At 67.7% G+C, this 55,161-nt stretch carries 59 protein-coding genes (2 of these 59 running past the window's edge); 32 read left to right on the top strand and 27 right to left on the bottom strand.

What is annotated here, in order from left to right; all coding sequences use genetic code 11:
• From scpA to AVT10_RS01150, 4 genes are all read right to left on the bottom strand, one after another.
• Positions 1–884: the beginning of a methylmalonyl-CoA mutase gene (gene scpA / locus AVT10_RS01165; protein WP_066687212.1), read on the bottom strand. Its footprint begins 1,246 nt before the window's first position; the window shows 884 of its 2,130 coding nt (coding positions 1–884); the start codon lies at positions 882–884; its stop codon lies beyond the left edge, outside the window.
• Between the two features lie 48 nt (positions 885–932).
• Complete coding sequence (locus tag AVT10_RS01160; protein WP_066687210.1) at positions 933–1,709, bottom strand: enoyl-CoA hydratase-related protein; 777 nt, start codon at positions 1,707–1,709, stop codon at positions 933–935.
• A 119-nt stretch (positions 1,710–1,828) separates the two neighbouring features.
• Positions 1,829–2,812 (bottom strand): RcnB family protein, encoded by a 984-nt coding sequence (locus AVT10_RS01155; RefSeq protein WP_066687207.1) that lies wholly within the window; start codon positions 2,810–2,812, stop codon positions 1,829–1,831.
• A gap of 106 nt (positions 2,813–2,918) precedes the next feature.
• Positions 2,919–3,461, bottom strand: coding sequence for a (2Fe-2S)-binding protein (locus AVT10_RS01150; RefSeq protein WP_066687204.1), 543 nt, complete (start codon positions 3,459–3,461; stop codon positions 2,919–2,921).
• Positions 3,462–3,565: 104 nt separating this feature from the next.
• Between AVT10_RS01150 and AVT10_RS01145 the strand changes: the two genes are divergently transcribed.
• The 4 genes from AVT10_RS01145 (at position 3,566) to AVT10_RS01130 (ending at position 7,337) form a co-directional block, all read left to right on the top strand.
• Positions 3,566–4,363 (top strand): DODA-type extradiol aromatic ring-opening family dioxygenase, encoded by a 798-nt coding sequence (locus AVT10_RS01145; protein ID WP_066687202.1) that lies wholly within the window; start codon positions 3,566–3,568, stop codon positions 4,361–4,363.
• 76 nt (positions 4,364–4,439) lie between these two features.
• On the top strand, positions 4,440–5,966 hold the full coding sequence (locus AVT10_RS01140; protein ID WP_066687199.1) for an acyl-CoA carboxylase subunit beta: 1,527 nt from the start codon (positions 4,440–4,442) through the stop codon (positions 5,964–5,966).
• Between the two features lie 138 nt (positions 5,967–6,104).
• Positions 6,105–6,518: a methylmalonyl-CoA epimerase gene (mce, locus tag AVT10_RS01135; protein ID WP_066687197.1), complete on the top strand. Its 414-nt coding sequence runs from the start codon at positions 6,105–6,107 to the stop codon at positions 6,516–6,518.
• Positions 6,519–6,644: 126 nt separating this feature from the next.
• The gene (locus tag AVT10_RS01130) at positions 6,645–7,337 is read left to right on the top strand and encodes a prolyl hydroxylase family protein (RefSeq protein WP_066687195.1); all 693 of its coding nucleotides are present in this window, start codon (positions 6,645–6,647) and stop codon (positions 7,335–7,337) included.
• A gap of 221 nt (positions 7,338–7,558) precedes the next feature.
• On the opposite strand, the gene AVT10_RS01125 is transcribed toward AVT10_RS01130, so the two are convergent.
• The 3 genes from AVT10_RS01125 to purF all read right to left on the bottom strand — a co-directional run bounded on the left by AVT10_RS01125 (position 7,559) and on the right by purF (position 10,356).
• Positions 7,559–7,939 (bottom strand): hypothetical protein, encoded by a 381-nt coding sequence (locus tag AVT10_RS01125; RefSeq protein ID WP_198158468.1) that lies wholly within the window; start codon positions 7,937–7,939, stop codon positions 7,559–7,561.
• A 255-nt stretch (positions 7,940–8,194) separates the two neighbouring features.
• Positions 8,195–8,902, bottom strand: a complete 708-nt coding sequence (locus AVT10_RS01120) for an SDR family NAD(P)-dependent oxidoreductase (protein WP_066687194.1) — start codon at positions 8,900–8,902, stop codon at positions 8,195–8,197.
• The gene (gene purF, locus AVT10_RS01115; protein ID WP_066687191.1) at positions 8,899–10,356 is read right to left on the bottom strand and encodes an amidophosphoribosyltransferase; all 1,458 of its coding nucleotides are present in this window, start codon (positions 10,354–10,356) and stop codon (positions 8,899–8,901) included. Before purF ends, AVT10_RS01120 begins: the two co-directional genes overlap by 4 nt.
• 114 nt (positions 10,357–10,470) lie before the next feature.
• Between purF and hisI the strand changes: the two genes are divergently transcribed.
• Both hisI and AVT10_RS01105 read left to right on the top strand, forming a co-directional pair.
• Positions 10,471–10,830, top strand: coding sequence for a phosphoribosyl-AMP cyclohydrolase (gene hisI / locus AVT10_RS01110; RefSeq protein WP_066687189.1), 360 nt, complete (start codon positions 10,471–10,473; stop codon positions 10,828–10,830).
• Entirely contained in the window at positions 10,827–11,300 is a 474-nt protein-coding gene (locus AVT10_RS01105) for a hypothetical protein (RefSeq protein ID WP_084401198.1), read from the top strand. Before hisI ends, AVT10_RS01105 begins: the two co-directional genes overlap by 4 nt.
• 111 nt (positions 11,301–11,411) lie before the next feature.
• On the opposite strand, the gene AVT10_RS01100 is transcribed toward AVT10_RS01105, so the two are convergent.
• Positions 11,412–12,776 (bottom strand): cryptochrome/photolyase family protein, encoded by a 1,365-nt coding sequence (locus AVT10_RS01100; RefSeq protein ID WP_066687185.1) that lies wholly within the window; start codon positions 12,774–12,776, stop codon positions 11,412–11,414.
• A 15-nt stretch (positions 12,777–12,791) separates the two neighbouring features.
• Complete coding sequence (locus AVT10_RS01095; RefSeq protein WP_066687182.1) at positions 12,792–13,694, bottom strand: histone deacetylase family protein; 903 nt, start codon at positions 13,692–13,694, stop codon at positions 12,792–12,794.
• 62 nt (positions 13,695–13,756) lie between these two features.
• Between AVT10_RS01095 and AVT10_RS01090 the strand changes: the two genes are divergently transcribed.
• From AVT10_RS01090 to AVT10_RS01055, 8 genes are all read left to right on the top strand, one after another.
• A complete protein-coding gene (locus tag AVT10_RS01090) occupies positions 13,757–14,236 on the top strand; it encodes an RNA pyrophosphohydrolase (RefSeq protein WP_066687179.1) in 480 nt (159 codons plus the stop codon).
• Between the two features lie 64 nt (positions 14,237–14,300).
• Positions 14,301–15,197: a DUF481 domain-containing protein gene (locus AVT10_RS01085; protein WP_066687176.1), complete on the top strand. Its 897-nt coding sequence runs from the start codon at positions 14,301–14,303 to the stop codon at positions 15,195–15,197.
• Between the two features lie 179 nt (positions 15,198–15,376).
• On the top strand, positions 15,377–16,585 hold the full coding sequence (locus AVT10_RS01080) for a hydrolase (RefSeq protein ID WP_066687166.1): 1,209 nt from the start codon (positions 15,377–15,379) through the stop codon (positions 16,583–16,585).
• Positions 16,582–17,592, top strand: a complete 1,011-nt coding sequence (locus AVT10_RS01075; protein WP_066687163.1) for an arginine N-succinyltransferase — start codon at positions 16,582–16,584, stop codon at positions 17,590–17,592. Before AVT10_RS01080 ends, AVT10_RS01075 begins: the two co-directional genes overlap by 4 nt.
• The gene (locus AVT10_RS01070) at positions 17,589–18,848 is read left to right on the top strand and encodes an N-succinylarginine dihydrolase (protein WP_066687160.1); all 1,260 of its coding nucleotides are present in this window, start codon (positions 17,589–17,591) and stop codon (positions 18,846–18,848) included. Before AVT10_RS01075 ends, AVT10_RS01070 begins: the two co-directional genes overlap by 4 nt.
• 66 nt (positions 18,849–18,914) lie before the next feature.
• Positions 18,915–19,136: a hypothetical protein gene (locus tag AVT10_RS01065; protein WP_066687157.1), complete on the top strand. Its 222-nt coding sequence runs from the start codon at positions 18,915–18,917 to the stop codon at positions 19,134–19,136.
• A gap of 9 nt (positions 19,137–19,145) precedes the next feature.
• On the top strand, positions 19,146–19,943 hold the full coding sequence (locus AVT10_RS01060) for a TrmH family RNA methyltransferase (protein WP_066687154.1): 798 nt from the start codon (positions 19,146–19,148) through the stop codon (positions 19,941–19,943).
• A 30-nt stretch (positions 19,944–19,973) separates the two neighbouring features.
• A complete protein-coding gene (locus tag AVT10_RS01055) occupies positions 19,974–20,891 on the top strand; it encodes an arginase family protein (protein WP_066687151.1) in 918 nt (305 codons plus the stop codon).
• A 76-nt stretch (positions 20,892–20,967) separates the two neighbouring features.
• Here the strand turns inward: AVT10_RS01055 and rmuC are convergent, their stop codons facing one another.
• The 3 genes from rmuC to recR form a co-directional block, all read right to left on the bottom strand.
• Positions 20,968–22,374, bottom strand: a complete 1,407-nt coding sequence (rmuC, locus tag AVT10_RS01050; RefSeq protein ID WP_066687148.1) for a DNA recombination protein RmuC — start codon at positions 22,372–22,374, stop codon at positions 20,968–20,970.
• Positions 22,375–22,454: 80 nt separating this feature from the next.
• Entirely contained in the window at positions 22,455–22,979 is a 525-nt protein-coding gene (gene def / locus AVT10_RS01045; protein ID WP_066687146.1) for a peptide deformylase, read from the bottom strand.
• Between the two features lie 31 nt (positions 22,980–23,010).
• On the bottom strand, positions 23,011–23,607 hold the full coding sequence (gene recR / locus AVT10_RS01040; protein WP_066687145.1) for a recombination mediator RecR: 597 nt from the start codon (positions 23,605–23,607) through the stop codon (positions 23,011–23,013).
• Between the two features lie 53 nt (positions 23,608–23,660).
• Here recR and fmt point away from each other — a divergent pair, with 53 nt between their 5' ends.
• Both fmt and truA read left to right on the top strand, forming a co-directional pair.
• On the top strand, positions 23,661–24,569 hold the full coding sequence (gene fmt / locus AVT10_RS01035; protein WP_066687144.1) for a methionyl-tRNA formyltransferase: 909 nt from the start codon (positions 23,661–23,663) through the stop codon (positions 24,567–24,569).
• The gene (gene truA, locus AVT10_RS01030; protein ID WP_066687143.1) at positions 24,566–25,309 is read left to right on the top strand and encodes a tRNA pseudouridine(38-40) synthase TruA; all 744 of its coding nucleotides are present in this window, start codon (positions 24,566–24,568) and stop codon (positions 25,307–25,309) included. Before fmt ends, truA begins: the two co-directional genes overlap by 4 nt.
• Before the next feature lie 106 nt (positions 25,310–25,415).
• On the opposite strand, the gene AVT10_RS01025 is transcribed toward truA, so the two are convergent.
• The 9 genes from AVT10_RS01025 to AVT10_RS00985 form a co-directional block, all read right to left on the bottom strand.
• Positions 25,416–26,618: a class I SAM-dependent RNA methyltransferase gene (locus AVT10_RS01025; RefSeq protein ID WP_066687141.1), complete on the bottom strand. Its 1,203-nt coding sequence runs from the start codon at positions 26,616–26,618 to the stop codon at positions 25,416–25,418.
• On the bottom strand, positions 26,609–28,003 hold the full coding sequence (locus AVT10_RS01020) for an NAD(P)H-hydrate dehydratase (RefSeq protein ID WP_084401195.1): 1,395 nt from the start codon (positions 28,001–28,003) through the stop codon (positions 26,609–26,611). Before AVT10_RS01020 ends, AVT10_RS01025 begins: the two co-directional genes overlap by 10 nt.
• Positions 28,000–28,398: a hypothetical protein gene (locus tag AVT10_RS01015; RefSeq protein WP_066687139.1), complete on the bottom strand. Its 399-nt coding sequence runs from the start codon at positions 28,396–28,398 to the stop codon at positions 28,000–28,002. The genes AVT10_RS01020 and AVT10_RS01015 overlap by 4 nt, the downstream gene beginning before the upstream one ends.
• Before the next feature lie 64 nt (positions 28,399–28,462).
• Positions 28,463–30,184: a dihydroxy-acid dehydratase gene (gene ilvD, locus AVT10_RS01010; protein WP_066687137.1), complete on the bottom strand. Its 1,722-nt coding sequence runs from the start codon at positions 30,182–30,184 to the stop codon at positions 28,463–28,465.
• A gap of 9 nt (positions 30,185–30,193) precedes the next feature.
• The gene (locus tag AVT10_RS01005) at positions 30,194–30,919 is read right to left on the bottom strand and encodes an N-formylglutamate amidohydrolase (protein ID WP_066687135.1); all 726 of its coding nucleotides are present in this window, start codon (positions 30,917–30,919) and stop codon (positions 30,194–30,196) included.
• Positions 30,920–31,651 (bottom strand): enoyl-CoA hydratase/isomerase family protein, encoded by a 732-nt coding sequence (locus tag AVT10_RS01000; protein WP_066687133.1) that lies wholly within the window; start codon positions 31,649–31,651, stop codon positions 30,920–30,922.
• 149 nt (positions 31,652–31,800) lie between these two features.
• On the bottom strand, positions 31,801–32,628 hold the full coding sequence (locus AVT10_RS00995) for a 4-(cytidine 5'-diphospho)-2-C-methyl-D-erythritol kinase (RefSeq protein WP_066688047.1): 828 nt from the start codon (positions 32,626–32,628) through the stop codon (positions 31,801–31,803).
• A 5-nt stretch (positions 32,629–32,633) separates the two neighbouring features.
• On the bottom strand, positions 32,634–34,199 hold the full coding sequence (locus AVT10_RS00990) for a tetratricopeptide repeat protein (RefSeq protein WP_232307821.1): 1,566 nt from the start codon (positions 34,197–34,199) through the stop codon (positions 32,634–32,636).
• A 13-nt stretch (positions 34,200–34,212) separates the two neighbouring features.
• Positions 34,213–35,874, bottom strand: coding sequence for an electron transfer flavoprotein-ubiquinone oxidoreductase (locus tag AVT10_RS00985; protein WP_066687131.1), 1,662 nt, complete (start codon positions 35,872–35,874; stop codon positions 34,213–34,215).
• Between the two features lie 117 nt (positions 35,875–35,991).
• Here AVT10_RS00985 and AVT10_RS00980 point away from each other — a divergent pair, with 117 nt between their 5' ends.
• Genes AVT10_RS00980 through moaB form a run of 3 tightly spaced genes read left to right on the top strand, consistent with a single transcriptional unit; the run spans position 35,992 to position 38,997 of the window.
• Positions 35,992–36,708 carry a uracil-DNA glycosylase family protein gene (locus AVT10_RS00980; RefSeq protein WP_066687128.1) on the top strand — a complete coding sequence of 239 codons (717 nt, stop codon included), beginning with the start codon at positions 35,992–35,994 and terminating at the stop codon, positions 36,706–36,708.
• Complete coding sequence (locus AVT10_RS00975) at positions 36,666–38,480, top strand: lytic transglycosylase domain-containing protein (protein ID WP_084401191.1); 1,815 nt, start codon at positions 36,666–36,668, stop codon at positions 38,478–38,480. The genes AVT10_RS00980 and AVT10_RS00975 overlap by 43 nt, the downstream gene beginning before the upstream one ends.
• Entirely contained in the window at positions 38,470–38,997 is a 528-nt protein-coding gene (moaB, locus tag AVT10_RS00970; protein WP_066687125.1) for a molybdenum cofactor biosynthesis protein B, read from the top strand. Before AVT10_RS00975 ends, moaB begins: the two co-directional genes overlap by 11 nt.
• Positions 38,998–39,006: 9 nt before the next feature.
• Here moaB and AVT10_RS00965 read toward each other — a convergent pair whose 3' ends face one another.
• Both AVT10_RS00965 and AVT10_RS00960 read right to left on the bottom strand, forming a co-directional pair.
• The gene (locus AVT10_RS00965; protein WP_066687123.1) at positions 39,007–39,492 is read right to left on the bottom strand and encodes a YbjN domain-containing protein; all 486 of its coding nucleotides are present in this window, start codon (positions 39,490–39,492) and stop codon (positions 39,007–39,009) included.
• Positions 39,493–39,551: 59 nt separating this feature from the next.
• Positions 39,552–39,881 (bottom strand): VOC family protein, encoded by a 330-nt coding sequence (locus tag AVT10_RS00960; RefSeq protein WP_066687120.1) that lies wholly within the window; start codon positions 39,879–39,881, stop codon positions 39,552–39,554.
• A 54-nt stretch (positions 39,882–39,935) separates the two neighbouring features.
• On the opposite strand from AVT10_RS00960, the gene AVT10_RS00955 reads away from it, so the two are divergent.
• The 8 genes from AVT10_RS00955 (at position 39,936) to coaD (ending at position 46,229) form a co-directional block, all read left to right on the top strand.
• Complete coding sequence (locus tag AVT10_RS00955; RefSeq protein WP_066687118.1) at positions 39,936–41,006, top strand: PA0069 family radical SAM protein; 1,071 nt, start codon at positions 39,936–39,938, stop codon at positions 41,004–41,006.
• A gap of 60 nt (positions 41,007–41,066) precedes the next feature.
• Entirely contained in the window at positions 41,067–42,485 is a 1,419-nt protein-coding gene (locus tag AVT10_RS00950; protein WP_084401246.1) for a M48 family metalloprotease, read from the top strand.
• Positions 42,486–42,524: 39 nt separating this feature from the next.
• Positions 42,525–43,691 carry an NAD(P)/FAD-dependent oxidoreductase gene (locus AVT10_RS00945; RefSeq protein ID WP_066687115.1) on the top strand — a complete coding sequence of 389 codons (1,167 nt, stop codon included), beginning with the start codon at positions 42,525–42,527 and terminating at the stop codon, positions 43,689–43,691.
• Positions 43,649–44,200: a DNA-deoxyinosine glycosylase gene (locus tag AVT10_RS00940; protein ID WP_066687113.1), complete on the top strand. Its 552-nt coding sequence runs from the start codon at positions 43,649–43,651 to the stop codon at positions 44,198–44,200. The genes AVT10_RS00945 and AVT10_RS00940 overlap by 43 nt, the downstream gene beginning before the upstream one ends.
• A 94-nt stretch (positions 44,201–44,294) precedes the next feature.
• Positions 44,295–44,477 (top strand): hypothetical protein, encoded by a 183-nt coding sequence (locus AVT10_RS00935; RefSeq protein ID WP_066687101.1) that lies wholly within the window; start codon positions 44,295–44,297, stop codon positions 44,475–44,477.
• Positions 44,478–44,584: 107 nt separating this feature from the next.
• Complete coding sequence (locus AVT10_RS00930) at positions 44,585–44,827, top strand: exodeoxyribonuclease VII small subunit (protein ID WP_055819867.1); 243 nt, start codon at positions 44,585–44,587, stop codon at positions 44,825–44,827.
• Positions 44,827–45,732 (top strand): polyprenyl synthetase family protein, encoded by a 906-nt coding sequence (locus AVT10_RS00925; protein WP_066687100.1) that lies wholly within the window; start codon positions 44,827–44,829, stop codon positions 45,730–45,732. Before AVT10_RS00930 ends, AVT10_RS00925 begins: the two co-directional genes overlap by 1 nt.
• Entirely contained in the window at positions 45,729–46,229 is a 501-nt protein-coding gene (gene coaD, locus AVT10_RS00920; RefSeq protein ID WP_084401189.1) for a pantetheine-phosphate adenylyltransferase, read from the top strand. The genes AVT10_RS00925 and coaD overlap by 4 nt, the downstream gene beginning before the upstream one ends.
• Here the strand turns inward: coaD and AVT10_RS00915 are convergent.
• Complete coding sequence (locus AVT10_RS00915; protein WP_066687099.1) at positions 46,226–46,780, bottom strand: DedA family protein; 555 nt, start codon at positions 46,778–46,780, stop codon at positions 46,226–46,228. The two genes, coaD and AVT10_RS00915, sit on opposite strands and share 4 nt — an antisense overlap.
• 100 nt (positions 46,781–46,880) lie before the next feature.
• Here AVT10_RS00915 and AVT10_RS00910 point away from each other — a divergent pair, with 100 nt between their 5' ends.
• From AVT10_RS00910 to AVT10_RS00890, 5 genes are all read left to right on the top strand, one after another.
• Entirely contained in the window at positions 46,881–47,909 is a 1,029-nt protein-coding gene (locus tag AVT10_RS00910) for a COX15/CtaA family protein (protein ID WP_066687098.1), read from the top strand.
• The gene (locus AVT10_RS00905) at positions 47,909–48,703 is read left to right on the top strand and encodes a hypothetical protein (protein ID WP_066687097.1); all 795 of its coding nucleotides are present in this window, start codon (positions 47,909–47,911) and stop codon (positions 48,701–48,703) included. The genes AVT10_RS00910 and AVT10_RS00905 overlap by 1 nt, the downstream gene beginning before the upstream one ends.
• Before the next feature lie 128 nt (positions 48,704–48,831).
• Positions 48,832–49,311, top strand: a complete 480-nt coding sequence (gene rplM / locus AVT10_RS00900) for a 50S ribosomal protein L13 (protein ID WP_084401188.1) — start codon at positions 48,832–48,834, stop codon at positions 49,309–49,311.
• Positions 49,311–49,865, top strand: coding sequence for a 30S ribosomal protein S9 (rpsI, locus tag AVT10_RS00895; protein ID WP_084401186.1), 555 nt, complete (start codon positions 49,311–49,313; stop codon positions 49,863–49,865). The genes rplM and rpsI overlap by 1 nt, the downstream gene beginning before the upstream one ends.
• Positions 49,866–50,020: 155 nt before the next feature.
• Complete coding sequence (locus AVT10_RS00890; protein ID WP_066687096.1) at positions 50,021–50,770, top strand: class I SAM-dependent methyltransferase; 750 nt, start codon at positions 50,021–50,023, stop codon at positions 50,768–50,770.
• A 51-nt stretch (positions 50,771–50,821) separates the two neighbouring features.
• Here AVT10_RS00890 and AVT10_RS00885 read toward each other — a convergent pair whose 3' ends face one another.
• The 3 genes in view from AVT10_RS00885 to AVT10_RS00875 are tightly spaced (at most 45 nt apart) and all read right to left on the bottom strand, a layout consistent with a single transcriptional unit that may run on beyond the window.
• Positions 50,822–51,583, bottom strand: a complete 762-nt coding sequence (locus AVT10_RS00885; protein ID WP_066687093.1) for a metallophosphoesterase family protein — start codon at positions 51,581–51,583, stop codon at positions 50,822–50,824.
• A 45-nt stretch (positions 51,584–51,628) separates the two neighbouring features.
• Positions 51,629–52,825: an MFS transporter gene (locus AVT10_RS00880; RefSeq protein WP_066687091.1), complete on the bottom strand. Its 1,197-nt coding sequence runs from the start codon at positions 52,823–52,825 to the stop codon at positions 51,629–51,631.
• A protein-coding gene (locus AVT10_RS00875) for a PAS domain-containing protein (protein ID WP_066687089.1) crosses the window boundary here: on the bottom strand, positions 52,822–55,161 show its 3' portion. The gene runs 249 nt beyond the window's last position; only the last 2,340 of its 2,589 coding nucleotides appear in the window; the start codon falls outside the window, past its right edge; its stop codon occupies positions 52,822–52,824. The genes AVT10_RS00880 and AVT10_RS00875 overlap by 4 nt, the downstream gene beginning before the upstream one ends.

The raw sequence follows: 55,161 nt of genomic DNA, 5'->3' as shown, positions 1-55,161 counted from the left end.
GCGATGATCCGGCTCCACAGCGTACGCGCGGCGCGCAGCTTGGCGATCTCCATGAAGAAGTTCATGCCGATGCCGAAGAAGAAGGACAGCCGCCCGGCGAACGCGTCGATATCCAGCCCGCGTGCCAGCGCCGCGCGGACATAGGCCATGCCGTCGGCCAGCGTGAACGCCAGTTCCTGCACCGCCGTCGCCCCGGCTTCGTGCATGTGATAGCCGCTGATCGAGATGCTGTTGAACCGTGGCATGTGCTCGGCGGTATAGGCGATGATGTCCGACACGATCCGCATCGATGGCTCGGGCGGATAGATGTAGGTATTGCGGACCATGAACTCCTTGAGGATGTCGTTCTGGATCGTGCCCGACAGCTTGTCCGGGCCGACGCCCTGTTCCTCCGCCGCGACGATGTAAAAGGCGAGGCAGGGCAGCACCGCGCCGTTCATCGTCATGCTGACCGACATGGTGTCCAATGGGATGCCGTCGAACAGGATCTTCATGTCGTCGATCGTGTCGATCGCGACCCCGGCCTTCCCCACATCGCCCGCCACGCGCGGGTGGTCGCTGTCATAGCCACGATGGGTGGCGAGGTCGAAGGCGACCGACAGCCCCTTCTGCCCGGCGGCGAGGTTGCGGCGGTAGAAGGCGTTCGATTCCTCGGCGGTCGAGAAACCGGCATATTGGCGGATGGTCCAGGGACGCCCGGCATACATCGACGCCTTCACCCCGCGCGTGAACGGCGCGAAGCCGGGCAGACCGGGATCGGGCGCATCGGCGGCGGTGTAGAGCGGCTTGACCACGATCCCCTCCGGCGTGGTCCAGTTCAGGTCGGCATCCTTCACCTCACGCGCGGCGAGCTTCTGCCAGTCTTCGAGGGTCGGGCCGGTCATCGCATGGGTCCTACCGCCGGACGGGGGCGCAAGTCGAGGCAGGTCATGTCAGGCTCCGGTAAAACGGGGAGTACGCTTGGTAAGGAAGGCGGTGCCACCTTCGACCGCGTCGCTGGTCGCGCGGGCGGTGCGCTGGGCTTCCGCCTCACGCGCCATGGCGGCGGGATAGTCATGGTCGAGGGCATAGGCGAGATTGGCGCGCATCAGGCCGAGCGCGACGGTCGGTCCGGCCGCCAGCCGACGGGCAAGCGCCAGCGCCTCGTCCTCGAGGCTCCCGCCATCGACGACGGCGTGGATCATGCCCCAGTCGAGCGCGGTGGCGGCAGGCACCCGTTCGCCGAGCATCATCATGCGGGCGGCCCGCGCACGCCCGATCAGGCGCGGCAGCATCCAGCTGGCCCCACCATCGGGGACGAGGCCGATATTGACGAACGCCTGCAGGAAATAGGCATCGTCGGCGGCGACGCAGAAATCGGAGGCGAGCGCGAGGCTGCACCCGATCCCCGCCGCCGCGCCGCGGACCGCGCTGACCACCGGTACGGGGAGCTCGGCGATCGCCTGCAGCGTGGGGTTATAATGGTTGGTGAGCGCGGCATGGGTCATGGCAGGCGCATCGTCGCCACCCAGCGCCGCCATCACATCCGCGCCGGAACAGAAGGCACGCCCTGCCCCGCTCAACAGGACCGCGCGCGCACCGTCGAGGTTCGCCAGCGCATCGCGAATCGCATCGAACATTGCCGGTGGCGCGGCGTTCAGCCGGTCGGGCCGGTCGAGCGTGATGCCCAGCACGTCGCCGTTCCGCTGCACCCGAATATCGCCTGCCATCGAATCGCTCTCCCGTATCTTTTGATACGGTTTGCGAAAAGGACGCGGCGAATGCCAGCCCTAACGCAAGCGCGGCGGGGTTGCCCCCGCCGCGTCGCGCCCGTGCCGTAACGGCAGGCTTACCAGAAAATGTCGTACTCGACGTCGACCACCTGGCCCGAACGGACGTCCACCAGCAGCGCGTCGTTATAATAGCGCACCCAGCGATACGGCCCCCACACCTCCGGCAGGCGATAATAGAACGGATCGTTGATCCAGTAGTTCGACCCGAACAGGAACGAGTTCAGCCGGACGCCGACGCCGAAGCGGCGATAGCCATAGCTCCAGCCCGACGGCGCGTAATAACGCGGCAGGCGGTACAAACCACGGTTCTGCTGGCGATAGCGGTTCCAGTCATAGCGGTCGTCGCGCCGCCAGCCACGATCCCACTGGCCGCCGCGTTCCCAGCGATTGCCACGATCCCAGTCCCGGTCGCCGCGGTTCCAGTCGTTGCGACCCCAGTCGCGACCGTCGCGGCCCCAATCGCGGTTATCGCGGTCCCAGCCGCCATTCTGCTGTTCGCGACGCCATTGTTCCCGGCGCCATTGCTCGCGGCGATCGCGGTCGAACTGGCCACGGCCATCCGCGCGCGGCCAGTCGCGGCGCAGCGCCTCGCGATCGATCTGCCCCTGCGCGTCGCGCGGCGGGGTTCGGAAGTCGCGGTCGGGACGCGGCGCATCCTGCCGCCCCTGCCACCCGCCGCGGTCACCGCGATTACCCTGCTGCCAGTCGCCGCGCAGCCGCTCGCGGTCGATCTGCCCGTTGCCGTCGCGCGGTGGGCGCGGCCGGTCGAAGCCGCTGCGGTCGCCGCGATCCTGCCAGCCGCGCTGCGGTTCGGTGCGCTGTTCGTCGATGCGCGGGCGTTCGGGGCGCGGCTGCGGTGCTTCGACGCGGATATCGTTGCGGAATTCGGCACGCGCGCCGGGCGATTCGCCACCGGGCGAGCGTTCGATCCGCTCCCGTCCGCCGCGCGGTCCGCGAAACTCCGGATCGGCCTGGGCCATGGCCGCCGTCGGGACCAGCGCCGACACGCTCAACAGGGCCAACAGGAAACGGCTCTTCATTCTCTGCCTCCACCGCCGGAAGTCGCCGGCTACGATGGATGCGGTTTATTACGGGCGCGATCAACTGTTGCTGAATGGCGATGACAGCCAATTGAAAGAATAGGCGCTACTTGGTTGGCGGGGTCAGCGCGGGCGTTTCGCGCGCGGCCTCTGCCCGGTCGATGCCGGGGCGCGGCGGCGGGGCCAGCGTCGCATCGCCACGCGCCGCGGCCGCGGCCTGTCGCACCGCATCGATCAGGCGGGGATAGATGCCGCAGCGGCACAGATGGTTGAGCGCGGCGGCGATCTCCGCTTCGCTCGGGTCGCGGTTCTGGCGCAGCAATGCGACGGTCGCCATGACGAAGCCCGGGATACAGAAGCCGCATTGCACGACCTGCGCCGCGAGGAACGCCGCCTGCACCGGGTGGCTGCGATCGCGCGCCAGCCCTTCGATCGTGGTGACGAACGTCCCTTCCAGGCTGCCGATGGTCACCTGGCACGACTTTACCGCGCGCCCGTCGACATCGACCGTGCAGGCGCCGCAATGGCCGGTGCCGCAGCCATATTTGGTGCCGGTCAGGTTCGATACGTCGCGCAGCGCCCAGAGCAGCGGTGTTTCGGGGTCGAGCCGATATTCCTGCGGCAGGTTGTTGACGGTGAAGCGGCTCATGCGGGCGACCTTGTAGGGACTTGCATGCCACGACGCCAAGTCGAAACGCGTCGTTTCCGTGCGCGGCCTTGAGTCCGGGCGGGCGCAGCGCGACCTGTGAGGGTATGACACTCCCTACCCTGTTCGTGCCGCATGGCGGTGGTCCCTGCTTCTTCCTGAACCCGGGTCAGGCACCCGATCCGATGTGGCGACCGATGCAGGACTATCTGGCCGGGCTGATCGCGTCGCTGCCTGAACGGCCGCGTGCGATCCTGATGATTTCGGGGCATTGGGAGGCGCATCGGCCAACCGTGCATGTCGGCGAGGCGCCGTCGCTGCTCTATGATTATTACGGCTTTCCCGAACACACCTATCACCTGCGCTGGGACGCGGCGGGTGCGCCGGACGTGGCGCGACGGGCGGCGGCGCTATTGCAGGGTGCCGGCTTTGCAACGGCGGAGGAAGCGACGCGCGGCTGGGACCATGGCGTGTTCATTCCGATGATGGTCGCGGTGCCGGAGGCCGATATTCCGCTGGTCCAGATATCGCTCGACCGCTCGCTCGACCCGGCCGCGCATATCGCGATGGGGCGGGCGCTGGCGCCGCTCAGGGATGAAGGCGTGCTGATCATCGGGTCGGGCATGAGCTTCCATAACCTGCGCGCGCGTGGGGCGTCGGTCACGCCGATCGCCGACGAATGGGACGCCGCGCTGACCGCCGCGGTGACTGAGCCCGACCCGGCGATGCGGGCGGAGCGGGTCGCGGCATGGGAGCACCTCCCCCATGCCCGCTTTGCCCATCCAGAGGCCGAGCATCTGCTGCCGCTGATGGTAGCGCTGGGTGCGGGTGGCGATGGTCCGGCGGTCCGCGACTATCGCGATGTGGTGATGGGCTGGGTCGTGTCCGGCTATCGCTTCGGGTGACGCAAGAATATTGCGCTTCTCCCCCTCCTGCTGGCACAAGGGCGGAAACGCCCGACCAACGGGCCAAGGAGAGACGATGCTCGAAGCACTCGAAGCGCTGGAGAAGCGCCGCGCGGCCGCCCGGGCCGGTGGCGGCGAGAAGCGGGTCGCGGCGCAGCACGCCAAGGGCAAGCTGACGGCGCGCGAACGGCTGGACGTGTTCCTCGACGAAGGATCATTCGAGGAACTCGACATGTATGTCGAACATAACTGCGTCGATTTCGGGATGCCGGACCAGGTCATTCCCGGCGACGGCGTGGTGACGGGATCGGGCACGGTCAACGGCCGGCTGGTCTATGTCTTCAGCCAGGACTTCACCGTGTTCGGCGGGTCGCTGTCGGAGCGCCATGCGCAGAAGATCTGCAAGATCATGGACATGGCGATGAAGGTCGGCGCGCCGGTCATCGGACTGAACGATTCGGGCGGCGCGCGGATTCAGGAGGGCGTCGCGTCGCTCGGCGGCTATGCCGAGGTGTTCCAGCGCAACGTGCTGGCGTCGGGCGTGGTGCCGCAGCTGTCGCTCATCATGGGGCCGTGCGCGGGCGGCGCGGTCTATTCGCCCGCCATGACCGACTTCATCTTCATGGTGAAGGATTCGAGCTACATGTTCGTGACCGGGCCGGATGTGGTCAAGACGGTGACGAACGAGGTGGTGACGCAGGAAGAGCTGGGCGGCGCGATCACCCACACGACCAAGTCGTCGGTCGCCGACTGCGCGTTCGAGAATGATATCGAGGCGTTGCTGGCGGCGCGCGACTTCGTCGATTTCCTGCCGGTGAACAACCGCAGCGGCGTACCGGAACGGCCGAGCGACGATCCGTGGGACCGGATCGAACCCAGCCTCGACACGCTGATCCCGCCGAGCGCCAACCAGCCCTATGACATGCACGAGCTGATCGTGCGGACGCTGGACGATGGCGAGTTCTTCGAACTGCAGCCCGCCCATGCCGGCAACATCATCATCGGCTTCGGCCGGATCGAAGGGCGCACGGTCGGCGTGGTCGCCAACCAGCCGATGGTGCTGGCCGGGTGCCTCGACATCAATTCGTCGAAGAAGGCGGCGCGGTTCGTGCGCTTCTGCGACGCGTTCGAGATCCCGATCGTGACCTTCGTCGACGTGCCTGGGTTCCTGCCCGGGGTCGGCCAAGAGCATTCGGGGATCATCAAGCATGGCGCGAAGCTGCTGTTCGCCTATGCCGAGGCGACGGTGCCCAAGATCACGGTGATCACCCGCAAGGCCTATGGCGGGGCCTATGATGTGATGGCGTCGAAGCATCTGCGTGGTGACCTGAACTATGCGTGGCCGACCGCCGAGATCGCGGTGATGGGTGCGAAGGGCGCGGTGGAGATCATCTTCCGGTCGAAGGACCCGGCCGAGGTCGCGGCGCGGACGGCCGAATATGAGGCGCGCTTCGCCAACCCGTTCGTCGCGGCGAGCAAGGGGTTCATCGACGAGGTGATCCTGCCGCATTCGACCCGACGCCGGGTGGCGCTGGGGCTGCGCAAGCTGCGGAACAAGAAGCTCGAGAACCCGTGGAAGAAGCATGACAATATTCCGCTATGAGCTCCTCCCCGGCACGGGGAGGGGGACCACCGAAGCTGGTGGAGGGGGCGAGCCCCGCAATGCATCCGTGGTGGAGCAGGACGCCCCCCTCCACCATCCTGCGGATGGTCCCCCTCCCCGTGCAGGGGAGGATTGGTTGTGACCCTCGGTCGGTTGAACCATGTCGGTGTCGCAACGCCGTCCATCGCCGTGTCGATTGCGATGTATCGCGACCTGCTGGGCGCCGAGGCGATCGGGGAGCCGTTCGACCTGCCCGCGCAGGGGGTGAAGGTGTGCTTCATCGATGCGCCCAATATGCAGATCGAGCTGATCGAGCCGTATGACGATGCCTCTCCGATCGCCGGGTTTTTGGCAAAGAACCCGGCGGGGGGGCAGCATCATCTGTGCTTCGAGGTGGCGGATATCGATGCCGCCGTCGCCGAGCTGACCGCGAAGGGCGCGCGGGTCTTGGGGAAGCCACGGATCGGAGCGCATGGGACGCCGATCGTGTTCGTCCATCCGCGCGACATGGGCGGGGTGCTCATCGAGTTGATGGAGACGCACAAGCATTGAGCGGGTCGCGGACCGGTTCGATGGAGCCGAAGCCTCCCCACACAATGGATTCCGGCCTTCGCCGGCGTGACGATAGCGGCGCCCGCCCCCTCGACACTAGCGCCGCTATCTGGTTGAACGCCGGCCATGAATACGCCTGTCCGTAAAGCGCCCGGTGGCCCCTCCCCTGTCCGGGCGGAATGGGGCCGCTCGGTCGAGGCGACGCTTTCGGCCGTGCCAGGTATCCGCCGGGCCAAGACCGATGCGGCGGTCGTCTTCGCGCTCACCGACTTCCTGTCGGAGGACGAGTGCGACATGCTGATGGCGACGATCGATGCGGGTCGTCGCAAATCGACGCTGCTGACCGCGACCAACGATCCCAATTTCCGCACCAGCGACAGCTGCGACCTCGACCGGTGGCACCCGCTGCTTCAGCCGATCGACGAGAAGATCGCGCACCTGCTCGGCATCCCGCCGGAGCATGGCGAGACGATGCAGGGCCAGCGATACGCGCCGGGCCAGCAGTTCCGGGCGCATAACGACTATTTCAACGAGAATGAGCCGTACTGGGCTTCGATGGCGGTACAGGGCGGGCAGCGGACCTGGACGGCGATGGTCTATCTGAACGAGGTCGAACAGGGCGGCGCGACATGGTTCCCGCAGGCCGGCGTCCGGTTCAATCCGCGGCCGGGGATGCTGGTCGCGTGGAACAACATGAACGCCGATGGAAGCCCGAACCTCGCCACGCTGCATGAGGGCATGGCGGTGGTCGAGGGCACCAAGTACATCATCACGAAATGGTTTCGCGAGGGGCCCTGGACCCCGACGATCGAGCCTTGAGGGCGGCCAAAGTTCACTAAGTTCACACTCGCCACGGTTTTGTGGCGCTCCATTATCTCCCCGCGCATGACGTCACCCCGGACTTGATCCGGGGTCCCGCTTTCTCACGATCGGTGGAGGAGAAGCGGGACCCCGGGTCGAGCCTGGGGTGACGATTTTGGCGGATCGGGTGGCTGTAGGAAAGCCGAAAGCAGGCGGCGGACAGCCCACCGCCTTGCCCCTTACCCCTTCTTCCGCGCGCGCTTGGGAGCGGCGGCGGCTTCGGTGTCTTCTTCCTCGTCCGGCGTTTCCTCGCCCGCTTCGCTCAAGGCTTCGCCCAGCGCGCGCAGCTTGTCCTGCTGCTTGTCCGATTTCTCGGCGATCTTCGTGGTGGCGGCGCCAAGGCGGTGGAGCAGGTCGTGGATGCGGTCGCTGTCGGGGTTATCCTTTTCCAGCTGTTTGCGCAGCGATGCGAGGTCGCGCAGGATGCCCTTGGCGCCCGGCACGTCGGTGTCGGCCAGCGCGGCTTCCCAATCCTCGATCATCGTCGCGCCCTTGGCGGGCTTGGTCTCGTCCAGTCCGCGATTGATCGCGTTCATCGTTCCGGCGAATTTTACGGCCATGTGAAGGCTCCTCGAACGGCAGCTGCACGCGCAGCCGCCGGACAACGAGCGAGCGCGGATCGGGGCCCGACGGAATCCAACTATTTGTTTTTGCTGGGGTTCGGAACCTTGGTCGAACGGTGCCGTAGTGGGCGGTGCACCACGACGTCACCCCAGCGCAGGCTGGGGTCTCCTGCGGCTCCTGCTGTGTGCTGTTACCGGAAGACCCCAGCCTGCGCTGGGGTGACGTATGATTTCAGCGACGGCGAACCGCGGTCAATCGACGCGGATGCGGGTGCCGCTGTCGAAGCCTTCCGTCATCAGCCGCACGATCGCGTCGGCAACCCGTTCGGGCGGCTTGACCGATTGCGGGTCTTCACCGGGATAGGCCCGCTCGCGCATCTTCGTCCGGGTGGCGCCGGGATCGACGATGGCGGTGCGGACCGGCGAGATGTTCGCCATCTCCAGCCCATAGCTGGCGATGATGTTGTCGAACGCGGCCTTCGACGCGCCGTACATGCCCCAATAGGCGCGCGGGGCGGCACCGACCGAGGAGGTGACGCCGACCACCCGCCCTGCCCGTGCCAGACGCAGCATCGGCGAGAAGGCGGCGATCAGTGCGGCGTTGGCGGTGACGTTCAGCGCCATCACCTTGTCGAATTCCTTCGGGTCGAACGACGGCACCGGCCCCAGCGTACCGAGCGCGCCGGCGTTGAGCACCAGCATGTCGAGCGCGCGCCAGCGGTCGGCGATCGCCGACACCAGCTGCGGGATGGCGGTCAGGTCGTAGAGGTCGATCGGCGCGATGGTGGCCGAGCCACCCGCGGCATAGATCGCGTCCTCGACCTCCTCCAGCCCGCCGGTCGTGCGCGCGGTGAGGATGATGTGCGCACCCTGCGCCGCGAGCGCGATGGCGGTGGCGGCACCGATCCCGCGGCTGGCGCCGGTGACGAGCGCCAGCTGCCCCTTCAACCGGTCGCTCATCCGACGCGTTCGGCCAGCACCGCCAGCTGATCGACCGAGCTGGTTTCGTCCTGATCGGTCAGCGGCGTCGGATAATCGCCGGTAAAGCAGGCATCGCAATATTTCGGACGGACCGAGGTGCGGTTGGCTTCGCCGAGCGCACGATAGAGACCGTCGATCGAGATGAAGGCGAGGCTGTCGGCCTGGATATAGTCGGTCATGCCGCCCAGATCGAGCTTGGCCGCGAGCAGCTTCGCCCGTTCGGGGGTGTCGACGCCGTAGAAGCACGAATGGCGCGTCGGCGGCGAAGCGATGCGCATATGGACCTCCGCCGCACCGGCATCGCGCATCATCTGCACGATCTTAAGGCTGGTGGTGCCGCGCACGATCGAATCGTCGACCAGCACGATGCGCTTGCCCTCGATCAGCTTGCGGTTGGCATTGTGCTTCAGCTTGACGCCCAGATGACGGACCTTGTCGCCGGGCTGGATGAAGGTGCGGCCGACATAGTGCGAGCGGATGATGCCCAGTTCGAACGGAATGCCCGACGCCTGCGCATAGCCGATCGCTGCGGGCACGCCCGAATCGGGCACCGGGATGACCAGATCGGCTTCGACCGGGTTTTCCTGCGCCAGTTCGGCACCGATCGCCTTGCGCACCGAATAGACCGAGCGGTCTTCGCTGATCGAATCGGGGCGTGAGAAATAAACCCATTCGAAGATGCAGGGACGCGGGGACAGCGGCGCGAACGGGCGGATCGAGCGGAGCTCGCCGTTCGACACGATGACCAGTTCGCCCGGTTCGACTTCGCGGACGAACTCGGCACCGACGACGTCGAGCGCGACGGTTTCGGAGGCGAAGATATACGCGTCGCCCAGCTTGCCCATCACCAGCGGACGGATGCCCAGCGGATCGCGGCAGGCGATCATGCCCTCTGGCGTCATGCAGATCAGCGAATAGGCGCCTTCGACCTGCTTCAATGCATCGATGAACCGGTCGAGCAGCGTCCGGTAGTTGGACGTCGCGACGAGGTGGATGATGACTTCGGTGTCGCTGGTCGACTGAAAGATCGATCCGGTGCGGACCAGATCCTTGCGCAGCCGCATGGCGTTGGAAAGATTGCCGTTATGCGCCACTGCGAACCCGCCCGACGCCAGTTCGGCATAGAGCGGCTGGATGTTGCGGTTCGACGTCTCACCGGTGGTCGAATAGCGGACATGGCCGCAGGCGGTGGCGCCGGGAAGCGATTCGATCACCTCAGGCCGGTCGAAATTGCCCGCGACATGGCCCTGCGCCCGCTGGGTATGGAACATCGCCCCATCCCAGCTGCAGATGCCGGCCGCTTCCTGCCCGCGATGCTGGAGCGCGTGGAGGCCGAGGGCCACGAGCGCCGCAGCGCCGTCCGCGCCGGATACACCGAAGATGCCGCACTCTTCGCGCAGCTTGTCGTCGTCGAAAGGTTGGGTGGTGAACATAGGCCCTTCCGGGGATAAGCGTGTCACACGGCCGCCATATAGGTAGGCTGAATCGATTTGTCGCCCTTTGATCGTCGATTGCGGCGGAACCATGATCGGCGATAGGGGTTGCGGATGATTCCGCGCGATACCGGCCTGACCCTGAACCCCAAATACGACGCCGACGGGCTGCTGACCGCGGTGTGTGTCGATGCCGATAGCGGCGCGCCGTTAATGGTGGCGCATATGAACGCGGATGCGTTGCGGCTGACGATCGAAACGGGCGAGGCGACCTTCTGGTCGCGGAGCCGGCAGGCGATCTGGAAGAAGGGCGAGACGTCGGGCAACGTGCTGCGCGTCGTCGAGCTGCGGATCGATTGCGATCAGGACGCCTTGTGGGTTCGCTGCATCCCCACCGGGCCGGCGTGTCATACGGGCGCGGACAGCTGTTTCTTTCGCCGGATCGAGGGCGATCGGCTGGTGCCGGTGGCATGAGGTTGCTGGCGGCGGCCCTGCTGGTGCTGGCGGGCTGTTCGCAGGAAGCGACGCCTTCGTCCGAGCCGGAAGGAGCGACGCTGGAGCAGGCGGCGATCGCGCGGGGTGTGGTGCGCGATCCGGCCACCGCGCAGCCGGTCGGGCTGTATGCGCGCGAGGGCGACCGGCTGTGCATCACGACCGGTCGGATCGGAACGTTCGTCGATTATGGCGAAGGGATCGGATGCAGCGCGCACGGGACCTATTCGCGGGACGGCGAGCGGATGCGGGTCGATTTCGGCAAGGGCTGCGCGTTCGATGCCGCGTTTTATGGCGATGGCGTGCGGTTTCCCGGATCGCTGCCGGCGGGGTGCGAGGCGGCGTGCCGGGGGCGGGCGTCGCTGTCGGGGTTGCAGTTCGACCGGTTGAGCGAGAGCGGGTCGGAAGCGGCGGCGCTGCGCGATCCGGCCGGGCGGGGGTTGTGCGGGTAGCTTACACGGACGTGCCGCACCCCCGCGCAGGCGGGGGTCCAGGGCGAGCCGAGCTGCCGTTGCGATGCTGGCTCTGGATCCCCGCCTGCGCGGGGATACGGTGGTGGCCGGTCAAATCCCCCGCGCCGCCGCCAGCGCCCTTTCGCGCGCCTCCCGGTGCTCGATGATCTTTTCCGGATACGCCTTCGGCCGACACCCCGCCGCATCGGGATCGTGGATCGCCTCGTCCGGCAGTTTCGCCAGTTCGGGCACCCAGCGGCGGATATAGTCGGCGGCGTCGAATTTTTCCGACTGGGTGAGTGGGGCCATGATCCGCCCGAACATGTTCGAATCGACGCCGGTGCCGGCGACCCATTGCCAGTTGACCGCATTGTTGCCGAGATCGGCGTCGACCAGGCAGTCCCAATACCAGCGTTCGCCCTCGCGCCAGTCGATCAGCAGATGCTTGATGAGGAACGATGCGGCGATCATCCGCACGCGATTGTGCATCCAGCCGATCTGCCACAGCTGGCGCATGCCGGCATCGACGATCGGATAGCCGGTGCGGCCCTGCTGCCACGCCTTCAGATCGCGCTTCGCCGCCGCGTCGCTCCGCCATTTCAATTTGTCGTAGCGCGGGCGGCCATTGGCGTCGGCATAGTCGGGCATCGACAGGATGACGCCGCTGGCGAAATCGCGCCATGCCAGTTCCTTGCGATAGGTCGTCAGGCTGTCGCCCTGCCCGTCCAGCGCCGCCCAGATTTGCCGCGGGGAGAGTTCGCCATGGTGGAGATGCGGCGACAGGTTCGAACTGCCGTCGACCGAGGGCAGGTTGCGGGCGGTGTCGTAATCGTCGAGGCGGGCGGCGAAGGATTTCAGCGCCTTGTGCGCGCCATCCTCGCCCGGTTGCCACGATGTGCCGAACGCGGTCGCCCAGTCGGGCTTGGTCGGGAGCAGCTTCCAGTCGGCGAGCTTGTCGGATTTCGGCCATTGGGACGGCGACGGAATCGTGCGCGGCATCGGCACCGGGTCCTCGGGCGGCAGCATCTGGTTCAGCGCCTTCCAAAAGGACGAATAGATTTTGAACATCCCTCCCGATCCGGTGCGGACACTTTCGGGCGGGCGTAGGTGATTGCCATCGTGCAGGGAGAGCGTATCGCCGAGTGCCTCCTGCGCCTTTACCCACCAGGGTTCGTAATGGCGCACGGCATGGATGCGGGTCGCGCCGGTTCCCTTCATCAGCTTGCGCAGTTCGGCGACCGCTTCGCCCCGGCGCAGGATCAGGCGCGAGTCCTTTGCCCGCAGCGAGTCGTCGAACGCGACGAGGCTGTGATGCAGCCACCAGCGCTGCGCGCCGCCGATCGCCCAGTCGCCAGGCGAGGTGTCGTCGAGGATATAGACCGGGATCACCGCCCCATCGTCGATCGCGGCGAGAAGCGCGGGCTGGTCGCGCAGGCGGAGGTCCTGGCGGAGCCAGAGTAGGACGGGATCGCTCATCGCGTGACGTTACGCCTACGCGACAATCCCGGTTCCCTGTGCCAGCGCGACGATCGACGCGACATGGCGGCGCGATACCTCCAGCAGGTCGCCATAGCCGCCGCCCAGCGCACTGGCGATCGGCAGGCCACGGGTACGGGCCAGCTGGCCGACCCAGCGGTCGCGCTCGTCGAGGCCATTCTGCGTCAGGGACAAACGGCCGAGGCGGTCGTCGGCGAAGGGGTCGACCCCGGCCTGATAGAGGATCAGCGACGGCGCAAAACTGTCGATCAGCGGCACGAGCGTCGCCTCCAGCGTCGTCAGATATTCGTCGTCACCGACTCCGTCGGCCAACGGCACGTCGAGCGTCGACACCGCCTTTCGTGCCGGAAAATTCTTGTCGGCATGGATCGAATAGGTGGCGAGGTTCGGGCGTCCGGCGAGCAGCGAGGCGGTGCCGTCGCCCTGGTGAACGTCGACATCGACCACCAGCACCCGCTCGCACGTGCCTTCCTCGACCAGCCGGTGTGCGGCGATGGCGAGGTCGTTGAACACGCAATAGCCGGCGCCGGTATCGGCCAGCGCATGGTGGCTGCCCCCGGCGGTGTTGGCGGCATAGCCCCGTTCCATCGCGACGCGGGCGGCGGCATAGGTGCCGCCGGGTACCGCCTGCGCGCGCAATGCCATGGGCGGGGTGACGGCGAAGCCGATGCGGCGTTCCTTGTGCGGCGGTACGCGCGCCTCGATCACTTCGGCGACATAGACGTCGTCATGGACCGCTTCGATCCACGCGCGGGGCATCGGATCGCAGCCGTGCCAGTCGATTGCCGACCCCATTTCGAGCAGGAGGTCGCGGACGAGGCCGTTCTTGCCCCAGCGATAGCGGCTGCCCGGCGGGCTTTCGGCGACATAATCGGGATGGTGGATGACGGGGATCACTTTGCGGAGATAAGATGCCGATGCGCCTCGCAAAAGCCATTGGCCCGCGATAGGAAGCGGCGATGGACAAGACCGCCCTCCCCTATCGCCCCTGTGCCGGCGTCATGCTGTTGAACCGCGACGGACAGGTGTTCGTCGGCCAGCGGCTCGATTCGACGCTGGAGGCGTGGCAGATGCCGCAGGGCGGGATCGACGATGGCGAGGCGCCGATTGACGCCGCGATCCGCGAGCTGCGCGAGGAAACCGGCATCGGGGCGGACAAGGTGCGGCTGATCGCGGAAGGGCCGGAAGAGCTGTTCTACGACCTGCCCGACGACATGATCGGCAAGATTTGGAAGGGGAAATGGCGCGGGCAGCGGCAGCGCTGGTTCCTGTTCGCGTTCGAGGGGGCGGACGACGATATCGACATCCGCACGCCTGAACCGGAATTCCGCGCGTGGCGCTGGGCCGATCCGGCCGATCTGCCGACGATGATCGTGCCGTTCAAGAAGGCGCTGTACGAACAGGTACTGGCGGGGTTCGCGGAGCATCTGCATCGGTGAACCGACCCGGTACCGCGATGAATCGTTCAGGCGATATGCATTCGATCGGCTATAGCGGGCGGTGATGCCGAACCCCGCGCTCCTCCTGCCCCTGGGCCTGTATTTCGCGGAACCCCCGCCCGAGCCGGACCTGCCGATCGAAATCCGCACGATGCTGGAAGAGGCGATGGCGTCGGGCAATGACAACGACGTCGCGACGATCGTGCGCTATGCCCGCAAGGCCGCGCCGAAACATTCGCAGAAGATCGCCGAACTGGCGTCGCATTACACGTTCGAGCGGACCGAGAAGACCGAAAAGCGACTGCGCACCGCGTCGTTCGGCGCGCTGGTGAAGGGCCGGGCCGAGGTCGGCGGGTGGATCAACAGCGGCAATTCGGACAGCCTGGGCGTCACCGCCGTGCTCGACCTGTCGCGCGAGGGCTATCGCTGGCGCCACAAGCTGAAATTGCAGGCGGATTATCAGGAAAACAACAGCATCCCGACGCGCGAACATTATCTCGCGGCGTTCGAACCCAACTACAAGGTCGACGACCGGCTCTATATCTATGGCGCCGCACAATATGAATCGGACAAGTTCTTCGGCTATTACGACCGTTATTCGGCATCGAGCGGGGCGGGCTATACCGTCGTCGCCAAGGGGCCGGTGACGCTCGACCTCGAACTGGGTCCGGCGTTTCGTTATACTTCGTTCACCACCGGCCTGGCCGAACGGAACCTTGCCGCGCGCGGGTCGGTCGATTTCGACTGGCGGATGACGCCAGCGCTGACGCTCAGGCAGGATACATCGGCCTATTTGCAGGACGCCAACAGCACGGTCACCAGCCTGACCGCGGTCGACGCCAAGCTGCTGGGACCGCTGTCGGCGCGGCTGTCGTACAATATCCAGTTCGAAAGCCGGCCACCGGTCGGGCGGGTGAATACGGATACGACCGGGCGGGCGTCGCTGGTGTACGCGTTCTAGGGTCTGGCTCGGATCTACCGTTTTCGTCACCCGGACTTGATCCGAGTGACGGCTTTTCCTCGCGGACGAAGGAAGAAGAAGCGGGCCCCCGGGTCAAGCCCGGGGTGACGTGGTGCGGCTTGACTGATGGACCACCACAAGCGGTTCCGTTTGATACGATATCACTCTACAACGTCCCGATGGACAGGATGACGATGGACGAACGCCGGTCGATCGAGGCGATCGATCAGGCGGAGATGCTGCGCCAGGTCGAACGATGGGTTGCCGTGAACAGCGGGACGCGCAACGTTCCGGGGTTGAACACCGTCGGGGCGATGCTGGCGGACGGTTTTGCCGCGCTGCCCGGCGCAATCACGCTGGTCGACCCCGATCCCGTGGAGACGGTCGATGCCGATGGCACCGTCCGCGCAATCGAGCATGGCCGACATCTTCTGGTCAGCGTGCGGCCCGAGGCGCCGGTGCGGATGCTGTTCACCGGCCACATGGACACGGTGTACGGTGAAACCCACGCCTTTCAGGCGATGCGCTATACCGACCCGAACACCCTGAACGGGCCGGGCGCGGCGGACATGAAGGGCGGGCTGTCGGTGATGCTGGCGGCGCTGAAGGCCGTCGAAGCCGCCGGGATCGGCGACCGGTTCGGCTATGACGTGATGATCAATTCGGACGAGGAAACCGGGTCGTTTTCCTCCGCGCGGCTGATCGAGCGGGTGGCGAAGGGCAAGGTCGCGGCCTTCACCTATGAACCCGCCCTGCCCGACGGCACGCTGGCCGGCGCGCGCGGGGGAACCGGCAATTTCTCGATTGTCGTCACCGGGCGCAGCGCGCATGCCGGGCGCAATCCGGAGGACGGGCGCAACGCCATCGTCGCCGCCGCCGACATCGCGCTCCGGTTGAACGCGGTGCGTGGGCCGCGATTGGCCGTCAATCCGGCAAAGATCGATGGCGGCGGGCCGAACAATGTCGTTCCCGACCATGCCGTGCTCCGCGTCAATTTCCGGCCGCACGGGTTGGACGAGATCGAACGCGCCCGGTCGCAGATCGACGCGGCGGTGGCGATGGTCGCCGCGCAGCACGACGTGACGATCGCGGTGCACGGCAGCTTCAACCGCCCGCCCAAGCCGATCGATGCGGGTGCGGCGAAGCTGTTCGCGCTGGTGCAGGCGGCCGGCGCCGACCTGTCGATCCCGATCGCGTGGCGCGACACCGGCGGGGTATGCGATGGCAACAACATTGCCGCCGCCGGGGTGCCGGTGATCGACACGATGGGCGTGCGCGGCGGCGCGATCCATTCGGCAGAGGAATTTATGATCGTCGACAGCCTGGCCGAACGCGCCCGCCTGTCGGCGCTGGCGATAGCCCGAATAGTGGCACAGGGGGGATTGTGACGTTTCGAATCCGTGCGGCGCGCGAAAGCGACCTGAAATATCTCTACGAAATGGCGAAGCTGACCGGCGGCGGCTTCACCAACCTGCCCCCCGACCGCAATGCTCTGATGACCCGACTGGAACGCAGCGCCGTCGCGTTCAGCCATGAAGAGGACGCCCCGCGCGACGAGGTGTTCGTGCTGGTGCTGGAGAATATCGACACCGGCGAGGTGCGCGGCACCTGCCAAGTGTTCACCAAGGTCGGGCAGCGCTGGCCCTTCTATTCGTACCGCGTCGCGACGCTGACCAAGCATAGCGAGGCGCTGGGCCGCACCTTCCGCGCGGACATCCTGAACCTCGTCAACGATCTGGAAGGGTCGAGCGAGGTCGGCGGGCTGTTCCTGCATCCGGGCGAGCGGGCCGGCGGGCTGGGGCTGCTGCTCGCCCGGTCGCGCTATCTGTTCATCGCGCGGCATCGCGGGCGCTTTGCCGACCGGGTGCTGGCGGAGCTGCGCGGGATCATCGACGAAGCGGGCGGATCGCCCTTCTGGGACGGGGTTGCCGGGCGCTTCTTCGGCATGACGTTCCAGGACGCCGACCAGTTCAATGCGATCCATGGCAACCAGTTCATCGCCGACCTGATGCCGCGCCACCCGGTCTATATCGCGATGCTGCCCGAAGCGGCGCGCGGGGTCATCGGCCTGCCCCATCCGACCGGTCGCGCGGCGATGCGGATGCTGGAGAATGAAGGCTTTGCCTATGAGAATTATGTCGACATCTTCGATGGCGGGCCGACCATGACCGCGCGGACCGACCAGATCGCGACGATCCGCGACCGGCGCGAGCGGCAGGTGGTGGCGATCGGCGAAGGCGGCACCCCGTCGCTGCTGTCGACCGGGCGCCTTTCCGATTTCCGCGCGTGCATGGGCGATGCGACGGTGCGCGACGACGGGATCGTGATCGATGCCGAAGCCGCCCGCGCGCTGAACGTCGCGGTCGGCGACACGGTATCGCAGGTGGCGCGATGAGCGTGCGCGAGATCAATTTCGACGGGATCATCGGTCCCAGCCACAATTATGCCGGGCTGAGCCATGGCAATCTGGCGGCGACGCGCAATGCGGGCGAGACGTCGCGGCCGCGCGCGGCGGCGTTGCAGGGGATCGCCAAGATGCGCGCGAACCTTGCGCTCGGGCTGACGCAGGGCATTTTGTTACCGCATCCGCGCCCGGACCATGGCTGGCTGGCGAAACTCGCGACGGACTATGCCGGTGCCCCGCCGCATCTCCGGGCACAGGCGCTGTCGGCGTCGGCAATGTGGGCGGCCAATGCGGCGACGGTTTCGCCGGCCAACGATTGCGGTGACGGGCGCTGCCACCTGACCGTCGCCAATCTGGTGACGATGCCGCATCGCAGCCATGAATGGCCGCAGACGTTGGCCCAGTTGCGGATCGCCTTTGCCGATCCGGCCTTTGCCGTGCACGGTCCGGTGCCCGCCCCGTTCGGCGACGAGGGCGCGGCGAACCATATGCGGTTGTGCGAAACCCATGGTGCACAGGGAGTCGAGGTGTTCGTCTATGGCGTGAGCGGCGGCCCCTTTCCCGCGCGTCAGCATCGCGAGGCGTCGGAAGCGATTGCGCGCGCCCACGGCCTCGATCCGGCACGGACGCTGTTGGCGCGGCAGTCCGACGCGGCGATCGCGGCGGGCGCATTCCATAACGACGTCGTCGCGGTGGCGAACGAGCGGGTGCTGTTCGCGCATGAACAGGCGTTCGAGGACCGCGATCGCTTCTTCGCCGACCTGCGTGCGGCAATGCCATCGGTCGAGATCATCGAGGTTCCGGCCGACCGGGTCAGCCTTGCCGACGCGATCACCTCCTACCTGTTCAATGCGCAGTTGGTGACCCTGCCCGATGGCGGCGGCATGGTGCTGATCCTGCCGAGCGAAGCGCGCGACAATGAACGGGTGTGGACGTGGTTGCAGGAAATGGTCGCCGGCAACGGACCGATCCGCCGGCTGGAGGTTGTCGATGTCCGCGAATCGATGGCCAATGGCGGCGGCCCGGCCTGCCTGCGGCTGCGGGTCGTGGCCGATCCGGCGACGGTCGATCCCCGGTTCCTGGTGGATGACGCGAAGCTCGACCGGATCGCGGCGGTGGTCGAGGCGCATTGGCCGGAACGGATCGCACCTGCCGATATCGGCGATCCCGCGCTGATCGAAGCGATCGAGGCGGCGCACCGCGCGCTACTGGAATCGCTCGACCTTGTCGGGTTAATTGACAATTAACCATCAGTCGGGCGGCGGGAGTGGCGGAAAACCGCCAATGGTACGCATTTTGCGTATTTTCGAACCATGCTGACCCGGCTGAAAAACCTGTTCACGATCAAGTCGAAGTTCGAGGCCTTCCTCGTCATCTACGGCTTGGGCGTTGGCGCGGTTGAGCGCGGCTTTCATTACATGGCGCAATATCCCGGGATCGGCGGGAAACTGTTGTTCGCGGTCTGCCCGATCGCGGTATTTATGGCGGGCACGCGCATCCTCGACTCCATCGACGCGGAGCGCGAGGAGCGCTAGGCGGAGGCCATGCCACGCGAAATTACCGCCTATTCGAACCCGATGGTGAAGGCCGCCCGCAACCTGCGGGAGAAGCGCCATCGCCGCGACCAGCGCCGCTTCCTGGCCGAGGGCCTGCGCATCCTGACCGAAGCGCGCGAGGCGGGGTGGCTGCCGGCCGAGCTGTATTTCGCGAGCGGCGAGCAGCATCCGCTGCTGGAGACGCTGATCGAGGAGACCGAGGCGGCGGGCGGCATCGCGATTTCGACCACGGTCGACATCCTGTCGAAACTGTCGGGCAAGGACAATCCGGGGTCGGTCGTCGGCGTCTATGACGAATTCTCCACCGAGTTGGCGCAGATCGACCGGCGCAATGCGTCGCTATGGCTGGTCGCCGAACGCCTGCGTGATCCGGGCAATCTGGGGACGATCCTGCGCACCGCCGATGCGACGGGCGCGGGCGGACTGATCCTGATCGACGAGTGCGTCGACCCGTTTTCGGTCGAGGCGGTGCGCGCGAGCATGGGGGCGATCTTCACCGTCGCGGTCGCGCGGGCCGATTGGGCGACGTTCAGGGACTGGCTGCGCAGTGGGCCGGGGACGTTGGTCGGTCTTAGCCTCGATACCGAGCATGACTATCGCGCGCCGACCTATCCCGATCCGACCTTCCTGCTGACCGGCAACGAGGCGCAGGGGATGCCGGACCATATGGCTGCCGAATGCGACCTGCTGGTGAAGATCCCGATGCTGGGCAAGGCCGACAGCCTGAACGCCGCGGTGGCGACGGCGGTGATGGCCTACACGGTGCTGGGGCAGCATCGGCCCTGAACCTTCCGCGTCGCGAGGGATTGAGAGGGGATGACCCGCCCGACCTTCGCCGCCCTGCCCGCCGCCGATATCGATGCGCTGGACCAGCCCAGCATCGTGCTGTTCGGCGCGAGCGAGGCGACGCCCTATGATGATGGCGAACCGAGCCATTCGGCCGAGGCACCGGCGGCGGTCCGTGCGGCGTCGCTGGGGTTCGCGCGGCAATTGTCGCAGATCGATTTCGACCTCGGCTTCACGCCTTTCCCCGATCCGAATGACGCGCGGGGGGTGGTGGATGTCGGCGATGTCGATACGCGGCCGCAGGATGCGGCCGGCAATCGCGAGCGGATCGAGGCGACGACGCGGACTGTGCTGAACGCCGGTGCGGTGCCGATCCTGCTGGGCGGCGATGATTCGGTGCCGATCCCGTTCGCTAGCGCCTTCGCCGATCATGGGCCGCTGACCGTTGTGCAGATCGACGCGCATGTCGATTGGGGCGACGATATCCGGGGCGAGCCGCTCGGCTATGGCTCGCCGATGCGGCGGCTGGCGGAGATGCCGCATGTCACGGGCATGGTGCAGGTCGGGGTGCGCGGGCTGGGCAGCGGTGGCGCGTGGCAGATCGAGGATGCACGTGGCTGGGGCAGCCGGATCGTTACCGCCTATGACCTGATCCGGGGCGGGATCGACGCCGCGATCGATCAGGTGCCGGCGGGCGGGCGGTATCTGGTGTCGATCGACTGCGACGGGATCGATCCGGCGGTGTTCCCGGCGGTGGCGATGCCGACGCCGGGCGGGTTACGCTACGAGGAGGTCGTGCTGCTGCTGACGGCACTTGCCGAGAGGGGCGAGATCGCGGGGCTGGTCCTGGCGGAATATGTGCCGGCGCGCGACGATCCGCATCGATTGTGTGCGGCGATGGCCGCGCGGATCGTGGCGGTGACGATGGGACTGGTTTTGGGGGCGTAAGACGGTCGAGATGACCCGCTGCCCGCAGCGTCATCGTCTCCCCGGCCTTGAGCCGGGGTAACGGCAGGAAGAAATCTCATTCCTCTACAGCCAGCTCGGCACTCTCCTCCGCCGCTGCGATAGCCACCGCCAGCTTGGTCAGCGGACGCGGCGATTGCTCTACGACCGGCAGCGGCTCGATACTCTTGCCGCCGGTGTCGATATTCAGCGTCTCGAACCGCTTGGCCGACGTCATCACCTGCGATTCGAGGCTGCCGACGAATGCGTTATAGGCGGTGTTCGCGCCTTCCAGATTCTTGCCGAGCTTGGCGACATGCTCGCCCATCTTGGCGAGGCGGGCGTGGAGTTCGCGGCCGAGCTGGCCGATCTGCCGCGCTTCGCCGGCGAGCTTTTCCTGCCGCCACACTGCCGCGACGGTACGGGCGATGGCGATCAGGTTGGTCGGGGTCGCGATCAGCACCCGGCGGTCGAACGCATAGTCCCACAGCGCCGGATCATGTTCGAGCGCGGCGGCAAGGAAATGTTCGCCCGGCACGAACATGACGACATAATCGGGCGTATCCTCGAACTGCGACTGGTAGCTCTTGGCACCCAGCGCGTTGACGTGATTTTTCATCGACGCGACGTGTGCGGTCATGAAGCCGGCGCGCTCGACCTCGTCCACCGCGCCATGCGCGTCCTGATAGGCGTTGAGCGACACCTTGGCATCGATCACGAGGCTCTTGCCGCCAGGCACCTTGACGATGGCATCGGGACGCAGGCGGCCGTCGCCATGGTCGACCGAGACCTCCATCTGGAAGTCGGTATGCTCGGCAAGGCCGCAGGTTTCGAGCACGTTGCGCAACTGCTGCTCGCCCCAGCGGCCCCGCGCCTTGGGCGCCGAACGGAGTGCGTTGACCAGCTTGGCCGCCTCGCTCTTGACCGATTCCTGGCCGATGCGCATCGCGTCCATCAGGCCCTTCAGCGTGCCATAGGCTTCCTGCCGCTCGCCCTCGACCTTGGTCATGCTGGCTTCGTAGCGCTTCAGCGTCGCCTCGACCGGGGCCAACAACGCCTTCAGCTTCATCTCGTTGGTGTCGCCCGCCTGGGCGAAGCGTTCGTTGGCGCGTTGCAGGAACTGCTTCTGCGCGCCTTCCAGCATGACATGCGCGGTTTCGCGGAACTGCGCGGCCATCGCCTCGCGCGCGTCCTTGAACTCGGTCAGCCGTTCCTCGAACGCTGCGGCATTCGCCTTGAGCGCAGCATGGTCGAGCAATAGCGCATCGCGGTCGGCACGGATTTCCGCCAGCTCCTCGCGCAGCGCCGGTACTTCCTTCGCGCGTTCGGAGGCCAAAGCGAGGTCGGCGATCGCCTGCTTGAAATCGTCCTCGCGCTTGTCGCGCTCCTCGCGCAGCGACTGCACCTGCCGGCTGCCCATCAGCCAGCCGATCGCCAGCCCCGCGAGCAGGACGGCAGCGACGATGACGATGACAAGCGGGTCCATGCGATACTCCGGGAGGAACGGACCCGGAACCTACCCCCGCCCCGCCCGCCCGACAAGGCGAACGGGGTTCGGTTCGTCGCTTACGCCGCCTTGCGCGCCTTGTTCAGCTTCTTGATGACCATGTCGCGCTTCAGCCGCGAGAGATGGTCGATGAACAGTACCCCGTTCAAATGGTCCATTTCATGCTGGAGACAGGTCGCCATCAACCCGTCGAGCCATTGGTCATGGGCGTCGCCCTTTTCGTCCAGCCACGTCACGCGGCAGCGCGCGGGACGGACGACATCGGCATATTGTTCGGGGATCGACAGGCAGCCTTCCTGATAGGTCGACAGCTCTTCCGACACTTCCTCGATCACCGGATTGACGAAGGCATGCGGCGCCTTGACCGGCTTGCCCTCGTCATCCTCCTCGTCCTGCAGGTCGATGACCAGCACGCGCTTCGGCACGGCGACCTGGATCGCGGCAAGACCGATGCCCGGCGCGTCGTACATCGTGTCGAACATGTCGGCGATGAGGGTCTTTACCTCGTCCGTCACGCCCTCCACGGGTTCGGAGACGAGGCGGAGGCGCGGGTCGGGGATTTCGATGATCGGAAGAATGGCCATAGCGGCTAGCTATGTAGCATAGTCCGGGGCGTCAAGCGACCGGGCGTCGTGCGCGGAGCGCCTGTGCCAGCGTGCCTTCGTCGAGATAGTCGAGTTCGCCGCCGACCGGCAGGCCATGGGCGAGCTGGGTCAGGCGGACCGGATATTTCTCGATCCGCTCGGCGATGTAATGGGCCGTGGTCTGCCCCTCCAGCGTGGCGTTCATCGCGAGGACGACTTCGTCGATCCCGCCCGCCGCGACGCGGCCGACCAGCGAATCGATGGCGAGATCGTCGGGACGGACGCCTTCCAGTGCCGACAGCCGACCGCCCAGCACATGAAAGCGGCCGGGGAACAGTCGCGCGCGGTCGAGCGCCCAAAGGTCGGCGACCTCCTCCACCACGCACAGCGACCGGTCATCGCGGCGCGGGTCGGTGCAGATGCCGCACGGGTCGGTCGTGTCGACATTGCCGCAGGTCGAACAGGTCGCCAGATTGCGCGCCACCCGGTCGAGCGCGGTCAGCAGCGGGTCGAGCGCCGTCTCCCGCTTTTTGACCAGATGCAGCACCGCGCGGCGCGCCGAACGGGGCCCTAGACCGGGGAGGCGGGAGAGCGCCTGCGTCAGCGCGTCGATTTCGGGAGAGGCCATCGGGCCCAAGATAGGGGGTTGCGCGGACGGACGCCACGGTGTCGAGAGGCGTCATGCGGATCATCTTCATGGGCACGCCCGAATTTGCGGTGCCAATCCTTCAGGCGCTGGTCGATGCGGGGCATGACGTCGTCGCTTCGTACAGCCAGCCGCCGCGTCGTGCGGGGCGGGGCAAGGCGCTGACCCCCTCCCCGGTTCACAAACTGGCCGAATCGCTGGGGATCGCGGTGCGGGTGCCGGAGTCGTTGCGCGATCCGGCGGTGCAGGCCGAGTTCGCCGCGCTGAATGCCGATGTCGCGGTGGTCGCTGCCTATGGGTTGCTGTTGCCGCGTGCGGTGCTGGATGCGCCGCGTCTCGGGTGTCTGAACGTCCATGGATCGCTGCTGCCGCGCTGGCGGGGGGCGGCGCCGATCCAGCGGGCGATCCTCGCCGGCGATGCCGAAACCGGCGTCGGCATCATGCAGATGGCGGCGGGGATGGATACCGGGCCGGTGCGGCTGGAAGGGCGGACGCCGGTCGCGGGCAAGACGGCGGGCGAACTGGCGATCGAGCTGAGCGCGATGGGCGCACGGCTGATGCTGGAAGTGCTCGCCGACCCCGACGCCTATCCGCCGGTCGAACAGGCGAGCGAGGGCGTGACCCATGCCGCCAAGATCGACAAGGCCGAGGCGCGGCTGCGCTTCGACGGCAACGCGGTCGATGCCGAGCGGCAGGTGCGCGCGTTCAACCCGGCGCCCGGCGCGTTCCTCGAAGTGCAGGGCGAGCGGATCAAGATACTGTCGGCGCGGGTCGTGCCGGATGGCGGCGGCGAACCGGGAACCGTGATCGGCGACCGACTGGAGATCGCCTGTGCGGACGGCGTGTTGGTGCCGGTACTGGTGCAGCGCGCCGGGCGTGGCGTGACGTCGGCGGACGAAATGCTGCGCGGCTTTGCGATCCCGAAGGGCACGCGTGTCGCATGACCCGGTTCGCCCTGACGGTCGAATATGACGGACGGCCGTTCGTCGGCTGGCAGCGCCAGTCCGAAGGGGCGAGCGTGCAAGGATCGATCGAGCGCGCGCTGTTCGAGGTGACCGGCGAGCAGGCGGCGGTCCATGCCGCCGGGCGTACCGATGCCGGGGTCCATGCGACGGGGATGCGGGCGCATGTCGACGTTGCGAAGGCGATCGACCCGTTCCGGTTGATGGAGGCGCTGAACGCCCGGCTGCGGCCAGATCCGGTCGCGATCCTCGACTGCGAAGTCGTGCCCGACGACTGGCATGCACGCTTTTCCTGCATGCGGCGAGCCTATGTCTATCGCATCACGTGCCGTCGCGCGCCGCTGACCCATGAGCTGGGGCTGGCATGGCGGGTGCCGCAGCCGCTGGATGCCGAGGCGATGGCGGAAGGCGCGGCACGGTTGGTCGGGCGGCACGACTTCACCACCTTTCGCTCGGCACATTGCCAGGCGGACAGTCCGCTGCGGACGCTCGACCGGTTGGCGGTGGAGCGCGATGGCGACCGGATGCGCATCCATGCCGCCGCGCGGTCATTCCTGCATCATCAGGTCCGCTCGATGGTCGGCTGCCTTGCCATGGTGGGTCAAGGCAAGCGGACGCCGGACGATCTGGCCGATATCCTCGCGGCGCGCGACCGGTCGGCGCTGTGGCTGAACGCGCCGCCGGACGGGCTGTATTTCGTGGGGGCTGAGTACCCCGGCTGAGCGTCAAAGTTCACTAAGTTCACACTCGTGCGCTTTTCGTGCCATGCCCGGTCTTGCCCTGCCCCGCCGCCGACCCTGAATGGCAGATCGGTGGCGTGTAGGAAAGTCAGCGGACCAGTCGCGCGACCAGTTCGACATGGGTCGACCAGCGGAACTGCCCGACCGGCTGGACCCAGTCGATGCGGTAGCCGGCTTGTACCAACGTCTTAGCATCACGCGCGAAGCTGCTGGGATTGCACGAAACATAGGCGATGACCGGCGCCTTGCTATCGGCCAGTGCCGCCGCCTGTTCGCGGGCGCCGGCGCGCGGCGGGTCGAGGATCACCGCGTCGAACCGGTCGAGTTCGGTGGCGGTCAGCGGGCGGCGGAACAGGTCGCGATGGTCGGCGACGACCGGGCGGCCCGCGCGGGCGGCGGCGAGCTTCAGCGCCATGATAGCCTCCCTTCCCGCCTCCCCCGCATAGGTGCGGATGTTGACACCACGCGACAGGGTGAAGGTGCCTAGCCCGGCGAACAGGTCGGCGACGATGGCCGCGCCGGCAACCGCTTCGTCGACCGCCGCGATCAGCGCGGCCTCGCCATCGCCGGTCGCCTGCAGGAAACTGCCCGGCGGGAACGGCACCGGCACGCCGCCCAGCGTCACCGTGACCGGTTCCGGCTCCCACCGCGCCTCCGCACCCATGCCGTCGTCGATCGACAGCCGGGCGAGCCGCTGGTCCTGTGCAAAGGCGGTCAGCGCTTCGGCGGCGGCCAGCCCTTCGGCAATCTGGCCGATGATGAGGACGTCGACGCCCTGATCCACCCGCGCGAGATGAACATCGGCGCGCGACCGGTCCTTGAGCGCGGTCGCCAGCAGCCAGCGCAGCGGGGCTACGGCGGCGAAGAGTTCGGGCAGCAGGACATGGCATTCGCGCAGATCAACGATGCGGTGACTGCCACTTTCGGTGAAGCCGAGCGTCACCTGCTTGCCGCGCCGGTCGGCATGGAGCGTCGCGCGGCGGCGGGTTTGCGGTGCCGACAGGATCGCCGGCCGGACGGGGGCGTCGAGCGATTGCGATGCCAGCGCCCCGCGCACGCGGTCGGCGACGAAATCGGCCTCGCTCGCCAGGTCGAGGTGCTGAAGCTGGCACCCGCCGCACGCCGGAAAGTGGCGGCAGGGCGGTTCGGCATGATGCGGGCCGAATTGCAGCGAGCCGTCGGGCAACAGCCGGTCGCCCGGCGCGGCGAGCGGGACGTGAACGCCGTCGCCGGTCACGCCTTCGCCCCGCGCGGCGACGCGGACGATCACATCGTCATCGATCAGCGACATTCGGCGATCGCCTGTCCGAGATGGTCGACCAGCGTGTCCGCTACGAACGCCGGACCGGCGAGCCGCGCGGCGCGACTGTGCAGCCACACCGCCTCCGCCGCCGCCCGATCGCCGCCGGACCGCAGCCGCGCGGCGAGGATGCCGGCAAGCACGTCGCCTGTGCCGGCAGTCGACAGCCAGGACAGCGCATGCGGAGAGACGGTGACGGTGCCGTCGGGGGAAGCGATCACGGTATCGGGGCCTTTGTGGACGATGGTGGCGCGCGCCTGTAGCGCAGCTTGGGCCGTCCGGTCGATCTTGTTGCCGTTACCGTTGCCGAACATGCGGTCGAACTCGCCGCCATGCGGGGTCAGGAAGGTCGGTGCGGATCGGGTGGCGATGCGCTCGACGCCTGCTTCGCCCAGCAGCGAGATGGCATCGCCATCGATGACCAGCGGCGCGACGCAGGCGAGCGCTGCGTCGATCAGCCGACCGGCAGCATCGCCCCGCCCCAGCCCGGGGCCGACCAGCACCGCGGCCAGTCGTTCGTCGGCCAGCAGGCTGTGCGGATCGTCCAGCGGCCGGCGGACCAGTGCATCCGGCCCGCCGATCCCTGCATCGTCGCCGGCAAGGATGACATAACCCGCCCCCGCCGTCAGCGCGGCATGGGCCGCCAGCCGCGCCGCGCCCGGCATGGCCCCGGCCAGCACCGTCACCAGTCCCCGACTGTATTTATGGGCATCCCGCGCCGGCGGAGCGATGACCGGTCGGGCGATGGTGCGCGCTGCGTCGGGAAGCGTGATACCGAGATCGGCGAGCAGGACGTGGCCCATGCGTGCGGCATCCGGGCCAGTGACGTGCGCCGGCTTCAGTGCGCCCAACGCGATGGTGCAATCGGCATGAGCCGCGCCGTCGAACGACTGGCCCGCATCGGCATCGATCCCGCTCGGCAGATCGATCGCGATGACGAAGGTGTCGCGAGTCAGCCGTGCCAGCTGTCCGGCGAGGTCGGGAGCCAGGGGGCGCGACAGACCGATGCCGAACAGCCCGTCCACGACAACCGGACGCGGCGTTGCCTCGGTCAAATCCGTGATGGCATCACCCCATGCGGCACGCATCCGGGCCGCGGCGCCTTCCGTGTGACCGGGCAAGGCAGCGACCGCGACATCGATACCCCATTGCCGCAAATAGCGTGCACAAACAAAGGCATCACCGCCATTGTTACCGCCGCCCGCGAGCACCAGAACAGAACGTCCCAGCGCCAGTCGGCGTACTTCGCGCGCCACGGCCAGCCCTGCGCGGTCCATCAAGGCGTCCTGGGCGATGCCGGACGCGAAGGCGGCATCCTCCGCCGCGCGCATGTCGGCGCTTCGCAGGATCGGCGCGTCCGTCGGAAACAGGCTCATCGGGCGACCGGCCCGACCGTCGCGGGCAGGCGATAGCGGGCGCTGCCGATGGCAACTTCGATCCGGTTGTCACCGACGACCGTGACCTTCGCCGCCTCGGACCCGTCCGCCGCGACCACGCCGCGTCCGTCACCGGCAATGCGCAGCCGGTGGAAGCCGCCGTCGGGCTGGCGCAGGGTCAGCAGCGTGCCGTCCCGATCGGCGGTCCGTTCGATGGTGCAGTCCGCCGCCAGCGGTGCCGCAGGGTCGGCGGCACATTCGATCCGGCCGGCGTCATCGGCAGCGGCGCGCTGCTCCGCCTCGATATTGGCGAGGACCGCCGGGTCGGGCTTCGGATCGCATCCGGCCAAAATCAGGAGGGCAAGAAGGACGGGGCGGCGGTCGAATCCGGTCATCCCGGAGCGATACCACAGGCAACTGCAAACCGTATCCCCGCATAGGCGGGGATACGCTCAACCCTCAGATATCGGCGTAGACGTGCCGCTCGGCCTTGGCACCCGGATGGGTCACCGCGCCCTGATAGGCTGGGCCGACCGTGGTCGAGTAGCGCCACAGCGCGCCCGACTGATAGTCGTTGACGCGCGGCTGCCACCGGGCGCGACGATCGGCCAGCACATCGGGCGCGACGTCGAGATCGATGGTGCCGGCATCGGCGTCGATGGTGATGATGTCGCCATCCTCGACCAGCGCGATCGGGCCGCCTTCGGCCGCTTCGGGACCGACATGGCCGATGCAGAAGCCGCGCGTAGCGCCCGAGAAGCGCCCATCGGTGATCAGCGCGACGCTTTCGCCCATGCCGAGGCCGTAGAGCGCGGCGGTGGTCGACAGCATCTCGCGCATGCCTGGGCCGCCCTTCGGCCCTTCATAGCGGATGACGACGACCGAACCTTCGGTGATGTTCCGTGCCTCGACCGCGGCGAAGGCGTCCTCCTCGCAATCGAACACGCGGGCGGTGCCGGTGAACTGCAGGCGCTTCATGCCGGCAACTTTGACGATCGCGCCATCGGGGGCGAGCGTCCCGCGTAGGCCGACGACGCCGCCGGTCGGGGTGATCGGCGTCTTGACGTCGTAGATGACCTTCTGGTCGGGGTTCCACGTCACTTCGTCGATATTCTCGCCCAGCGTCTTGCCGGTGACGGTCATGCAGCTGCCGTCGAGCAGATCGTTCGCCAGCATCGTCTTCATCAGCATGTAGACGCCGCCGGCTTCGTACATGTCCTTGGCGACATACTTACCGCCGGGCTTGAGGTCTGCGACGTAAGGCGTTGATTTGAAAGCCTCCGCGACGTCGAACAGGTCGAAGTCGATCCCGGCTTCCGACGCCATCGCCGGCAGGTGGAGTGCGGCGTTGGTCGAGCCGCCGGTCGCCGCCACGACGCGCGCGGCATTGATGAAGGCGGCACGCGTCGCAATATCGCGCGGACGCAGGTTAAGGCGGACCAGCTCCATCACCTCCTTGCCGGCCGCGATCGCGATCTCCTCCCGGCTGCGATAAGGAGCGGGCACCATGTTCGAATTGGGCAGCGACAGGCCGATGGCTTCGCCGACGCACGCCATGGTGTTGGCGGTGAACTGGCCCCCGCAGGCGCCATGGCCCGGACAGGCGACCTTTTCCAAGGCGGTCAGGTCGTGCAGCGGGCAGGTGCCGGCGGCGTAGCGGCCGACCGCTTCGAACACGTCGACGACGGTGACGTCGCGATCCTCGAACCGGCCGGGCAGGATCGATCCGCCATAGACGAAGATCGACGGCACGTTCAGGCGCAGCATCGCCATCATCATGCCGGGCAGCGATTTGTCGCAGCCGGCAAAGCCGACCAGCGCGTCGTAGCAATGGCCGCGCACGGACAGTTCGACCGAATCGGCGATGACTTCGCGGCTGACCAGCGAGGATTTCATCCCCTGATGGCCCATGGCGATGCCGTCGGTCACGGTAATGGTGTTGAAGCGGCGCGGCATGCCGCCGCCTGCCACCACGCCTTCGCGTGCGGCGTCGGCCTGAAAATCGAGCGTCGTGTTGCACGGCGCGCTGTCGTTGCCGGCCGAGGCGAGCGCGACGAACGGCTTGGCGATATCCTCTTCGGCGATCCCCATCGCGTAATAATAGCTGCGATGCGGCGCGCGTTCGGGGCCGACGGAGACGTGGCGGCTGGGCAGCCGCGATTTGTCGAAAGGCTGGGTCATGGCGACAGCCTATTGCGCGGAGGCGCGCTCCAGCGCAAGTCCGTTGCGCACCGCAGCGATCATGTCGGCCAGGATGGCGCACCACCGCGCTACACCGGCGGGATCGGCGATCAGGTCGTTGCGGACCTCGACCGACAGCGACGGGATGCCCTGCCCTTCGGCATGGCGGTCGAGCGTGGCGTTCAGGATGCGGCCCGAATAGGGTTCCTGATCGCCGGTCGGGATGCCCTGGGCGCGGAGATAGTCGATGGCGATGCGCGCGGCGCGGTCGTCGCGGCCGTAGAGGATGCCGGCTTCCCATGGACGCGGACCGCCACCGGTTTCCAGTTGCGGCGTGAAGCTGTGGATCGCGACGATCAGGCGCGGGCGGTCGCGGCGAACCTGGTCACGGATCGCGCGGTGATAGGGGGCGTGGAAGCGGGCGATGCGATCGGCGCGGTCCGCCCCGACATTCGCGCGGATCGCGTGGCCGTCGGAGACCTCGGGGATCAGGCCGGGATGATCGCTCTGCCGATGCAGGTCGATCACCAGCCGCGAGACGGTGCCGAGGATCGCCGGGGCATCAAGGCGGGCGGACAGGGCCCGGGTGAGCGGTCCGGCGCCGATATCGACGCCGACATGGAGCGACAGCAGGTGCGGCGGAATGGCGATGTCGTCGGGCACCCAGGCCGAGGCGTGGTCGCATAGCAACAGCAGGTCGGTACCGGTTCCGGGCAGGATGTCGGCAGCGGTCATTCAGAACTCCGGCGGTCGGCGATCGCAAAAGGCGGCCAGCCCTTCGCCCAGTTCGACGCTGTCGAACGCCGCATCGAACCGGGTTTCTCCGCCGGGAGCGCCGTCAAGCGCGAGCTTGAGGCCGCGGTTGGCAGCCGGGGCGTTGGCGGCGATGCGGGCGGCGAGCGCCTGTGCGGCGGACAGGGCGTCGACGGCGCGGTGATGCGCCAGACCGAGGGCACGGGCTTCGTCGGCGTCGATCGCGTCGCCGGTGTAGAGCAGGCGCGCCGCCTGCCCCCGCCCGACCGCTGCGACGAGGCGCGCCACATCGGCTGGCGGGTAGAGGATGCCCAGCCGCGCCGGTGGTACGGCGAAGCGCGCGCCATCTCCCGCTACGAGCAGGTCGCATGCCAGCGCCAGCGCGACCGCTGCACCGAAGCAACCGCCGTCGACCGCTGCGATGACCGGCATCGGCAGGCGCGCGACGCCTTCGACCGCCGCTGTCAGGCTTTCGCGAAAGACTTTGCGGCGCGCGGGGTTCGCGCGCAGTTCGGCGAATTCGGCGATGTCGGCACCGGCGGAGAAGATGCCCGGTTCGCGCGAGGCGATCAGGACGACCCGCGCATCGCTGTCCGCCAGATCGGCTACGCGTTCGGCTAGCGCCTGCCATGCTGCGATCGGCAAGGCGTTGCGCGCGCTGCCCCGCGCGATCCACAGCGTCGCGACCGCACCGACGGATGTGCAGTCGATCATCGGGGGAAAGTGGGCGGCGCCCGAAGAGACCGCCCACGGACGATCCGCTCCTGGCGATTGATCCGCAGGCGAGGCATCGCAAGCATCGCGCCAGTCGGCCGCTCCTCCGGCACGCCTCGCCGACTGTGCCGCACCGGGACGATCGCCTGTCACGTGAGTGCCGTTTCGAGACACCACCAGCCGGGCTGCGCGGCGCGGATGGTGGTGGCGGCGGTCGCGCAATCCTCCTCCCGGTCGAACAGTGCGAAGCAGGTCGCCCCCGATCCCGACATGCGCACCAGCCGAACGCCCGGCGCGGCGCCCAGCATATCGAGCACCGTGTCGATCGCCGGGGCCAGCGCGCGGGCGGGCGGTTCGAGATCGTTGCGTCCGGCCAGCGCGATGGTCAGTGCGTCTCCGTTCGGCAGGGCGCCGCGATCGATCCGATCCCAGCCTGCAAAAACGGCTGCGGTCGATACCGCTACGCCCGGATTGACGAGCAATACCGGCAGCGGCGGCACCTTGATCGGCGTCAGCTGTTCGCCACGCCCGCGCCCGATCATGGTCCGTCCGGCGAGACAGGCGGGAACGTCCGATCCGAGGTCGGCGGCGATGGCCATCAGCGCCGGATCGTCCGGGGACACGCCGGCAAGCTGGGCCATGCCGCGCAGCGTCGCGGCGGCGTCGGCCGATCCGCCACCGATGCCCGATGCCACCGGCAGATGCTTGTCGAGGACGATCGACAGCGGGTCGCCCGCGCCGAACGTGCCGCGAAAGGCATCGCGGGTGCGGGTGACGAGATTATCGCCCTCCCCGCTCAACCCGCTGGCGAACGGGCCGATGATCGCGAAACCGTCACGCTCCGCCGGGGTCAGGCGGACGCTGTCGCCGTCGCGGACGAACACGAACAGCGTCTCCAGTTCGTGATAGCCATCGTCCCGCCGGGCGCGGACGTGCAGGGCGAGGTTCAGCTTGGCGGGTGCGGGTTCGACGATCATCGCATTCAGCGATGCGACGAAGCCGGCCCGTTCGCAAGCTTCGTCGCCAGCCGGGCTGCGTCGGCACCGCTGGCGGACACCGCCGCAGCCCGCCACGCATAGCGGGCCTCGACCCGGCGGCCGGCGGCCCAGTAGAGGTCGCCGAGATGTTCGTTGATCTCGACATCGTCGGGCGCCTGCCGCACCGCACCCTCGATCAGCGGCAGCGCGGCGGCAAGATTGCCGGCGCGAAACCGCGCCCAGCCGAGCGAATCGGCGATAGCCGGGTCCTTGGGCGCAAGGGCATGGGCACGCTCCAGCATCCGCGTCGCCTCCGCGACATTCTCGCCGCGATCGACCTGCGCATAGCCGAGATAGTTGAGCGCGGCCGGCTCCTGCGGCGCGAGGTCCACCGCGCGGCGGAGCATGGGCAGCGCGCCAGCCCAGTCGCCCGATCGGTCGAGCGCGGCGCCCCGTTGCAGGTACAGCGTCCAGTCCGCGTCCGGTCCGGCCTGTGCCAGCACGCGGGCATAGATCCGCGCCGCTTCCGCCGGCTGGTTCGATTCGAGCAGCAGGTCGCCGTAGCGGCGCAGGCTGGCAGTCGAGGCATCCCGTCGCACCGCCTGTTCCCGCGCCAGCGCCAGCGCACCGGACAGGTCGCCCGCCCGCTGGAGGATCACGATACCCAGCGCATTGGCGGTGCTGGCAAAGGGATCGCCCGCCGGGATCGACGCCAGGGTCGTGCGTGCCTCCGCCACGGCATCGTCGCGGGCGAGTGCGTCGGCGAGCGCGATGCGGGCGCGGGAATAATCGGGGTCGAGCAGCAGCGCCGAGCGGCTGAGCATGATTGCCAGCGCCTCGGTCCCTTCCGCCGACAGGTCGCCGGCCATGCGGGCGAACAGGCGCGATACGCCGAAACGGGCGTCGCCCTTGCTCCCGCGCCCCAGCGTCTCGGCAGCGCGGGCAAGCACCGGGTCATTGCCCGCCAGCAGGGCACGTGCCGCCTCGCGGTCGCTGCGGGCAAGGAGTTGCGCGGCGTTCAGGCGAAAATCGGCGTCGCCACCGGTCGTCGACAACAGGGCGCGGGTGGCGGCGATCCCCTGCACCGTCTGCCCAGTCGCCAGCAGGCGCAGCGCGGCGTTTTCGGCGGCGTAGCGGCGCGGGATCGCGCCGAGATCGGTGGTGACGACCGGCGGGGGCAGATCGACCCAGCTGGCGAGCAGCGGAGCCAGAAAGCCGAGCGGCGATTCGGCCAGCCGGTCGAGCGCGGCACGCTGGCCCTTCGCATCGCGAGCGACGACCGCGTCGCTGAAGGCAAGGATATCGAGGTCGGGCGGCGCGACGTCGGCATCACGCAGCACGGCCCCCGCCCGCCGGGCCAGCGGCAGGTCGCCCGCCGCCAGCGCCTGTCCCAACGCCCGCACCGCGATGACCGGATCGGAGGGCTGCGCGGCGAGCGCCATCGCATAGCCCTGTGCGGCAACGGTAACATGGCCCTCCGCATCGGCGGCTCGGGCCTTCACATAAGCAGTCAGCGAGGTGACAGGCACGGTGGGCACCGCCGACGCCGGTGTCACCACGAGCGCCGCCACGATCATCCCCAGACTACATGTTCGGATAATTCGGTCCTCCGCCGCCTTCCGGCACGACCCAGTTGATGTTCTGCGTCGGGTCCTTGATGTCGCACGTCTTGCAGTGGACGCAGTTCTGCGCGTTGATCACGAACTTCGGATTGTCCGTTTCCGCCCCCACAATCTCATATACGCCCGCCGGGCAATAACGTTGCGCGGGTTCGTCATAGAGCGGCAGGTCGTAGGTGACCGGGATATCGGGGTCCTTGAGCGTCAGATGGACCGGCTGATCCTCTTCATGATTGGTGTTCGACAGGAACACCGACGACAGCCGGTCGAAGCTCAACACGCCATCGGGCTTGGGATAGGCGATCGGCTTCACCTGATCCTTGCGCCACAGGCTTTCGTGATCGGGATGATGGCCGAGCGTGAAGGGCATGCGCAGCCCCCAATGTTCGGCCCACATCGTCGCGTTGGCGATGCCCGACCCGACGAAATCGCCATATTTCTTGACCAGCGGCACGACGTTGCGGACGGTACGCAGCTCCTCATACACCCAGCTCGATTCATAGGCAGCGGTGTAGGCGGTGAGTTCGTCACCGGCCCGCCCGTCGCGCACCGCCGCGAAGGCAGCTTCGGCGGCCATCATGCCCGACTTCATCGCGGTATGGATGCCCTTGATCCGCGGCACGTTCAGGAACCCTGCCGAACAGCCGACCAGCACCCCGCCGGGGAAGGTCAGCTTGGGCACCGACTGCCATCCGCCATCGTTGATCGCGCGTGCGCCGTACGACACGCGCTTGCCGCCCTTCAGGATCGCGGCGATCGCCGGATGCGTCTTCCACCGCTGCATCTCGTGGAAGGGCGAGAGATAGGGGTTCGAATAGTTGAGCCAGGTGACGAAGCCCAGCGCCACCTGCCCGTTCGCCTGATGATACAGGAACCCGCCGCCGTTCGACCCGCGCGTCTCGCTGAGCGGCCAGCCCTGGGTATGGATCACGCGACCGGGAACGTGGTTCTCGGCGGGAATGTCCCACAATTCCTTGATGCCGAGGCCATAGACCTGCGGCTGGCTGTCGCGGGTGAGGTCGAAGGTGCGGATGATCTGCTTCGACAGATGGCCCCGCACGCCCTCTGCGAAGAAGGTGTATTTGGCGTGGAGTTCGAGGCCGGGCTGCCAGTCGGGCTTACGCGTACCGTCGCGGGCGACACCCATGTCACCGGTCGCGACGCCCTTCACCGAACCGTCGTCATGGTAGAGGATTTCCGCCGCCGCGAAACCGGGGAAGATTTCGACGCCCAGCCCTTCGGCCTGTTCGGCCAGCCAGCGGCACATATTGCCCAGCGACCCGGTATAGGTGCCCTTGTTCTGCATGAAGGGCGGCAGGATGCGGTGCGATACCTCGCTGCTGCCGGTCTCCGACAGCAGCCAGTGGTGGTTTTCGGTCACCGGCACTTCGGCCATCGGACAGCCCATCGTCCGCCATTCGGGCAGCAATTCGTCCATCGCGCGCGGATCGAACACCGCGCCCGACAGGATATGGGCGCCGACCTCCGACCCCTTTTCCAGCACGCACACGGCCAGTTCCTCGCCGCTGTCGGCCGCCATCTGCTTCAGCCGGATCGCCGCGGACAGGCCGGCAGGCCCCGCGCCGACGATCACGACGTCATAGGGCATCGATTCCCGTTCGCTCATTGCATCATCCTCTTGGGGCCAGCCGCCCCCCATGTCGTCGCGTGAGGGCAACGCCCTGTCCTTGCCAACGATTTGGGCAGATTGACGGGGAGGTCAACCCAGTGCCTTAAAGGCGCCATGGGGGCGGAACAGCATATTCAGTGGCAAGACGCGGCGGCGAGCGCGCTCGAATGGTGGGCCGACGCCGGTGTCGACACGCTGGTTGAGGACGAGCTGCGCGACTGGTTCGCCACCCCTGCCCCGCCGGCTCGCCCGCTTGCCGTAACGTCTGCGCCCGCCGCGGACCTGCCGCCCGATACGCTCGACGCGTTCATGGCGTGGCGGATGGGCGATGCGGTGCCGGAGGCGTCGTGGAATGCCCAGCCGGTGCCGGTGCAGGCACAAAAAAATCCGTCGCTGATGATCCTGACCGACCTGCCCGAGCCGGATGATTCGGACGAAGCCGGATGGATGACCGGTCCGGTCGGCGTCCTGCTCGACCGGATGCTGGCCGCGATCGGCGAGGTGCGCGAGCAGGTCGTCATCGCCGGCATCGCCCATGCCCGGCCGCTGACCGGACGGATGCCCGCGGATGCGCTGGGCACGCTGGAAGAGCTTGCCCGCCGCCTCGTCACCCTCGTCGCGCCGCAGCGCTTGCTGCTGTTCGGCGCCGAACCGTGCCGCGCGCTGCTCGGCCCCGATGGCCAGCGCGGTGGTTTACGCACCCTTAACCATGACGGCCTAGCCTGTCCCACGATCGCCACGTTCCACCCACGCTTCCTGTTGGAGCGGCCGCTGGCCAAGGCGGAAACATGGCGGCACCTGCAGTTGCTTATCAGGGAACCGACCGCGTGAAGCTCAACCCACTCGTGTTCGCGGCGCTGATGCTGCCCGCCCTTCCCACCGCCGCGCTTGCCGACGAATCGCCCAGCCGCAGTACCGCCGTTTCCGTCGCCGAAGCCCGCGTGCCCCCGCAATTGTCGCCCGAGGATCGCGACGCCTATACCCAGGTCTTCGCCGCGATCCGTGGCGGCCGCTGGGCCGATGCGCAGCTCAGGCTCGACGCGATGAAGCCGGGACCGCTCCATGCCGTCGCCCGCGCCGAACTCTATACCGCCAAGGGATCGCCCAAGGTCGAACTGCCGCAGTTGCTGGCGGTGCTGAACGAAGCGCCCGATCTGCCACAGGCGCCCGACCTCGCCCGCCTCGCCAAACTGCGCGGGGCGTCCGCGCTGCCCGAACTGCCGACACCGCAGCGGCTGGTGTGGTTCGATGCCGCCCCGGTCCGCGTCCGTGCCAAGGCCGCGCGCAGCGATGCCGCCGCCGCGCAGCTGCTCGACGCGATGAAGCCCTATGTGAAGGCCGATGACGGCGCCGCGGCCGAAGCGCTGATCACGACCCGCGCCGGCGACCTGACGCCCGAGGCGCTGACCGAGATGCGTGGCCGGGTCGCATGGATCTATTTCGTGGCCGGCGACGACGCCAATGCCCGCCGCCTCGCCGCGGTCGCGCAGCAGGGCGAAGGCGAATGGACCGCGCAGGCCGACTGGACGCAGGGGCTGGCGGCGTGGCGGCAGCAGGATTGCGCCGCGGCGCAGGCGGCGTTCGCCAGCGTCGCGCAGCGGGCCGGTGATACCGAATTGCGCTCGGCCGGGCTGTACTGGGCGACGCGCGCCGACATCGCCTGTGGGCGGCCCGACCTCGTACAGGCGCGGCTCCAGACCGCCGCGCAATATGGCGAAACCTATTATGGGCTGCTCGCCCGGCAGGCGCTGGGACTAATCGAGGGTGCCGACGGCACTGGCCGGGCGCCGGCGACCGAGGACTGGCGCGCGTTGGAGCGGCGATCGAACGTGAAGGTCGCCGCCGCGCTTACCGAAATCGGCGAAGGGGCGTTGGCCGACAAGCTGCTGCGCCATCAGGCGCGGATCGGCGGCGCCGGGGACTATGCCGCGCTGACCCGGCTGTGCGGATCGCTGAACCTGCCCGCGACCCAGCTGTGGTTGTCGCACAACGGGCCGCAGGGCGCGCGTCCGCTGGCCGAGGCACGCTATCCTGCCCCCGACTGGACGCCCGAGGGTGGCTGGCGCGTCGACAAGGCGTTGGTGTTCGCCCACACGCTGCAGGAATCGCGCTTCGATGCTGCAGTCGTCAGTCCGGCGGGGGCGACCGGCCTGATGCAGATCCGGCCAGGTGCGCTCACCGATTATGCCCGCGCGCACGGCCTGAACCTCGAAAAATCGGCGCTGTCGAAGCCGCAGGTCAATATGGCGGTCGGACAAAGCTATCTGGAACAGCTGCGCGACCGGCCGTTCACCGGCGGGCTGCTGCCCAAGGTCATCGCCGCGTATAATGCGGGGCCAACCCCGGTCGAGGCATGGAACGTGCAGCTGAAGGACGGCGGCGATCCGCTGCTCTACATCGAATCGATCCCGTATTGGGAAACGCGTGGCTATGTGATGACCGTGCTGCGTAATTACTGGATGTACGAAAAACAGGCGGGCAAGGCGTCGGCCAGCCGGGCCGCGCTGGCGCAGGGCATGTGGCCGAAATTCCCCGGACTGCCCGGCGCTGCGGCGGTGCGGGTCAGCGCCAATGGGCGGACGCGGGTGGCCGATGCCAATTGACGAGAGCGGGCCGTTCGTGCCGGTGCGGATCGCGGTACTGACGGTATCGGACACGCGCGGGTTGGCCGAGGATCGCTCCGGCGACACGCTGGTCGGCCGACTTGAAGACGCCGGCCATATCCTCGCCGACCGGGCGATCGTACGCGACGACATCGACACGATCGTCGCCCGGCTGCACGGCTGGATCGATGACGACAGCATCGATTGCGTCATCACGACCGGCGGCACCGGCGTAACCGGCCGCGATGTGACGCCCGAAGCGGTCGAGCGGGTGGCGACCAAGCTGATCCCCGGCTTCGGTGAACTGTTCCGCTGGCAAAGCTATGCCAAGATCGGCACCTCCACCATCCAGTCGCGCGCCACCGCCTGCGTCGCGCGCGGCACCTACATCTTCGCGCTGCCCGGATCGACCGGCGCGGTGAAGGACGGGTGGGACGGCATCCTCAAGGAACAGCTCGATATTCGCCACCGCCCCTGCAACTTCGTCGAGCTGATGCCGCGCCTGCTGGAGCGGTGACGCCGCCGGTCACTTCGCCGGTTTCGCTCCGGCCGCGTCGCGCTTCGTGCTCAGGAACTGCGCCAATTGCCCGTCCATGGCGGAATACCATTCGACCAGATCGGTGAACTGCGCCTGGGTCATCCCGCCCACCGCCGTCGCATCCAGAAATTCGCGCAGGTCGCCGTCCGAATCGACCGCGATCTTGAGGAAGCGATTCCGGGCATTCCATTCGTTGGTCAACGCGGGCGTGTAGAGCGGTTCCTTCTTGTACCATGAGGTGAGCTGGAACGATTTGCAGTCCTTCAACCCGTCACATCCATAGAATTCGACGGAGAAGGATTCCCCGTTGGTCGCGCTCAGGACATAGGGTTCGCCGTCCTTGTTGATCTTCATTTCGGCCTTGTAGCCCGCCGCCTGCAACGCGGTGACGACATTGCCCGGTTGCCGCAGGTCGAGCAGCGCCGCATCGGGCGCGGCGATCGCCGCCGCCACCCCCATCATCATTCCGATCATCGACAAACCCCCCGGATTTCCAGCGGGAGCCTATCGCCCGGCGCGTGTGACCGACAAGCCTATTCGGCGACCATCGCCGCCAGCACATGGCCGTCCGGATCACGGAAATGGAACCGGCGCCCGCCGGGAAAGGCGAAGATCGGCTGGACGATCACCCCGCCGCCCGCCTCGACCGCCGACAGCGTCGCTTCGAGATCGTCGACCTGAATCACCGGCAGCAGCGTGGTCAACATCGTGTCGGCGTCCAGTCCCATGTCGGTATCGCCGCTGGTCGTTGCGGCATAGTCCGGACCATAGTCGGTGAACGTCCACCCCATCACCGTGGCGTAGAACGTCTTCGCCGGTTCCGTCGCCGCGACCGGCAGTTCCAGATAGTTCAACCGCGCCATGAGAACCTCCTGCATGTTCTTGCTTCGTTCTGAACGATTCGATAGCGTCGGGCAATGCGGAATCGTCCGGCCAGAGGAGCGACGACCAACGTCACGAGCAGCCGCATCGCCCTGCCCGCGCAGGAGGCCGACGGCGACTGGCTGGACTGGCGGGAGACGGTCGACGGCGCGGAGCCGACGCTGCGCACCAGCGTGGCGATCGAACGGCCGCGTACGATCCTGTCGCGCAACGCATCGCCCGACATTCCATTCGACCGGAGCATCAACCCCTATCGTGGCTGCGAACATGGCTGCATCTATTGTTTCGCGCGGCCGACCCATGCCTATCACGACCTGTCGCCGGGGCTGGATTTCGAAACGAAGCTGTTCGCCAAGCCCGATGGGGCGACGCTGCTCCGGGCCGCGCTGGCCAAGCGCGGCTATGTCGTGAAGCCGATCGCGATGGGCACCAATACCGACCCTTATCAACCGATCGAGCGCGACTGGGGAATTACCCGCGCGTGCATTGCCGTGCTGGCGGAAACGAACCATCCGCTGACCATCACGACCAAATCCGACCGGGTGGTACGCGATATCGACCTGCTGGTGCCGATGGCGGCCAAGGGGCTGGTGAGCGTCACCCTGTCGGTGACGTCGCTCGACCCGAAGATTGCCCGCACGCTGGAACCGCGCGCGCCGCATCCCGAGAAGCGGTTGTCGGCGGTCGCTGCTCTGGCGGCGGCGGGAGTGCCGGTGTTCGTGTCGATCTCTCCGGTCATTCCCGCGATCACCGATCATGAGGTCGAGCATCTGATCGAGCGTGCCGCGCAAGCAGGGGCAAAGGGCGCCTATTTCCTGCCGGTCCGCCTGCCGCACGAAGTCGCGCCGCTGTTCCGAGCATGGCTGGAAACGCATTTTCCCGACCGGGCGGGCAAGGTGATGGCGATCGTCCAGTCGCTGCGCGGCGGGCGCGACAATGATCCGGCGTTCCATTCGCGGATGCGCGGGCAAGGCGTTTGGGGGCAGCTGCTCGCCACCCGCTTCGCCATCGCGTGCCGCCGCCACGGGCTGACCGGCGGTCATCCCCGACTGCGCTGCGACCTGTTCCGCCCGCCCGCCGGCGCGCAGGGCGAGTTGTTCAGCTGAGCGACGGAACCGTTGTCGTATCGCAACGTATTCGAGACGACGACAAACGGGGACCAGATGATGACGATACGTTTCCTGACCGCCGCGATGCTGACCGCCGCGACCGTTTCCGCTCCGGTGATGGCGCAGACGCGCTCGATCTCGCAGAGCGACCGGGCGCAGGGCGCGCAGGCCAATCCGCAGCTGCTGGCGCAATATGGCGGCAGATATTCGGGGCCGCAGGCCGCCTATGTCGAGCGGGTCGGTAAGAAGGTGGCGGTGCAGTCCGGCCTGTCCAATGCCAGCGGCGACTTCACCGTCACCCTGCTCAATTCGCCGGTCGAAAACGCCTTCGCCATCCCCGGCGGCTATGTCTACATCACGCGGCAGCTGCTGGCGCTGATGAACAGCGAGGCGGAGCTGGCGGCGGTGATGGGCCATGAAGTCGGCCATGTCGCCGCGCGGCACAGCAATTCGCGCAACACGCGCTCGACGCTAGGCAATCTGGGCGCGACGTTGCTGGGCGCGGTGACCGGCAGCGATCTGGTCAGCCGGATCGCCGGGGTCGGATCGCAGCTCTACACCCTGTCGTACAGTCGCAACCAAGAGTATCAGGCGGACCAGTTCGGCGTGCGCTATGCCACCGCCGCCGGCTATGCACCCTCGGGCATGGCCGATGCGCTGGTCCAGCTGAACGAAGCGCAGGCACTGGCGGCGCAGACCAGCGGACGCGGCGGCAATGCCGTGCCGACGTGGATGAGCACCCATCCCAACGGAGCCGAGCGCGTCCGCCGCGCCCGCGCGCTGGCGCAGCAGGCAGGTGGCGCCGCGACCCAGCCGGGGCAGGACACCACCTATCTGCGGATGCTCGACGGCCTGCGCTATGACGACGATCCGGCGCAGGGGGTGATCGACGGCACGACCTTCCGCCACCCGGCCCTGCGCATCCGCTTCACCGCGCCCAGCGGCTATGCGCTGCAGAACGGGACCGATGCGGTGACGATCGCCGGACAGGGCGGCCAGGCCGAATTCCGGATGGGGCCGGCGGATGACCCGGCCAGCTTCGTGCGGCAGCGGCTGGCGTCGCTCGGCGCGCGGACCGCGGCCGAGCCGCAGACCACGCGGATCAACGGCACCGATGCGGCGATCGCGACGGTGCGCGCCAATGCCAACAACCAGGCGGTCGACCTGACTATCGTCGCCTATCGCTACCCTTCGGCCACCTATTATTTCCAGATCGTCACCCCCGCCGGCCGCGGAATCGGTCCGTTCGAATCGCTGCTCGACAGCTTCGGCACGCTGACCCAGGCCGAAGCGAACGCGATCGTCGGCAAGCGCATCCGCATCGCCACGGTCCGGGCGGGCGACACGATCGATTCGCTCAGCCGGCAGATGGCCTATCCCGATTTCCAGCGGAATCGGTTCCTGACGCTCAACGGGCTGGAGGACGACGCCCAGCTGGTACCGGGACAACTGGTGAAGCTGGTCGTGCGCGGCTAACCCCTTTGCGCCGCCCGTTCGCCATGCGAAGGGCGGCGCATGACCCATCATGACGTCATCATATTGGGCGCCGGCGGCGCGGGGCTGTTCTGCGCCGGCATCGCCGCGCAGCGTGGGCGACGCGTGGCCGTGCTCGACCATGCCCCGGAGCCAGGGCGCAAGATCGTCATTTCGGGCGGTGGGCGGTGCAACTTCACCAATGTCGGCGCGAGCTGGGACCGCTATGTCTCGGCCAACCCGAAATTCGCGCGCTCGGCGCTGGGTCGCTACGCCGCGCAGGACTTTGTCGCGCTGGTCGAGCGCCATGGCATTGCGTGGCATGAAAAGACGCTGGGGCAGCTGTTCTGCGACGGATCTGCGCGGCAGATCGTGGCGATGCTGCTGGCCGAGGCCGATGGCGCGGAGATCGCGCTGGGCCAGCCGATCCGCGATGTGGGACATGCCGATGGGATGTTCACCGTCGTCCATGGCGAACGGACCCTGACCGCCCCCTCGCTGGTGATCGCGACCGGCGGTCCGTCGATCCCCAAGCTCGGCGCGACCGGCTTCGCCTATGACCTGGCCAAGCGGTTCGGGTTGAAGCTGGTCGAGCCGCGCCCGGCATTGGTGCCGCTGACCCTGCCGCCCGACGACGCGCTGTTCCGCGAATTGTCGGGCGTCGCGACCGAGGTCGTCGCGAGCGCCGGCAAGGCGAAGTTCCGCGAGGCGGCGCTGTTCACCCATCGCGGGCTGTCAGGGCCGGCGATCCTGCAGGCATCGTCCTATTGGCGGCACCGCGAGCCGGTGACGATCGACTTCGTACCCGACCGGTCGAGCGGCTGGCTGACCGAACTGAAGCGCGCGCGGCCCCGCATCGGCCTGCGCTCGGCGCTCGGCTCGGCGCTGCCCGACCGGCTTGCCGAAGCGCTGGCGGCGAAGCTCGACTGTCCCGGCGAACTCGGCAACCAGCGCGACGCGACGCTGACCCGGATCGAGCAGAGGCTCGCCGGGTGGCAGTTCCATCCGAACGGCACCGAGGGCTTCGCCAAGGCGGAGGTCACGGTCGGCGGAGTGGCGACGGACGGGCTCAACCAGAAGACGATGGCGGCGAAGCATCTGCCCGGGCTGCACGTCATCGGTGAAGCGGTCGACGTGACCGGCTGGCTCGGCGGCTATAATTTCCAATGGGCGTGGTCGAGCGGCTGGGCGGCGGGGCAGGCGGTGTGATTCGCAAGGCGTCATTTCCACCTATCGTCGACATGTCGACACGGGTACTGATCCTCGGCAGCCTGCCGGGCGACGCGTCGCTGGCCGCCGGGCACTATTATGCGCATCCGCAGAACCAGTTCTGGCGGTTGTTGTCGCCGGCGATCGGGGTCGACCTCCCCGCACTCGCCTATGACGAACGGCTGGCAACTCTCAGGGCGGCCGGCATCGGCCTGTGGGACGTAGTGGCGAGTGCAACCCGGCCGGGCAGCAGCGACGCCGCGATTCGCGACGCCACCGCCAACGACGTGGCGGCGCTTATCGCGACCTTGCCGGAACTGCGTCTGGTGGCGTTCAACGGCGGAACGGCAGCCAAGGCCGGGCGGGCGCTGGTGCGCGGGGTCGAGACACTGGCGCTGCCGTCGAGCAGCCCATTGCATACGGTCGGCGTGGCCGCGAAAAAGCCGGCGTGGGATGCAATCGGCGCCTATCTGTCGGATCGACCCGCTCGTCCCACGGCGACCTGCTGACGGTGACCATGCACCATCGTATCGGTGAGATGCTGTCCGACGAACGGCACTGCCGTCTGGCTATCTTCTATCGACCGGACCATCGTTCGTCATCGTGGAAGAGCGCATCCTGTCCCACGATCGGGGCAATAGCGAAAACCCGGACGTGATCCCCTTTCCGACTGGCGCGGAATGGCAGCCCTACTGGACGATCGACACCCGGCCGAGGACAAGGTTGTTCGGCACGATCGAGGATGCTCTGTCTGCCGCCCGAATGTCGCTGAACGGCATGCTCTGAGCAGATTCGAGTGGGTTGCGTCGCGGACGAAGCGACAGCGGACTAATTCATTACCGGTCCGCGATGCCCGGTTGCAATCCTGTCACCCCCTGCCGCATAGCATCGCCATGTCCGACGAACGCGATGTTTCCACCCTGTCCTTCGAAGACGCGCTGCGCGAGCTCGAAACCATCGTCAGCCGGTTGGAAACGGGGCAAGAAGATTTGCAGACTGCGATCGACCTCTATGCCCGTGGTGACCTGCTGCGCGCACAATGCGCCGCGCGGCTCGATGCGGCGCAGGCGCGGATCGAGGCGATCCGGGTCGATGCCGAAGGGCGTGCCTCCACCCAGCCGTTCGACGCGCAATAATGGCGACCGTCGCGCCGCCGGTGTCGCTGAACGCCGCCCTCCGCGAAATCTCGGCAGAGATGGATCGCCAGTTCGATGCGCTGCTGCCCGTTCCCGACGATCCCCGCGCGAACCTGTACCGCGCGATGCGCCATGCCGCGATCGGCGGAGGCAAAAGGCTGCGGCCGCTCCTGGTGTTCGCCACCGCGCGCCTGTTCAATGTCGAGCGTATCCGCGCCGCCCGCGCCTCGCTCGCGATCGAATGCATCCATGTCTACAGCCTGATCCATGACGACCTGCCCGCCATGGACGATGACGATATGCGCCGCGGCAAGCCGACGGTGCACAAGGCCTATGACGAAGCGACCGCGATCCTGGCGGGCGATTGTCTGCACGCGCTCGCCTTCGAAATCCTGTCACACGAGCTGACCCATCCGGATCCGCATGTCCGCATCGAACTGATCGCCGACCTGGCGCACGCCTCCGGCCCGTCGGGCATGGCAGGCGGACAGGCCATGGACCTGGAGGCGGAGGACACCAGCTTCGACCTGAACACCGTCACCCGGTTGCAGGCGATGAAGACCGGTGCATTGATCGCCTGTTCGGTCGAGGCTGGCGCGATCCTGGGGCGGGTGACCGATGCGCAGCGCACCTCGCTGCGCGGCTATGCCCGCGACATCGGCCTCGCCTTCCAGATCGCCGACGACATTCTCGACGTCGAAGGCGACGAGGCGGCGGTCGGCAAGGCGCTGCGCAAGGATGGCGAGGCGGGCAAGGAAACCTTCCTCTCGCTGCTCGGACTCGACCGCGCGCGCGAACAGGCGCGGCGGCTGGTCGACCAGTCGATCGAGCATCTGCGCGACTTCGGCCCCGAAGCCGATCTGCTGCGCGCCATCGCCCGCTATGTTCTGGAGCGCGACCGGTGAGGATCGGCGTCTATCCCGGCACGTTCGATCCGATCACCCGTGGGCACATGGACATCATCCGGCGGGGCGCGAAGCTGGTCGACCGGCTGGTGATCGGCGTCACGACCAATCCGTCCAAGTCACCGATGTTCACGCTCGACGAACGGCTGGCGATGGTCGAACGCGAAGTGGCCGGGGTCAGTGGCGATATCCGGGTCGTCGCGTTCGACGCGCTGCTCATGACCTTTGCCGAACGGCAGGGAGCGAGCGTGATCGTGCGGGGCCTGCGCGCCGTCGCCGACTTCGAATATGAATATCAGATGGCGGGCATGAACCAGCAGCTGAACGACCGGATCGAAACGGTCTTCCTGATGGCCGACGTCTCGCTGCAACCCATCGCGTCGCGGCTGGTCAAGGAAATCGCGATGTATGGCGGGTCGATCGCCAGGTTCGTGTCCCCGGCGGTATGCGAGGAAGTGATCGCGCGGGTGGAGAAGCTGGGCCGCAAGGGCGATTAACCCCGCCGTCGCCACCACCAGGTCAGACCGCCGAGCAGCGGGATGGCGACACCTCCGCCCGCCAGCACCTGCCACGATGGCAGCCAGCGGCCGATCAGTTCGCTCAGTCCGTGCCCGAACCAATAGCCGATCGACACGAAGATCGTCGCCCATAGCAGCGCCGCCGAGCCGTTGAGCAGCATGAAGCGCGCCAGCGGCAGGCGCGTGGTTCCGATCGCGACCGGGCTGACCGTGCGCAGTCCGTAGAGAAAGCGAAAGGCGAACACGAACAACGTCGGATGCCGTTCGAACGCTGTCAGCGCGCGGGCAAAGGCGGGCTTGGCGCTCCATCGCCGCACGCGGGGATGGTCGCGGAACCGACGCCCCGCCGCGAAGAACAGCTGATCGGCGATGAACGATCCGATCGCGGCGGCGAGGATCGCGCCGGCAAAGGGCAGCGTGCCCCGCTGCACCATGATCCCGCCGAGGATCACGACGGTCTCGCCCTCCATCCCGGCGCCGAGCAGCAGCGCGCCCAGCCCGTAGCGGGCGATCAATGCCTCGATCGTCACGAACCTTGCTCCCGCATCGCACCATCGTACAGGCCCGCGACCGGGGGTAAAGCGCCACGCCCCTCTTTCTTGGCCCTGCGGCAGCGGCTAGACACCTACGATGCTCGCTCCTCCCCTTCCCTCGCGCGCCCGCCCCGGCGCTGTCGCCCGCTGGCTGTGGTGGGTCGCCGCACTGGTGGTGGCGATGGTCGTCGTCGGCGGGATCACGCGGCTGACCGAATCCGGCCTGTCGATCACCGAATGGAAGCCGCTGTCGGGCACGCTGCCGCCGCTGAATGCCGAACAATGGGAAGCGGAGTTCGCCAATTACCGGAAAATCCCGGAATATCAGCTGCTGAACCAGGGCATGACGCTGGCCCAGTTCAAGGGCATCTTCTTCTGGGAATATGTCCATCGCCTGCTGGCGCGGCTGGTCGGGGTCGCCTTTGCCGTCCCGCTGGCGTGGTTCTGGATTCGCGGCGCGCTGCCGACCGGCTACAAGGGGCGGCTGCTGGCACTGCTGGCGCTGGGCGGATTGCAGGGGGCGATCGGCTGGTGGATGGTGGCCTCCGGCCTGTCGGTACGGACCGACGTGTCGCATATCCGCCTGTCGGTGCATCTGCTGAACGCGCTGCTGATCCTGGCTGGGACAGTGTGGACCGCGCTAGACCTGCGTGAGCTGGCCGCGGATCGGTATGCACGGCCGGCGCGGCTGACGACGATCGGCATCGTCACCCTTTTGGTGCTGTTCGTGCAGCTGTTGTTCGGCGCGTGGGTCGCCGGGCTGAACGCCGGGCTGGTGACCGATCAATGGCCGCTGATGAACGGGCGTTTCTTTCCGCTCGACGAATGGCGGTCGCGGGGTGCGCTCGATGCGATCGTCAACGATCCGTATGTCGTCCACTTCATCCATCGCTGGTGGGCATGGGTCGCGGTCGCTGCGCTGATCCTGCTCGCCCGCGCCGCCAAGCGTGCCGGCCATCCCAAGGTCGCCCGCGCGATCCACACCACCTTCGGCATCCAGATCCTGCTGGGGATCAGCACGGTGATGACCGGCGTGCGGATCGAGGTCGCGGCGCTGCACCAGCTGGTCGGTGCCCTGCTGGTGATCGCGACGACCTGGGGTGCGCACGCCACCGGACGCCGCTGATGCTGCTCCCCCCTCCGGCGCCGGCGGTCGAAGCGGCGGTCGCGACCGGCTTCGTCCCGGCGCTCGACACCGAGTATCGCTACCATATCGAACAGGAGCGTGACGAGGCAGGCACGATCCGCCGCTATGCCACCGACCGGACGGTCCGGTTCCGCCGGACGCCCGATGGTCTCGTCGCGCAACTTACCATCGATTCGGTCGCGGGTGGGTTGTCGGATGGGCCGGGCGCGATGTTCGAGCGTGCCTTCGCCACGCTGAAGGGGCGGCCGATCGTCTATCGTCTGTCCGATCGCGGGGAGGTGACGGGGGTCGTCGACCGCGAGACGGTGTGGACCGCCCTGATCGACGCGGTTGCCGCGCAGGACGGCGGCGATCCGGCGAAGAAGGCGATGCTGCAGCGGCTGACCGCGCCGCTGCGCACGATGCCGGAACGGCAGCAGGTGGCGATGCTGGGTTCGATGCTGACGACCCTGCTGGCACCGGACGTGGTGCGTCGCGGCGTCGTGGCCCAGCATGACATCCGCCAACGGGCGACGCCGCCGTTCGATGGCGGATCGGAGGTGACCGGCACCGAACGAATCCATGCGCAGGGCAACGCGCTGGTCGAGGAACAGCGGCTGTCGGGCGATGTGGTGGCTAGCGGCGGCAAGGCCAGCGGCCGGCGGATCAGCACGATCACCCGGCGGGTCGACGCGACCACCGGCATGATCCTCACCCAACAGACGACCGTCCGCATCGACAGCGACAACGCGACGTCGATCGCCACCACCCGGATCACCCAGCGACCGTTATAGGGTATTTAGATACCCGTCAGCAAAGCCGCACTTTGCTTGACTTTTCACCTGCCGTTCGGCAATTGCCCGGCGTTCGCACCACTCCGGTTCGGGGCGGGCGCGTCATATATCCGAAAGGTCCAACGCCCATGAAGGCGCTCATGAAGACCACCAAGTCGGCCAAGCCGCACGAGGTGGAAAAGAAGTGGCATATCGTCGATGCCGACGGCCTGGTGGTCGGTCGCGCGGCGACGATCATCGCCAACGTGCTGCGCGGCAAGCACAAGACGTCGTTCACCCCGCACGTCGATTGCGGTGACAATGTCGTCGTCATCAATGCCGACAAGATCCGCTTCACCTCGAACAAGGCGAAGACGAAGACCTACTACAAGCACACCGGCTATGCCGGCGGCATCAAGGCGGTCACCGCCGAAAAGGTCCTCGAAGGTCGTTTCCCCGAGCGCGTCCTGGAAAAGGCCGTCGAGCGGATGATCCCGCGTGGCCCGCTGGGTCGTCAGCAGATGCGCAACCTGCGCATCTTCAAGGGTGCCGAGCATCCGCATGAAGCGCAGAACCCCGAGGTTCTCGACATCGCGGGCATGAACCGCAAGAACAAGGTGGGCGCATAATGTCCGACAACCGCCAGTCCCTTTCCGACCTCGCGAACCTGACCGGTCAGCAGGCACCGGCCGCCGCCGCGCCGCAGGCGTCGGCTCCGCAGGGCGACACCGCCGGTGAAGCGCCCGCCGCTCCCGCCGCGCCGACCACCCCGCTGCGTGCGCAGGAAATCGACCAATATGGTCGCGCCTATGCCACCGGCCGCCGCAAGGACGCCGTTGCGCGCGTCTGGCTGAAGCCGGGTTCGGGCAAGATCACGATCAACGGTCGTGACCAGGAAGTCTATTTCGCGCGTCCGACGCTGCGTCTCGTCATCAACCAGCCGTTCGGCGTCGCCGACCGCAATGGTCAGTATGACGTGATCTGCACCGTCAAGGGCGGCGGCCTGTCGGGTCAGGCCGGCGCGGTCAAGCATGGCATCAGCCAGGCGCTGACCCGCTACGAGCCGATCCTGCGCGCGCCCGTCAAGGCCGCCGGGTTCCTGACCCGCGACAGCCGCGCGGTCGAGCGTAAGAAGTACGGCAAGGCGAAGGCCCGCCGCAGCTTCCAGTTCTCGAAGCGCTAATCGCATTTGGCACGAACGGGAGCGCAAAAAGTTCCCGTTTGCGGCCAGTCGCGGTCGATTTGGGGCGGTCCGGTATCGGGCCGCCCTTTTCGTTGGGGACGTAACGGTATAGCGAGAGCCCGTCCGCGCGCTGGCGGAACAACCCAAGAGACGCCATGACCTCGCGTGCCAAGACTTCGCTGCTGCCGCTTGCCGATTCGGACCTTTGGCCCGACGAACTGCGCCGCAGCCTGTCGGACAAATTGTTCACCATCGCGTTCGGTGCGATCCAGTGGCCTTGGCTGCTGCGCAGCCTGTCGGGCGGGAAGAAGGCCGACAAGGCGCGGTTGATGGCCGATTTGAGCCTCGCGCCCGATGCCCTTCCGAACCTTGGCAGCTGGAAGGCTGATACCGGCTATCTCTCGCTGATCGTCGAGCGCATCGCGGCCAGCCGCCCACGCACCGTGGTCGAGCTGGGCACCGGCGCATCGAGCCTCGTCACCGGCGCGGCGCTGGCCAAGCATGGCGGTGGTCAGCTCATCAGCTTCGACCAGCATGCCGGCTTCGTGGATGCGACGCGTGAATGGCTGAGCGAACATGGTATCAATGCCGATCTGCGCGCTGCGCCGCTGGTTGCGGCGCCGGGCGACTGGCCGGGCGTGTGGTACGACATTGATGCGCTGCCCGATCAGGTCGACCTGCTGCTGATCGACGGCCCCCCATGGACGATCCACCCTTATGTGCGCGGCGCGGCGGAAACGCTGTTCGATCGGCTGCCGGTCGGCGGAGTCGTGATGCTGGATGACGGTGCGCGTCCGGGCGAGCGGGTCGTCGCCCAGCGCTGGCGCCGCCGCTGGCCAAACTTCCGGTTCGAACTGGTCAATCGGGGGACCAAGGGCACGTTGATCGGGCAGCGCCTTTCGTAAGGCAACGCCCGCCGTCACCCCGGATCAAGTCCGGGCTGGCGTCGAAGCGGATCAGTCGGCCTGCGCGGTCACCGGTTCGTCGGAAACGCCCATCTTGCGCGCAATCGTTTCGAACTGCCCGTTTTCGATCCGGATTTCGTTGAACGACGGCGGATCGGCGCGGGTGCGGGTCGACAGGGTGCCGGCGCCGATCATCCGCAATCGTCCGGCGGCGGTGCGATAGGGGATGTCGAACGGGTCGTGGACATGGCCCGACAGCACGGCATGCGCGCCCGCCGCGACCACGGCATCCAGCGCGACCATGCCGCCCTGCGTCTCGCCGCTCGATTTGGTACCGACATCGATCAGCGGATGATGCGCCGCGATGAAGATCAGGTCACCCTTCGGCACCTTCCGCATCAGCTCCAGCGTCCGCGCCAGCGCCTTGTCGCCGACATAGCCCTTCGACCAGTCCCAGCGAAACTGGAACCGCGCGGTCGTCTTGAGCGGCACGATCGCAACGCCGTCGATCTCCAGCGGACGCTCGATCATCCGCTCCAGCCGGCGATAGCGCTTGTAGGGTTTCACGAACCGGGCGAACAGATTGTAGAGCGGCAGGTCGTGGTTGCCGACCTCCACGGTGACCGGCCGGCCCAGGCTCTCCAGCCACTCGGCCGCCGCTTCGAACTCGGCGGTGCGCGCGCGCATGGTCAGGTCGCCGGTCATGATGACCGCATCGGGCTGTTCGCGCCGCACCGCGTCGCCGAACCACGCGATCGCCGCCTTGTCCTCCGCCCCGAAATGAACGTCGCTGACGTGAAACAGGCGGATCATGCGGCACTCCCGGCTATCGACTAACCGGGCAACGCACGAAGGCGGTCAGCGCTCCGAACGGATCGCCAGCGCGGTACCACCACCCAGCCCGGCCACCAGCGCCAGCACCACGAATACCGCGCCCAGCCCCGCCCCAGCAGGCACCAGCGCGGCCAGCAGCGGCGGGACGCAGGCGGGCAAGGTATTGGTGAGGTTGAGCACCGCCAGGTCGCGCCCGCGCGTCTCGGGCGACGGCAGCATCTGCATCGCCAGTGCCGAATGCAGTGCCAGGAACACCGACAGTCCGGTCTGCGCAATGCCATAGCCGACGACCGCGCCGATAAAGCCGGACGCCACCGCCATGCCGATTAGCCCGGCAATCACCAGCAGCGTCGCGCCGCCCAGGAACGGCTTGCGGCCACCGATCCGATCCGACCAGCGCCCGGCGACGATCGTCGCGACCACGACCACGGCGGTGACGATCGCCATCGCCTGCGCTACCGGCCCCGCCGCGTCGCCGCTGCCGCGCCACCGGTCGGCGAAGTGGAAAAAGGCATAGGCGGTCAGGCCATTGCCCGCGACCTGCATCGCCAGCCGCGCGATCCACGCCCGGATCAGGTCACCGCGCACGACCGCCGCCGCCTCGGCCTCGATCGGCGCGCCGCCGCCCCCCGCCCCGCGTTCGCGCGCGAATAGCAGGAACGGCACGATCAGCAGCGCGGCCAGCGCGACATTGGCGGCGAAGCGGGTGCCTTCGGTCGGGAATAGCGGCACGGTGACGGCGGCGGCGGACAATACGCCGATCGGGTGCGATATGCCGAGCAGGCCCGATACCCGTCCTTTCTGCGCATCGGGCACTTCGTCGGCCATCACCGCGACCATCGGCGCGAACATCAGGTTCAAGGCAACCTGCCAAAAGCCGATGGCAACCAGCAACGTGGTCCGGTCAACGGCCCGGTGGATCGCCGCGAACGCCAGCGCCAGCAGCAACAAACCGGCAGCGATCGGCAGGCGGCGGCTACGGGTTCGACGCCAATGCCAGTCGCTCAACCAGCCGGCGGCAATGTTCGCGACACTGGCGACGACCGCCCCGCCCAGTACCGCCCAGCCCAGCAGCGCGACGCGGTTCGCTGGATCGATCGCGACGACCTTCACCTGCAACAGGATCGACACGAACGGCATGAACGCGACGAACAGCCCGCAATAGGCCAGCGTGTAGAGCGGGACGAAGCCGCGCGCGGGCGCGGCGGCGGAGGGGGTCAACGCCCCGCGACCCGGCGCAGCGCGGCGATCAACTGGCCGATCGTATAGGGCTTGTGCAGCAGGTCGAACCCCATCGTGCCGTGCCGGACGATGACGTCGCTATAGCCGCTGGTCAGCAGCACCGGCAGGCCGGGATGGCGTTCGCGCAGCCGCGCAGCCAGTTCGACGCCGTCGATGCCCGGCATCATCACGTCGGAAAACACGATATCGAACCCGTCCGGCCGCTCGCCGAGCACCGCCAGCGCCGCCTGTCCGTCGACGACATGCTCCGGCACGAACCCCTGCGCTTCCAGTGCCTGGGTCGTGGTGGTGCCGACCGCGACATTATCCTCGACCACCAGCACGCGCAGGCCGTTGCCTGCCAGCGACACCGGCACCTCGCGCGCCGGCGCATCGCTTCGCTCGGGCGAGAGGACCTGCGGGAGATAGAGCGCGAATTCGGTATGTCCGGGCACGCTGCGGGCACGAACCTCGCCGCCCGACTGCTTGGCAAAGCCGAACACCTGGCTCAGCCCCAGTCCCGTCCCCTTCCCCAGTTCCTTCGTCGTGAAGAAGGGTTCGAAGATGCGGGTCAGCGTTTCGTCGTCGATGCCGCTGCCGGTATCGCCGACCGTGATCACGACGAACTGGCCGGGCAGCGCCGGCGCGCCCGGCCCGGCCGGAATACCATCCACCCGGTCGACGGACAGGGTCAGGCACCCCTCCCCCTGCATCGCGTCGCGGGCATTGGCGGCGAAATTGACGATGGCGGTGTCGAACTGGTTCGGATCGGCATCGACGAACACGTCCGCATCACACGGCCGGATCGTCACCTCGATCCGTGAGCCGGCAAGGGTCCGGACGATATCGCCCAGATTGGCGACCGCTTCGTTGACGTCGAAGACCGCCGGTTGCAGCGCCGAGCGGCGGGCAAAGGCCAGCAACTGCCCGGTCAGCTTCGCTGCGCGGTCCACCGTATCGCTGATCGCCGCCAGATAGCGCTCCCGCCGTTCGTCGGTGAGCGTGGGCTGGCGCAGCAGGTCGACGGACGAACGGACGATGGTCAGCAGGTTGTTGAAATCGTGCGCCACGCCGCCGGTCAACTGGCCGATCGCCTCCATCTTCTGGCTCTGGCGCAGCGCGTCCTGCGCGGTGACCAGTGCCTTGGTCCGGTCGACGACCTGTTCCTCCAGCGATTCGGCCAGCGCCGCCAGCTCGCGCTCGGCGCGGCGGCGTTCCGTGGCCGCGCGGGTGCGTTCGGCGACCTCGCGGACGAAGGCGATCTCGTCATCGCGCCACGTCCGCGGTTCGCCATGGTTGGTGTAGATCAGCGCGACCAGCCCGCCCAGTTCGGTCAGGGGCATGTTGATGAAGGCGCGGGCGTTGATCGACTCCAGCTGCGCCGCCGTGTCGGCCGTGCGCGGGTCCAGCCGGGCATCCTCGACGATCGCCGTCTCGCCGCGCTTCAGATCGTCGATGTAACTGCCATAATCGCGGAAGTTCAGCACCCCCGCCAAGCTGCGCACGCCCGGCGCGTTCCAGTCGCGCTCGATCGTGATCGTCTCCGCCGCCCGATCGACCAGCCCATAGCCGACCCGGTCGACGCCCAGCGCCTCGCCGATGATCCGCGCCGCGGTGACGCCCATGTCGACCGGATCGTCGAGCAGGCGCAGCGCGTCATTCAGTTCGGCCATCGCCGCGCGCATCCGCTCCAGCCGCTTGTAAACGGTGACGTCGATCGACACGCCGGTCAGCCGCACGACCTCGCCATCGGCATCCAGCGTCGGCTGCCCCCGGCTGGCGATCCAGCGCACCTCGCCATCGCCGGGACGGATGCGGACCTCGATCTCCAGCGGTTCGCCGGCAAAGCTCGCCTCGATCGCCGCTACCGCCGCCGCCCGATCATCGGGATGTAGGATCGCCGACACCTCCGCCGTCGAGGGCGGATAATCGGCGTCGAAGCCGAAATTGGTCCGGCAGATTGCCGACATCGTCAGCTGGCGCGTCGCGCGGTCGAACGACCAGGTGCCGAAGCGCCCGGCCTCCAGCGCGAACAGCATCTCGCGCTCGCGCTCCTCCTGCTCGCGAAAGCGGCCGGCGAGTTCGGCCAGCAGCGCGGCGTTGCTCGATTCGAGCCCCTCCATCCGTTCGCGTTCGAGCGTAACGTCGAGCTGGCTGGCAAAGAAATAGGCGAGGCGGCCATCGGCATCGTGCACCGGAGCCAGCAACAGGCGGTTCCAGAACGGCGTGCCGTCCTTGCGATAGTTGCGGATGTCGATCTCGATCGACCGCACCGCCGCCACCGCCGCGCGGATCTGCGCGACCGTCGCGGGGTCGCTGTCGTCACCCTGCAGGAA

It is taken from the genome of Sphingomonas hankookensis (assembly GCF_001619955.1).
In the GTDB taxonomy this organism is placed as follows: domain Bacteria; phylum Pseudomonadota; class Alphaproteobacteria; order Sphingomonadales; family Sphingomonadaceae; genus Sphingomonas; species Sphingomonas hankookensis_A.
Note: the sequence above shows the minus strand (reverse complement) of the source record. Positions and strands in the feature narration are given on the sequence as shown.

What these genes read in the sequence shown, in the direction of transcription:
- AVT10_RS01120 (WP_066687194.1), bottom strand. Translation starts at nt 8,902, where the DNA reads ATGAGCGACCGGTTGAAGGGGCAGCTGGCGCTCGTCACCGGCGCCAGC.
- AVT10_RS00980 (WP_066687128.1), top strand. Translation starts at nt 35,992, where the DNA reads ATGGGGGCGGAACAGCATATTCAGTGGCAAGACGCGGCGGCGAGCGCG.
- AVT10_RS01125 (WP_198158468.1), bottom strand. Translation starts at nt 7,939, where the DNA reads ATGGCCGTAAAATTCGCCGGAACGATGAACGCGATCAATCGCGGACTG.
- AVT10_RS01145 (WP_066687202.1), top strand. Translation starts at nt 3,566, where the DNA reads ATGACACTCCCTACCCTGTTCGTGCCGCATGGCGGTGGTCCCTGCTTC.
- AVT10_RS01130 (WP_066687195.1), top strand. Translation starts at nt 6,645, where the DNA reads ATGAATACGCCTGTCCGTAAAGCGCCCGGTGGCCCCTCCCCTGTCCGG.
- ilvD (WP_066687137.1), bottom strand. Translation starts at nt 30,184, where the DNA reads ATGACCCAGCCTTTCGACAAATCGCGGCTGCCCAGCCGCCACGTCTCC.
- AVT10_RS01105 (WP_084401198.1), top strand. Translation starts at nt 10,827, where the DNA reads ATGAGGTTGCTGGCGGCGGCCCTGCTGGTGCTGGCGGGCTGTTCGCAG.
- AVT10_RS01100 (WP_066687185.1), bottom strand. Translation starts at nt 12,776, where the DNA reads ATGAGCGATCCCGTCCTACTCTGGCTCCGCCAGGACCTCCGCCTGCGC.
- AVT10_RS00905 (WP_066687097.1), top strand. Translation starts at nt 47,909, where the DNA reads ATGCTGCTCCCCCCTCCGGCGCCGGCGGTCGAAGCGGCGGTCGCGACC.
- fmt (WP_066687144.1), top strand. Translation starts at nt 23,661, where the DNA reads ATGCGGATCATCTTCATGGGCACGCCCGAATTTGCGGTGCCAATCCTT.
- rpsI (WP_084401186.1), top strand. Translation starts at nt 49,311, where the DNA reads ATGTCCGACAACCGCCAGTCCCTTTCCGACCTCGCGAACCTGACCGGT.
- truA (WP_066687143.1), top strand. Translation starts at nt 24,566, where the DNA reads ATGACCCGGTTCGCCCTGACGGTCGAATATGACGGACGGCCGTTCGTC.
- AVT10_RS01070 (WP_066687160.1), top strand. Translation starts at nt 17,589, where the DNA reads ATGAGCGTGCGCGAGATCAATTTCGACGGGATCATCGGTCCCAGCCAC.
- AVT10_RS00910 (WP_066687098.1), top strand. Translation starts at nt 46,881, where the DNA reads ATGCTCGCTCCTCCCCTTCCCTCGCGCGCCCGCCCCGGCGCTGTCGCC.
- AVT10_RS01150 (WP_066687204.1), bottom strand. Translation starts at nt 3,461, where the DNA reads ATGAGCCGCTTCACCGTCAACAACCTGCCGCAGGAATATCGGCTCGAC.
- AVT10_RS01060 (WP_066687154.1), top strand. Translation starts at nt 19,146, where the DNA reads ATGCCACGCGAAATTACCGCCTATTCGAACCCGATGGTGAAGGCCGCC.
- AVT10_RS00925 (WP_066687100.1), top strand. Translation starts at nt 44,827, where the DNA reads ATGGCGACCGTCGCGCCGCCGGTGTCGCTGAACGCCGCCCTCCGCGAA.
- AVT10_RS01020 (WP_084401195.1), bottom strand. Translation starts at nt 28,003, where the DNA reads ATGAGCCTGTTTCCGACGGACGCGCCGATCCTGCGAAGCGCCGACATG.
- AVT10_RS00885 (WP_066687093.1), bottom strand. Translation starts at nt 51,583, where the DNA reads ATGATCCGCCTGTTTCACGTCAGCGACGTTCATTTCGGGGCGGAGGAC.
- moaB (WP_066687125.1), top strand. Translation starts at nt 38,470, where the DNA reads ATGCCAATTGACGAGAGCGGGCCGTTCGTGCCGGTGCGGATCGCGGTA.
- AVT10_RS01155 (WP_066687207.1), bottom strand. Translation starts at nt 2,812, where the DNA reads ATGAAGAGCCGTTTCCTGTTGGCCCTGTTGAGCGTGTCGGCGCTGGTC.
- AVT10_RS01000 (WP_066687133.1), bottom strand. Translation starts at nt 31,651, where the DNA reads ATGATCGACTGCACATCCGTCGGTGCGGTCGCGACGCTGTGGATCGCG.
- AVT10_RS00950 (WP_084401246.1), top strand. Translation starts at nt 41,067, where the DNA reads ATGACGATACGTTTCCTGACCGCCGCGATGCTGACCGCCGCGACCGTT.
- AVT10_RS01085 (WP_066687176.1), top strand. Translation starts at nt 14,301, where the DNA reads ATGCCGAACCCCGCGCTCCTCCTGCCCCTGGGCCTGTATTTCGCGGAA.
- AVT10_RS01015 (WP_066687139.1), bottom strand. Translation starts at nt 28,398, where the DNA reads ATGACCGGATTCGACCGCCGCCCCGTCCTTCTTGCCCTCCTGATTTTG.
- AVT10_RS00985 (WP_066687131.1), bottom strand. Translation starts at nt 35,874, where the DNA reads ATGAGCGAACGGGAATCGATGCCCTATGACGTCGTGATCGTCGGCGCG.
- rplM (WP_084401188.1), top strand. Translation starts at nt 48,832, where the DNA reads ATGAAGGCGCTCATGAAGACCACCAAGTCGGCCAAGCCGCACGAGGTG.
- hisI (WP_066687189.1), top strand. Translation starts at nt 10,471, where the DNA reads ATGATTCCGCGCGATACCGGCCTGACCCTGAACCCCAAATACGACGCC.
- AVT10_RS00930 (WP_055819867.1), top strand. Translation starts at nt 44,585, where the DNA reads ATGTCCGACGAACGCGATGTTTCCACCCTGTCCTTCGAAGACGCGCTG.
- AVT10_RS00960 (WP_066687120.1), bottom strand. Translation starts at nt 39,881, where the DNA reads ATGGCGCGGTTGAACTATCTGGAACTGCCGGTCGCGGCGACGGAACCG.
- AVT10_RS00940 (WP_066687113.1), top strand. Translation starts at nt 43,649, where the DNA reads ATGGGCGTGGTCGAGCGGCTGGGCGGCGGGGCAGGCGGTGTGATTCGC.
- AVT10_RS01090 (WP_066687179.1), top strand. Translation starts at nt 13,757, where the DNA reads ATGGACAAGACCGCCCTCCCCTATCGCCCCTGTGCCGGCGTCATGCTG.
- def (WP_066687146.1), bottom strand. Translation starts at nt 22,979, where the DNA reads ATGGCCATTCTTCCGATCATCGAAATCCCCGACCCGCGCCTCCGCCTC.
- AVT10_RS01080 (WP_066687166.1), top strand. Translation starts at nt 15,377, where the DNA reads ATGGACAGGATGACGATGGACGAACGCCGGTCGATCGAGGCGATCGAT.
- AVT10_RS01025 (WP_066687141.1), bottom strand. Translation starts at nt 26,618, where the DNA reads ATGTCGCTGATCGATGACGATGTGATCGTCCGCGTCGCCGCGCGGGGC.
- AVT10_RS00995 (WP_066688047.1), bottom strand. Translation starts at nt 32,628, where the DNA reads ATGATCGTCGAACCCGCACCCGCCAAGCTGAACCTCGCCCTGCACGTC.
- AVT10_RS01140 (WP_066687199.1), top strand. Translation starts at nt 4,440, where the DNA reads ATGCTCGAAGCACTCGAAGCGCTGGAGAAGCGCCGCGCGGCCGCCCGG.
- rmuC (WP_066687148.1), bottom strand. Translation starts at nt 22,374, where the DNA reads ATGGACCCGCTTGTCATCGTCATCGTCGCTGCCGTCCTGCTCGCGGGG.
- AVT10_RS00890 (WP_066687096.1), top strand. Translation starts at nt 50,021, where the DNA reads ATGACCTCGCGTGCCAAGACTTCGCTGCTGCCGCTTGCCGATTCGGAC.
- AVT10_RS00955 (WP_066687118.1), top strand. Translation starts at nt 39,936, where the DNA reads ATGCGGAATCGTCCGGCCAGAGGAGCGACGACCAACGTCACGAGCAGC.
- AVT10_RS01065 (WP_066687157.1), top strand. Translation starts at nt 18,915, where the DNA reads ATGCTGACCCGGCTGAAAAACCTGTTCACGATCAAGTCGAAGTTCGAG.
- purF (WP_066687191.1), bottom strand. Translation starts at nt 10,356, where the DNA reads ATGTTCACCACCCAACCTTTCGACGACGACAAGCTGCGCGAAGAGTGC.
- AVT10_RS01055 (WP_066687151.1), top strand. Translation starts at nt 19,974, where the DNA reads ATGACCCGCCCGACCTTCGCCGCCCTGCCCGCCGCCGATATCGATGCG.
- AVT10_RS00975 (WP_084401191.1), top strand. Translation starts at nt 36,666, where the DNA reads ATGGCGGCACCTGCAGTTGCTTATCAGGGAACCGACCGCGTGAAGCTC.
- AVT10_RS01005 (WP_066687135.1), bottom strand. Translation starts at nt 30,919, where the DNA reads ATGACCGCTGCCGACATCCTGCCCGGAACCGGTACCGACCTGCTGTTG.
- recR (WP_066687145.1), bottom strand. Translation starts at nt 23,607, where the DNA reads ATGGCCTCTCCCGAAATCGACGCGCTGACGCAGGCGCTCTCCCGCCTC.
- AVT10_RS00945 (WP_066687115.1), top strand. Translation starts at nt 42,525, where the DNA reads ATGACCCATCATGACGTCATCATATTGGGCGCCGGCGGCGCGGGGCTG.
- AVT10_RS01160 (WP_066687210.1), bottom strand. Translation starts at nt 1,709, where the DNA reads ATGGCAGGCGATATTCGGGTGCAGCGGAACGGCGACGTGCTGGGCATC.
- AVT10_RS00965 (WP_066687123.1), bottom strand. Translation starts at nt 39,492, where the DNA reads ATGATCGGAATGATGATGGGGGTGGCGGCGGCGATCGCCGCGCCCGAT.